The 57,671-nt window shown below is 60.5% G+C and carries 41 protein-coding genes and 1 pseudogene (1 of these 42 running past the window's edge); 18 read left to right on the plus strand and 24 right to left on the minus strand.

What is annotated here, in order from left to right:
• Window positions 1-131: 131 nt before the first annotated feature.
• The 4 genes from QMX86_RS08070 to QMX86_RS08085 all read right to left on the minus strand — a co-directional run bounded on the left by QMX86_RS08070 (window position 132) and on the right by QMX86_RS08085 (window position 2,179).
• Window positions 132-374, minus strand: coding sequence for a hypothetical protein (locus QMX86_RS08070; protein WP_016774412.1), 243 nt, complete (start codon window positions 372-374; stop codon window positions 132-134).
• Complete coding sequence (locus tag QMX86_RS08075; RefSeq protein ID WP_243242933.1) at window positions 374-904, minus strand: hypothetical protein; 531 nt, start codon at window positions 902-904, stop codon at window positions 374-376. The genes QMX86_RS08070 and QMX86_RS08075 overlap by 1 nt, the downstream gene beginning before the upstream one ends.
• Window positions 905-953: 49 nt before the next feature.
• Entirely contained in the window at window positions 954-1,178 is a 225-nt protein-coding gene (locus QMX86_RS08080) for a DUF2188 domain-containing protein (RefSeq protein ID WP_016774410.1), read from the minus strand.
• An 83-nt stretch (window positions 1,179-1,261) separates the two neighbouring features.
• Window positions 1,262-2,179, minus strand: coding sequence for a LysR substrate-binding domain-containing protein (locus QMX86_RS08085; protein WP_024012668.1), 918 nt, complete (start codon window positions 2,177-2,179; stop codon window positions 1,262-1,264).
• 194 nt (window positions 2,180-2,373) lie between these two features.
• On the opposite strand from QMX86_RS08085, the gene QMX86_RS08090 reads away from it, so the two are divergent.
• From QMX86_RS08090 to QMX86_RS08135, 10 genes are all read left to right on the plus strand, one after another.
• Window positions 2,374-3,123 (plus strand): SDR family NAD(P)-dependent oxidoreductase, encoded by a 750-nt coding sequence (locus tag QMX86_RS08090; RefSeq protein WP_282382101.1) that lies wholly within the window; start codon window positions 2,374-2,376, stop codon window positions 3,121-3,123.
• A 100-nt stretch (window positions 3,124-3,223) separates the two neighbouring features.
• Window positions 3,224-4,522, plus strand: a complete 1,299-nt coding sequence (locus QMX86_RS08095; protein ID WP_073474915.1) for an MFS transporter — start codon at window positions 3,224-3,226, stop codon at window positions 4,520-4,522.
• 17 nt (window positions 4,523-4,539) lie between these two features.
• Window positions 4,540-5,388, plus strand: a complete 849-nt coding sequence (locus QMX86_RS08100; protein ID WP_136493547.1) for a transketolase — start codon at window positions 4,540-4,542, stop codon at window positions 5,386-5,388.
• Window positions 5,385-6,413 (plus strand): transketolase family protein, encoded by a 1,029-nt coding sequence (locus tag QMX86_RS08105; protein WP_071171997.1) that lies wholly within the window; start codon window positions 5,385-5,387, stop codon window positions 6,411-6,413. The genes QMX86_RS08100 and QMX86_RS08105 overlap by 4 nt, the downstream gene beginning before the upstream one ends.
• Before the next feature lie 61 nt (window positions 6,414-6,474).
• The gene (locus tag QMX86_RS08110; RefSeq protein ID WP_282382107.1) at window positions 6,475-7,434 is read left to right on the plus strand and encodes an alpha/beta hydrolase; all 960 of its coding nucleotides are present in this window, start codon (window positions 6,475-6,477) and stop codon (window positions 7,432-7,434) included.
• Window positions 7,435-7,841: 407 nt separating this feature from the next.
• Entirely contained in the window at window positions 7,842-18,401 is a 10,560-nt protein-coding gene (locus QMX86_RS08115) for a BapA/Bap/LapF family large adhesin (protein WP_282382110.1), read from the plus strand.
• The gene (locus QMX86_RS08120; RefSeq protein ID WP_282382113.1) at window positions 18,376-19,563 is read left to right on the plus strand and encodes a VCBS domain-containing protein; all 1,188 of its coding nucleotides are present in this window, start codon (window positions 18,376-18,378) and stop codon (window positions 19,561-19,563) included. Before QMX86_RS08115 ends, QMX86_RS08120 begins: the two co-directional genes overlap by 26 nt.
• Window positions 19,564-19,606: 43 nt before the next feature.
• A complete protein-coding gene (locus QMX86_RS08125; protein ID WP_282382115.1) occupies window positions 19,607-21,043 on the plus strand; it encodes a TolC family outer membrane protein in 1,437 nt (478 codons plus the stop codon).
• Window positions 21,040-23,202 carry a type I secretion system permease/ATPase gene (locus tag QMX86_RS08130; protein WP_282382118.1) on the plus strand — a complete coding sequence of 721 codons (2,163 nt, stop codon included), beginning with the start codon at window positions 21,040-21,042 and terminating at the stop codon, window positions 23,200-23,202. The genes QMX86_RS08125 and QMX86_RS08130 overlap by 4 nt, the downstream gene beginning before the upstream one ends.
• Window positions 23,203-23,210: 8 nt before the next feature.
• Window positions 23,211-24,395 carry an HlyD family type I secretion periplasmic adaptor subunit gene (locus tag QMX86_RS08135; RefSeq protein ID WP_122708341.1) on the plus strand — a complete coding sequence of 395 codons (1,185 nt, stop codon included), beginning with the start codon at window positions 23,211-23,213 and terminating at the stop codon, window positions 24,393-24,395.
• Here QMX86_RS08135 and QMX86_RS08140 read toward each other — a convergent pair whose 3' ends face one another.
• Window positions 24,396-24,992, minus strand: coding sequence for a trypsin-like peptidase domain-containing protein (locus tag QMX86_RS08140; RefSeq protein WP_143170125.1), 597 nt, complete (start codon window positions 24,990-24,992; stop codon window positions 24,396-24,398).
• A gap of 238 nt (window positions 24,993-25,230) precedes the next feature.
• The gene (locus tag QMX86_RS08145) at window positions 25,231-27,120 is read right to left on the minus strand and encodes a sigma-54-dependent Fis family transcriptional regulator (protein WP_282382122.1); all 1,890 of its coding nucleotides are present in this window, start codon (window positions 27,118-27,120) and stop codon (window positions 25,231-25,233) included.
• A 246-nt stretch (window positions 27,121-27,366) separates the two neighbouring features.
• Between QMX86_RS08145 and QMX86_RS08150 the strand changes: the two genes are divergently transcribed.
• Window positions 27,367-29,190 (plus strand): NAD(P)/FAD-dependent oxidoreductase, encoded by a 1,824-nt coding sequence (locus QMX86_RS08150; RefSeq protein WP_076567654.1) that lies wholly within the window; start codon window positions 27,367-27,369, stop codon window positions 29,188-29,190.
• A gap of 114 nt (window positions 29,191-29,304) precedes the next feature.
• Entirely contained in the window at window positions 29,305-30,309 is a 1,005-nt protein-coding gene (locus QMX86_RS08155; protein WP_282382127.1) for an NAD(P)-dependent oxidoreductase, read from the plus strand.
• A 20-nt stretch (window positions 30,310-30,329) separates the two neighbouring features.
• On the opposite strand, the gene QMX86_RS08160 is transcribed toward QMX86_RS08155, so the two are convergent.
• From QMX86_RS08160 to QMX86_RS08220, 13 genes and pseudogenes are all read right to left on the minus strand, one after another.
• Window positions 30,330-31,439, minus strand: a complete 1,110-nt coding sequence (locus QMX86_RS08160) for an NAD(P)/FAD-dependent oxidoreductase (RefSeq protein ID WP_282382130.1) — start codon at window positions 31,437-31,439, stop codon at window positions 30,330-30,332.
• Window positions 31,436-32,539 (minus strand): DegT/DnrJ/EryC1/StrS family aminotransferase, encoded by a 1,104-nt coding sequence (locus QMX86_RS08165; RefSeq protein ID WP_282382133.1) that lies wholly within the window; start codon window positions 32,537-32,539, stop codon window positions 31,436-31,438. Before QMX86_RS08165 ends, QMX86_RS08160 begins: the two co-directional genes overlap by 4 nt.
• Complete coding sequence (locus QMX86_RS08170) at window positions 32,523-33,764, minus strand: MFS transporter (RefSeq protein ID WP_282382136.1); 1,242 nt, start codon at window positions 33,762-33,764, stop codon at window positions 32,523-32,525. The genes QMX86_RS08165 and QMX86_RS08170 overlap by 17 nt, the downstream gene beginning before the upstream one ends.
• Complete coding sequence (locus QMX86_RS08175; RefSeq protein ID WP_282382139.1) at window positions 33,761-36,025, minus strand: glycosyl hydrolase family 65 protein; 2,265 nt, start codon at window positions 36,023-36,025, stop codon at window positions 33,761-33,763. The genes QMX86_RS08170 and QMX86_RS08175 overlap by 4 nt, the downstream gene beginning before the upstream one ends.
• The gene (locus tag QMX86_RS08180) at window positions 36,019-37,731 is read right to left on the minus strand and encodes an NAD-dependent epimerase/dehydratase family protein (RefSeq protein ID WP_282382142.1); all 1,713 of its coding nucleotides are present in this window, start codon (window positions 37,729-37,731) and stop codon (window positions 36,019-36,021) included. The genes QMX86_RS08175 and QMX86_RS08180 overlap by 7 nt, the downstream gene beginning before the upstream one ends.
• Before the next feature lie 13 nt (window positions 37,732-37,744).
• Window positions 37,745-38,227: an adenylyltransferase/cytidyltransferase family protein gene (locus QMX86_RS08185; RefSeq protein ID WP_039758830.1), complete on the minus strand. Its 483-nt coding sequence runs from the start codon at window positions 38,225-38,227 to the stop codon at window positions 37,745-37,747.
• A gap of 6 nt (window positions 38,228-38,233) precedes the next feature.
• On the minus strand, window positions 38,234-38,737 hold the full coding sequence (locus tag QMX86_RS08190) for a GNAT family N-acetyltransferase (protein ID WP_282382146.1): 504 nt from the start codon (window positions 38,735-38,737) through the stop codon (window positions 38,234-38,236).
• The gene (locus QMX86_RS08195; protein WP_122750727.1) at window positions 38,727-40,040 is read right to left on the minus strand and encodes an aminotransferase class III-fold pyridoxal phosphate-dependent enzyme; all 1,314 of its coding nucleotides are present in this window, start codon (window positions 40,038-40,040) and stop codon (window positions 38,727-38,729) included. Before QMX86_RS08195 ends, QMX86_RS08190 begins: the two co-directional genes overlap by 11 nt.
• 521 nt (window positions 40,041-40,561) lie before the next feature.
• Window positions 40,562-43,651, minus strand: coding sequence for an efflux RND transporter permease subunit (locus QMX86_RS08200; protein WP_282382151.1), 3,090 nt, complete (start codon window positions 43,649-43,651; stop codon window positions 40,562-40,564).
• Complete coding sequence (locus QMX86_RS08205; protein ID WP_282382153.1) at window positions 43,648-44,757, minus strand: efflux RND transporter periplasmic adaptor subunit; 1,110 nt, start codon at window positions 44,755-44,757, stop codon at window positions 43,648-43,650. Before QMX86_RS08205 ends, QMX86_RS08200 begins: the two co-directional genes overlap by 4 nt.
• A gap of 100 nt (window positions 44,758-44,857) precedes the next feature.
• Window positions 44,858-45,023 (minus strand): annotated as a pseudogene (locus QMX86_RS08210) (transporter); the annotation flags it as partial.
• A gap of 144 nt (window positions 45,024-45,167) precedes the next feature.
• Entirely contained in the window at window positions 45,168-45,794 is a 627-nt protein-coding gene (locus QMX86_RS08215; RefSeq protein WP_282382156.1) for a TetR/AcrR family transcriptional regulator, read from the minus strand.
• Between the two features lie 150 nt (window positions 45,795-45,944).
• Window positions 45,945-47,267: an APC family permease gene (locus tag QMX86_RS08220; protein ID WP_282382158.1), complete on the minus strand. Its 1,323-nt coding sequence runs from the start codon at window positions 47,265-47,267 to the stop codon at window positions 45,945-45,947.
• Window positions 47,268-47,813: 546 nt separating this feature from the next.
• On the opposite strand from QMX86_RS08220, the gene QMX86_RS08225 reads away from it, so the two are divergent.
• On the plus strand, window positions 47,814-48,176 hold the full coding sequence (locus tag QMX86_RS08225; protein WP_282382161.1) for a hypothetical protein: 363 nt from the start codon (window positions 47,814-47,816) through the stop codon (window positions 48,174-48,176).
• Window positions 48,177-48,261: 85 nt separating this feature from the next.
• On the opposite strand, the gene QMX86_RS08230 is transcribed toward QMX86_RS08225, so the two are convergent.
• The 4 genes from QMX86_RS08230 to QMX86_RS08245 form a co-directional block, all read right to left on the minus strand.
• Window positions 48,262-48,363, minus strand: coding sequence for a YHYH domain-containing protein (locus tag QMX86_RS08230; RefSeq protein WP_110599553.1), 102 nt, complete (start codon window positions 48,361-48,363; stop codon window positions 48,262-48,264).
• The gene (locus QMX86_RS08235) at window positions 48,342-49,478 is read right to left on the minus strand and encodes a nickel/cobalt efflux protein RcnA (RefSeq protein ID WP_273525506.1); all 1,137 of its coding nucleotides are present in this window, start codon (window positions 49,476-49,478) and stop codon (window positions 48,342-48,344) included. The genes QMX86_RS08230 and QMX86_RS08235 overlap by 22 nt, the downstream gene beginning before the upstream one ends.
• 7 nt (window positions 49,479-49,485) lie before the next feature.
• Window positions 49,486-49,785 carry a metal-sensing transcriptional repressor gene (locus QMX86_RS08240; RefSeq protein WP_273525507.1) on the minus strand — a complete coding sequence of 100 codons (300 nt, stop codon included), beginning with the start codon at window positions 49,783-49,785 and terminating at the stop codon, window positions 49,486-49,488.
• Window positions 49,786-50,157: 372 nt separating this feature from the next.
• Window positions 50,158-51,063, minus strand: coding sequence for an AraC family transcriptional regulator (locus tag QMX86_RS08245; protein ID WP_282382172.1), 906 nt, complete (start codon window positions 51,061-51,063; stop codon window positions 50,158-50,160).
• 248 nt (window positions 51,064-51,311) lie between these two features.
• On the opposite strand from QMX86_RS08245, the gene QMX86_RS08250 reads away from it, so the two are divergent.
• From QMX86_RS08250 to QMX86_RS08265, 4 genes are all read left to right on the plus strand, one after another.
• Entirely contained in the window at window positions 51,312-51,824 is a 513-nt protein-coding gene (locus QMX86_RS08250) for a nuclear transport factor 2 family protein (RefSeq protein ID WP_282382175.1), read from the plus strand.
• A 257-nt stretch (window positions 51,825-52,081) separates the two neighbouring features.
• The gene (locus QMX86_RS08255; RefSeq protein ID WP_282382178.1) at window positions 52,082-54,490 is read left to right on the plus strand and encodes a DUF4238 domain-containing protein; all 2,409 of its coding nucleotides are present in this window, start codon (window positions 52,082-52,084) and stop codon (window positions 54,488-54,490) included.
• A gap of 233 nt (window positions 54,491-54,723) precedes the next feature.
• Window positions 54,724-54,996 carry a hypothetical protein gene (locus tag QMX86_RS08260; RefSeq protein ID WP_282382181.1) on the plus strand — a complete coding sequence of 91 codons (273 nt, stop codon included), beginning with the start codon at window positions 54,724-54,726 and terminating at the stop codon, window positions 54,994-54,996.
• Window positions 54,993-55,469, plus strand: a complete 477-nt coding sequence (locus QMX86_RS08265; protein WP_282382184.1) for a hypothetical protein — start codon at window positions 54,993-54,995, stop codon at window positions 55,467-55,469. Before QMX86_RS08260 ends, QMX86_RS08265 begins: the two co-directional genes overlap by 4 nt.
• A 107-nt stretch (window positions 55,470-55,576) precedes the next feature.
• Here QMX86_RS08265 and QMX86_RS08270 read toward each other — a convergent pair whose 3' ends face one another.
• Window positions 55,577-56,494 (minus strand): LysR family transcriptional regulator, encoded by a 918-nt coding sequence (locus tag QMX86_RS08270; protein WP_282382187.1) that lies wholly within the window; start codon window positions 56,492-56,494, stop codon window positions 55,577-55,579.
• A gap of 145 nt (window positions 56,495-56,639) precedes the next feature.
• Between QMX86_RS08270 and QMX86_RS08275 the strand changes: the two genes are divergently transcribed.
• Window positions 56,640-57,671: the 5' portion of an SDR family oxidoreductase gene (locus tag QMX86_RS08275; protein WP_282382190.1), read on the plus strand. The gene runs 15 nt beyond the window's last position; the window shows 1,032 of its 1,047 coding nt (coding positions 1-1,032); the start codon lies at window positions 56,640-56,642; the stop codon falls past the right edge of the window.

Raw genomic sequence — 57,671 nt, forward strand, 5'->3', positions numbered from 1 at the left:
GGCTCGCTCCCACAGGTTTTTGCGTCAGACCCCGGAAATCAACCGATTCACAAGTCCAATGTGGGAGCGAGCCTGCTCGCGAAGGCGCCAGACCAGCCACATCATCTCTGCATGCCAGCCCCGCGACACCCTCACAACTTCGACACGTCCCCGGTCGCCTCGGCAATCGTCGCCAACGTTTCCTCCATGCTGGCGATGTCTTCTTGCAGCTTTTGAAACACCAGATCCAACGACTCGGGGGCGTCCACGGTCTGATGGCCACGCAGCGACTCGACGCTGGCGCTCTCCACGTGCTGGAGAATGTCGACACTCTCTCGCAGTGCCAACAGCTGATCGAAGATCGCGGCAATCTGCGCCTGGCTGCGGGTGCTCATTATTTCCACCCGAGCCTGGCAATGATTTCACGGCGATACGGCGTGTCGATCTGCGCCGGCACCTGTTCGATATAGTCGCGCGCTTGTTCGTGCGCTGCGCCGCTCAACCCGGCCAGATAAGAAACTGCGTCGTCGACATTCGGCACCAGGCCTTCGATGTTCTTGAATCTCCCGGGCAGCGCCGTCCAGATCACCGCATCGAGTTGCCGAGGAATTGCCCATTCAGCAAGCACGCCCATCGCCGAGGGACCGAGGGTGAAGCTGCCGATGCCATCCTCCCTGCCCTCCGGCACGCCTTCTCGAATACGCAGGAGTTCACGGGCCTGATCGAGATCGGTCACGTCGAGGACCGACCACAGCACTTTGCACGGCGGCGCGTTCGCGCTTATGGCTGTAGTCAACTCGCCATTGTCACTGACGCGAACGAAGTCGATCGGTACCTGCGGCCCGTCGGCAAACCACTCGCTGGCCAGCGGCAAGCCGTCCGGCTTCCAGATCAGTGAGCCCCATCCCAGACATGCAATGACCATAAATCAGACCCTTCTGAAGAAACGATGAACACAGAAAAGAACAGCCTGCTCAGCCTTTGGTTTTTCGCGGGTCGGCTGCGCGGGGAAAGGTGCGTTCTTCCTGAATCGTCCCGTCTTCTTTATGGATTTTCAGCGAGGCGGTTTTGTCTTGGAGGTAGTCGCTGGCGATCTGGGTGATCTCGGCTTTGGTTGCAGCCGTTTTCGACGCACGCTGCGCGCCCTCTTTGACCAGTTCCCAGCGCTGCTGGTTTTTGTTGATGTGGTAGTTATCCATTCCTTCACCTCTGATGTGAATGACGTGACCGTTAAAGGATTGACCTTGAGCGGTTCAGAGAGTTTGAAAGAATTGAGCCCGACTCAATAAGCGAACTCATGCCCCAACTCGCTCTCCATCCACGCCAGAAAACGCCTGACCCGTGGAAAGCTCGAATGCGCTTTGGGGAATACCAGATGGTGCGCCGCGACCGCAGCACTCAGAGATTCAGGCGCTACTTCAACCAGCGTGCCCGCCGCCAGATACTTCTGCGCCAGCAATGTGCTTTCCAGCGCGAAACCCAAGCCATGACTCGCCGCTTCCAGCGACATGTAGGAACGATCGAAGCTCAATGCGTAAGGCCGCTCCGGACGCGCCAGACCATGTTGGGCAAACCATTGCGGCCATTTGAGCAGCGTGGCTTCCGACAGAATGAGATCGCACTCCAGCAGATCCGCCGCGCCGCGTACCGGGCGTTGCGCGAGCAGTTTCGGTGAGGTCAGCACCGCGAACGTCTCATTCCTGACCGTGCGCACCTCATAACTGGGCCAGTTCGGCAGACCGTGACGGATATCGACGTCGATCTTGTCGCGACTGAAGTGCAGCGATTCATAGGAGCACGACAGATTGATCTGTATGTCCGGGTGACTGGCGCGAAACGCTTCCAGGCGCGGCATCAGCCAGAGCAGGCCGAAGCTTGGCGATGAGTGCAAGCGCAGGCAATCAAGGCTGACATCGCTGGCCGCACGCTCGGTGGCAACGGCGAGGCTGTGCAGAATCCCGGAGACTTCCTTGAGGTATTGCTCGCCGACCGGCGTCAGCGAGACGCCCCGGGCAGCACGAACAAATAATTGCCGGCCGATCATCCCTTCCAGTTTCGCCAGTTGATGGCTGACTGCCGAGGGTGTCAGGTCCAGCACTTCCGCCGCTCTGGCGACGTTGCCGAAGCGCGCGGTTTGTTCGAAGGCCTGAATTGCTTTCAGCGGTGGCAGGATGATCGATGCCTCAGTGTCAGAGCGCATGGGGACTCCGTGGTGATTTCTTGTGATGTACGGACCGGTTTCATTCAAGCATTTGCGAAACGGCCTGACGAGTGCTGAATTTTTTTCAGCATTGAGTGACTTCCGCGTTATTGCTCACGCTCGCCCCGGAGGACAAGCTGAGTCATCGGTTACTTACACACCGACCCAATAAAAACAATTCGAGGGAATCCTCCATGCTTCTTCAAGGCAAAGTCGCAATCATTACCGGTGCCGCATCTGCCCGTGGCATTGGCCGCGCTACCGCCACAACGTTTGCGCAACACGGCGCTCGCGTGATCATCCTCGATCTGGATGCCTCCGCAGCACGTGACGCCGCCGCAGCACTGGGCGAAGGTCATCTGGGCCTGGCGGCCAACGTGGCCGACGAAGCGCAGGTTCAGCAAGCCGTCGCCGCCATCATCGAGCACTTCGGACGCATCGATATTCTCGTCAACAACGCCGGCATCACCCAGCCACTGAAGACTCTGGATATTCGCCCTTCGGACTACGACAAGGTGCTGGACGTCAGCCTGCGCGGCACTTTGCTCATGTCCCAGGCGGTGATTCCGCTGATGCGTCAACAGTCTTCCGGCAGCATCGTCTGCATGTCGTCGGTGTCGGCCCAGCGCGGCGGCGGCATCTTCGGCGGCCCGCATTACAGCGCGGCCAAGGCTGGTGTGCTGGGGCTGGGCAAGGCCATGGCGCGGGAATTGGGGCCGGACAATATCCGCGTCAACTCCATCGCTCCCGGCCTGATTCACACCGACATCACCGGCGGCCTGATGCAGGATGAACGCCGCCACGCCATCATCGAAGGCATTCCGCTCGGGCGCCTGGGTCAAGCGCAGGACGTCGCCAACGCCGCGCTGTTTCTGGCCAGCGACCTGTCCGCTTATCTGACCGGCATCACCCTCGATGTGAACGGCGGCATGCTGATTCACTGAGTAACTCTGGGCGGGCCTGCGTGGCCCGTGCGGTTCTGGATCGATGACGCAGCCGGGCCTGATGGCCTGGCGGTCAATAAAAACAAGAGATCAGACCATCATGACTACCCTGTCGCTCGAAGCGGTTTCGACCGTGCGTTCTTCTGCCTATCGCAAAACGGCCTGGCGGCTGATGCCGTTCCTGATGCTGTGCTACCTGTGCGCCTATCTGGACCGGGTCAACGTCGGTTTCGCCAAGCTGCAAATGATGAACGATCTGGCCCTCAGCGAAACGGTCTACGGACTGGGCGCCGGGGTGTTTTTCATCGGCTATTTCCTTTGCGAAGTGCCTAGCAACATCATCCTGCACAAGGTCGGCGCGCGAGTGTGGATTGCGCGGATCATGATCACCTGGGGCATCGTCTCGGCGCTGTTCGCCTTCGTCGAAACCGCCTGGCAGTTCTACGCGCTGCGCTTTCTGCTGGGGATTGCCGAAGCCGGTCTGGCGCCGGGCCTGCTGCTCTATCTCACCTACTGGTTTCCGTCCTATCGGCGGGCGCGCATGACCGTGTTGTGGTTTATCGCCATTCCGCTGTCAGGCATGGTCGGTGGCCCGCTGTCCGGTTGGATCATGAACCACTTTGCCGGCGTGCACGGCTGGGCCGGCTGGCAGTGGATGTTCGTTCTCGAGGCGGTGCCCACCGTGGTCGTCGGCCTGCTGGTGCTGAGTTATCTGAAGGACGGCGTGCATCAGGCGACCTGGCTAAATGACGAAGAAAAAGCCTTGATCACTCGCGAGCTGGCCGAAGACGACCAGCAAAAGGTCACCCACGCCTCGATCGGCGAGTTCATCCGCGACCGGCGCTTGTGGCTGCTGGCGGCGATCTACTTCTGTGTGGTCATGGGCCAATATGCGATCACCTTCTGGCTGCCGACACTGGTGCGCAATGCAGGGGTTTCCGACCCGCTGCACATCGGTTTCCTGACCAGCCTGCCCTATCTGTGCGCCATCGCCGCCATGCTCCTGGTCGGCCGCAGTGGCGACAAACATCGCGAGCGCCGCTGGCACCTGATCGTGCCGATGATCGCCGGCGCGATCGGTTTGAGCCTGGCAGCGCTGATGGGCGGCAATCCGACCTTGTCGATCCTCAGCCTGTGTCTGGCCGCTTCCGGCATTCTGTCCGCCACCTCGTTGTTCTGGATGCTGCCCACCACGCTGCTCGGCGGCGTGTCTGCGGCCGCCGGCATCGCGGCGGTCAACAGCTTCGCCAACCTCGCCGGGTTCTGCTCGCCTTATCTGATCGGCTGGATCACCACCCTGACCGGTTCCAGTGCCATCGGCATGTACCTGATCACCGGCGTGCTGTTCCTCGGCGCGAGCCTGGTTCTGCGTATTCCTGCCGCTTTGGTCAATCGTTGAGTCAACGGAGTTTTATCATGACGACTAATCTTGCACACGCTGCATCGCTGAGCCTGACCCAGCGCGCGCACAACATTCGCCGCCATGCACTGCGCATGGGCCAGGTTCAGGGCCAGGGCTATGTGGGCCAGGCGCTCGGCGCGGCTGACCTGCTGGCGGTGTCTTACTTTCATGCGATGAATCATCGCCCAGCAGATCCCGAATGGGAGCAGCGCGATCGCTTCTATCTCTCCATCGGCCACTACGCCATCGCGCTGTACGCAGCGCTGATCGAAGCCGAGATCATTCCGCTCGACGAGCTGGAAACCTACGGTTCGGATGACAGCCGCCTGCCGATGTCGGGCATGGCCGCCTATACCCCGGGGATGGAAATCACCGGCGGCTCGCTGGGTCAGGGCCTGGGTATCGCGGTCGGTGCCTGCCTGGGCCTCAAACGCAAAGGCTCTTCATCTTTCGTCTACAACCTGCTGTCCGATGGCGAACTCAATGAAGGCTCGACCTGGGAAGCGGTGATGTCGGCTTCGCACTGGCAGCTCGACAATCTGATCGCCATCGTCGACGTCAACAACCAGCAGGCCGACGGCCATTCCAGCGAGATTCTCTCGTTCGAACCCATCGTCGATCGCTGGCAAGCCTTTGGCTGGTTCACCCAGCGCGTCGACGGCAATGACCTCGACGCCCTGGTCGCTGCATTCGATGCCGCGCGCAATCACCCCGGCGGGCAACCGCGCGTGATCATCTGCGACACGAAAATGGGCAAAGGCGTGCCGTTTCTGGAGAACCGGGAAAAGACCCACTTCATTCGCGTCGAAGAGCACGAATGGGACCTGGCACTGAGCAACCTTGAAGAAGGAAAAGACCAATGAGCAACGCCGCCAACACTGCGCCTTCGACTGCTACTGGCGCGCCGGTGAAAAAGCGCCTGACCACCTCGGCGATGATTGCCTCGATTGCCTCCGAGGGCCAGGCGACCCGCTCGGCACCGTTCGGCCATGCGCTCGCAGCGCTGGCAGACCAGCGTGCGGACATCGTCGGTCTCTCTGCGGACCTGTCCAAGTACACCGACCTGCACATTTTCGCCAAGGCGCACCCGGAGCGTTTCTATCAGATGGGCATGGCCGAACAGTTGCTGATGAGCGCGGCCGCGGGCATGGCGCGTGAAGGTTTCGTGCCCTTCGCCACCACCTACGCGGTGTTCGCCTCGCGGCGTGCTTACGACTTCATCTGCATGGCCATCGCCGAGGAAAACCTCAACGTCAAAATCGTCTGCGGGCTGCCCGGCCTCACCACGGGTTACGGGCCGAGCCACCAGGCCACCGATGACCTGGCTATTTTCCGCGCCATGCCCAATCTGATGATTGTCGACCCTTGCGATGCGCTGGAAATCGAACAGGCCGTGCCGGCCATCGCCGCTCACCAAGGCCCGGTCTATATGCGTTTGCTGCGCGGCAATGTGCCGTTGGTGCTGGACGAGTACGGTTATAAATTCGAGATCGGCAAGGCCAAGACCCTGCGCACGGGCAACGACGTGCTGATCATCTCCACCGGGCTGATGACCATGCGCTCACTGGAAGCGGCCAAGCAATTGCAGGCCGACGGCATTGATGTGGCCGTGCTGCACGTGCCGACCATCAAGCCGCTGGATGAACAAACCATTCTCGCCGAAGCGCGCAAATCCGGGCGTCTGGTGGTCACCGCCGAGAACAGCTCGATCATCGGCGGTTTGGGTGAGGCGGTTGCCGGGTTGTTGTTGCGCAATGGCGTGACGCCCACCTTCAGACAGATCGCGTTGCCCGACGCGTTCCTTGACGCCGGCGCCCTGCCGACGCTGCATGATCGCTACGGCATTTCGACGCCGGCCGTTTGCGCGCAGATCAAAGCCTGGCTGTAACTCCACCGTGAGCGGCGCCTCCATCCGAGGCGCTCGTTCATTCGCAACCAGGAGGCAGAACGTGAAAGCACATGAACTGCTGGATCCCGACTTCAAAAGCCTTTTAACCCCCGGCGCAGAAGCCTGGACGTTGGAAACGCTGCCCGCGATCAGGGAGCGTGTCCATGCGACATTCAAATCCCTAGAACAAGCGCGCGGTGAAAGCCTATGGATAAAGTCCCACGACGGTGAGGATTTGCGCCTGTGTCTTTACCGGCCCGCCGCCGCAGCAGCGGACGGTAATTTTGCGGTGATCCTGTACATCCATGGTGGAGGTTTCGTCCTCGGTTGCCCCGAAATGGCCGATGACTATCTGGCTGACCTCGCCGAAGCACTTAAGGCGATCATCGTCGCCGTCGATTATCGTCTCGCGCCAGAGCACCCCTTTCCTATTCCCCTGGAAGATTGCTACACGGCCCTTGGCTGGGTTTTCGCCCACCAGCAAACGCTCAATATTGACGCCGACAAAGTAATCGTCATGGGCCACAGTGCCGGCGCCGGGCTGGCAGCAGCGCTGGCAATTGTGGCGCGGGATCGCGGCGAATATCCCATCGCCAGTCAGGTGCTGGTTTATCCGATGCTCGATTACCGTTCGGGCAGCGCGGCCTCGCCTCAGCAGAACAGCACGACCGGAGTGATTGGCTGGCCAGCGCAAGCCAACCAGTTCTGTTGGGAGTGCCTGCGCGCTGACCAAGCGCTGGATGATCTGCCAATTGGCTGGTTTTCGCCGGCCCTGCAAGACGATCTGCGTGACTTGCCACCGACGTTTCTGGCCGTCGGGGCGCTGGATCTGTTTCTGGAAGAGGACATTGCATTTGCCCTGCGCCTGTCCCGCGCCGGGGTTGCCGTCGAACTGCATGTCTACCCTGGGGCGCCACATATGTTTGATCAGTGCCCCGGCAGCGTTAGCGATCAGTCTGCGCTGGATATCGTCCGATCACTTCGGCGATTGATAGCTAGCGCATTAACTGCTGATGGATAAAAAGAACAGCTGAAACGGTACAACGGGATTTCTTATACAAAGCCTTCCTCCCCTTCTACGCTTTTTGATTAATACCTTCGCAGACAGGCAACTGCGGAGGGCGGCCTGCGCTTTGAGAATTTCAATATCGCTTAGCCATCACCCTCGGCGATTCCGCCCGGCCCTTTTCCAGCGCCCCTTTGGATAATGTCGAAAACGACACATTTTGTTGCACCCAAAAACCGCTTGGATCCAACGTCCCGACAAACGGTAACGACCTGAATAGAGCAGATTTTCAAGTAGATAAACGTGGGCAAATGGCCCATCCAGACGCTCGTCAAAAATCAGGCAGCCCCATCTGACACTCCCTATCTATGGTTTTAAAACCACCCGTGGACGTCCGCCCCACCCATTTACAGGGAGTAGTAATGGACAACATCGTCATTGCCGACAAAGCCAATTCTCAGCTCACTGCCCAGAACTGGGGCAATGTTCAGCTCAATCAACCTTCAGTTGTACAAATGCCGGTCCGTCCCGACCAACTGGCGTCGACCAGTCGCAGCGGTCAGGATTTGATCGTCAATCTGAAGTCTGGCGAGCAAATCAAAATCTCCAATTTCTTTGTCACCAGCCCTGACGGCGTGCCCAATGACATTGTCTTTCAGGGTGACGACGCGACGCTGTGGCAGGCGCGCTACAGCGCCGATCCGTTCAACGGCTTTACCTTTGACGAAATCAATTCGCTGGATGAGCTGATCGCTGGCGTCGGTGTGGTGGATGGCGCGACGCCGGCCTGGGCGATTGCCGGGCTCGGCCTGTTGGGCGCGGGTGGTGCGGCGGCCGCTGCGGGCGGAAGTGGCGGCGGCGGCGGAGGTGGTGGCGGTGGAGACGCGACGCCTCCTGCGCCCGCGACCGGATTAAGCTTGTCGGCCGATGGCCGGGTGCTGAGTGGTTTTGGCGAAGCTGGCAGTGTCGTTCAGGTACGCGATGCAGCCGGCAACCTTTTGGGTTCCGGAACCGTTGGCGCCGATGGCAGTTTCCAGGTCGACCTGGGTACGCCACAGAACAATGGCCAGCCGCTCGACGTCACGCTCACCGACCCCGCGGGCAACGTTTCGACGCCGGGTACGGTCACTGCGCCGGATACCACCGCGCCCACCGCACCAGGCAATCTCAGCGTGAGCCCTGATGGGACGCAACTCGGCGGCACCGGTGAAGTCGGCTCGACCATCCAGGTGCGCGCCGCCGATGGCAGCCTGCTCGGCAGCGCCGTGGTTGCGGCCGACGGCACCTTCAGCGTCGTCCTCAGCCCCGCGCAAACCGGCGGTCAGCCGCTGACAGTGAATGCCACCGATGCCGCAGGCAATATCTCGACCGGCGCAACGGTCAGCGCGCCGGAGATCGTCGAACCGACGACGCCAGGCAATCTTGGTTTGAGCAGCGACGGCAGCCAACTGACCGGCACCGCCCGGGCCGGCACCACGATTGAAGTCCGTGCCGCCAACGGCGAATTGCTCGGGCGCGCGGCGGTGGCCGCTGACGGTACTTTCCTGCTGACGCTGGTTCGCGCGCAGGCCAACGGTGAAACCTTCAGTGTCGTGGCAGTCAACAGCGCCGGCGCGCAATCGCCGGCCATCACCTTCAATGCACCAGACATCACCGGCCCCGGCACTGCGACGGATCTGGCGGTGAGCAGCGATGGCCTCTCGGTCACCGGCCGTGGCGAACCCGGCAGCACAGTCAGCGTCACCAATGCCCAAGGTACGTTGCTCGGCACAGCGCAGGTGGCAGCCGATGGCTCGTTTACCGTGCAACTTAACGCCGCGCAAATCGATGGTGAGGCGCTGAGCGTGCTGGTCACCGACGCCGCCGGCAACCCTTCGCCAGCAGCGACCGTTATCGCCATTGATCTGGATGGCCTGACTCAACCGAGCGACATCGCGGTAAGCGTCGATGGCACGCAGTTGAGCGGACGCGGCCAGCCCGGTTCGACCGTAACGGTGCGCGACGCCAACGGCAATGTGCTCGGTTCGGCCGTGGTGGCGGCGGACGGTACGTTCAGCCTGCAACTGAGCAGTCCGCAGAACAATGGCGAAACACTGCAGATCAGTGCCAGCGACGCGGCTGGCAACACTTCCGCACCACTGAACTACGTGACGCCTGACACCCAAGGGCCGACGGCCGTCTCCGATCTTGCGCTCGACGCTCAGGGGCAGACGCTCACCGGTAAGGGTGAGTTGGGTGCGTCGGTCACTGTGCGCGATCCGGCCGGCAACATCATCGGCACGGGCACGGTGGATGCCGATGGCAATTTTACCGTTCCACTTTCCACACCACAGACCGATGCGCAACAACTGCAAGTGATCCAGACCGACGCAGATGGCAATCCATCGGCGCCGGTCAACGTGATCGCACCCGATCTGACCACACCGGTAGCCGTGACCGATGTGAGCATTTCCGCCAATGGCGCCGTAGTCTCCGGCGCGGGTCAGATTGGCGCCACCGTTACTGTCACTGACACCAATGGGACCGTGCTGGGAACAGCTGTCGTCGGCAGCAACGGCCGGTTCGAAGTCACCCTGTCCTCGCCCCAAACCAATGGCCAGAACCTCAGCGTGGTGCAGACCGATGGCTCGCCCACTGGCTCCCCGGCAGTTCCAGTTGAAGCGCCGGATATCCAGGCTCCCACTGCCCCTTCGGATCTGACGCTGAACGCAGGCGGCACTGAACTGAGCGGCACCGGCGAACCCGGTGCCACGGTGTCGGTCAAGGATTCGGCGGGCAATGTGTTGGGCACCGCGATCGTCGACGGCACCGGCGCCTTTACAGTGCCGCTGAACAGCCCGCAGATCGAAGGCCAGCAACTGCAAGTCAGCCAATCGGATGGCGTGAACGTTTCCCCCAGCACACCATTGACGGCGACGGACACCACCGCGCCGCTGGCGCCGGACAATGTCGTGCTCGCCAGTAACGGCGTGACCTTGACCGGCACCGGGCAAGCGGGCAGCACCGTAACCGTCAGCGCGCCCGACGGCACGGTGCTCGGCACTACGGTGGTCGCCAGCGACGGCAATTTCAGCGTCAACCTGAGCCCGGCTCAGCTCGACGGTCAGGTGCTGAACGTGATCCAGACCGACGCGAGCGCCCTGCCCTCGCCGGCCACGCCGGTCACCGCACCGGACATCACCGCCCCGCCGGCACCGACCGGGCTGGTCGTCGATCCTTCAGGTGCCACGGTCACCGGCACCACGCAGCCCAATAACACGGTGCAGGTGCTGGATGCCGACGGTAACGTCCTTGGCACCGCGACCGCTGACGGCACGGGCGCCTTCACGGTCAACCTCGATAATGCGCAGACCAATGGCGAAGCCTTGCAAGTCGTGGTGTCGGACGGCGCCAACAGTTCGCTGCCAGGCACCGTTGCCGCGCCGGACAGCACCCCGCCGGCAGCGGTCAGCGATCTCGCGCTCAACCCGGCCGGCACGCAAGTGTCGGGACTTGCCGAACCGGGCACGACGGTCACCGTCAGCATCGCTGGCGGCGGTCTCGTGCTGGGTACCGCAACGGCGGGTGAGGACGGCCGCTTCGTCGTGACCCTCAGTCCACCGGCCGAGCCTGGCGGCAATCTGGAAGTCATCAGCACGGATGGCGGCGGTAATGATTCGCCCGTCGTGCCGCTGGCAGGACTGGACGGTAGCCAGGTCGCGACCCCGACCGATCTGGCCTTGAGTGCCGATGGTTTCACCCTGACCGGCGCCGGTACGCCCGGTTGCACCGTGACGGTGACCAGCAGCAGCGGCACGGTGCTCGGCTCCGGGCTGATCAACAGCTTCGGCCGCTTCACCCTGTTGCTCAGTAGCAAACAGATCAACGCGCAAGTTCTCCAGGTGACCGCCACCAGTCCCGACGGGGACGTCTCGATTCCGGGCACGGTGACGGCGATCGATGGCACCGCGCCGGATGCTGTGAGCAATCTAGCGCTGAATGCCAACGGCACGACACTCACTGGACGCGGAGAGGTCGGGGCGACGGTCACTGTCACCGACGCCACAGGTACCGTGCTCGGTACTGCACTGGTCGCCAGCAACGGCACGTTCAGCCTGACGCTGACGCCGGCACAACTTAATGGCCAGGCGCTTACCGCGATCCAGAGCGACGCCGCCGGCAACCTGTCGCAACCCGCCGGCATCATTGCCAGCGATCTGCAACCGCCAGCCGCAGCGACTGGCGTTACGATCAACGACGTCGGCACCGTGGTCAAAGGCCAAGGCGAAGCCGGCAGCACCGTGACCGTGCGCGATGCCGCCGGCAATGTTCTGGCCACCGGCGTAGTCGATCAGAGCGGCAACTTCCAGGTCACCTTGCCCAATGCCCAGAACACCGGCGAAACCCTGCAGGTCGCCCTGACCGACGCCAACGGCAACACCTCGATTTCCACTGGCGTGGTCACCGTCGACGGCACCCCGCCGGCCGCCGTGCAGAATCCGCTGATCAGCGCCGATGGCAGCACCCTCAGCGGCACGGGTGAGGCTGGCGCAACCGTCAATGTCACCACCGCCAACGGCACCCTGCTGGGTAGCGCCGTAGTTGGCGCGGACGGCTCGTTCAGCGTGACCCTGGCGCCAACGCCGACCAATGGTGAGGCGCTCGCAATCAGCCAGACCGACCCTGCCGGCAACGTCTCGCCATCGACCAGTGTCAACGCACCCGACATCAGCCCCCCAGCTGCACTGACCCAAGTCGCGGTAAATGCTGACGGTGTCACCGTCACCGGCCACGGCGAGCCGGGCGCCACGGTGTCTGTGCGCAGCGCCGATGGCACCCTGCTCGGCACCGCACAGGTCGGCAGCGGCGGCGCGTTCACTGTCACGCTGAACGCAGCACAACTGAATGCCGAAGTGCTGACCGTCACTCAGGAAGATCCGCCGGGCAACGTATCGACAGCGGTTGAAGTCATCGCCGTGGATTTGACTGCGCCGGCGATTCCGAGCGCATTGACGCTCAATGCTGCCGGCGTGCAACTGGCCGGTAACGCCGAGGCCGGCAGTACCGTGACCGTACGCGACAGCCAGGGCAATCTTCTCGGTACCACCACGGCGGCCGCAAACGGCACCTTCCAACTCACTCTCAACAGCCCGCAGACCAACGGCCAGTCGCTGAACGTGACGGCCACCGATGCGGCAGGCAATCCGTCAGCCCCGGCAATCGTCAATGCGGTCGATAGCACGGCGCCGTTGTTGGCGAGCGATCTGGCGGTGAGCGCCAATGGTGCCACCCTGACCGGCATTGGTGAGGTCGGCGCGAGCGTGGAAGTTCGCGATGCCGGCGGTGTTTTGCTGGGTACCGCGACCGTGGCCAGCAACGGCAATTTCAGCGTCACGTTGTCCCCGGCTGCCGTGGCTGGATCGAATCTTTCCGTGGTGCAGATCGATGCTGCCGGCAACACCGGACCGGCGGCGCCGGTGACTGCACCGGGCAATCTGGCGGAAAGTGCACCGACCAACCTGGCCCTCAGCGTCGACGGTCTGACCTTGACCGGCTCGGCCACCGCCGGCAGCACCGTGAGCATTCGCAATGCCTCGGGCGTGTTGCTCGGCAGCGCGCTGGTGGCGGCCAATGGCACTTTCAGCGTCACCCTCAACGCCGCGCAACTCAACGGCGAACAGCTGTCTGCCGTGGCAACCTCGAGCACCGGTATCAATTCGTCACCGACCGACTACACCGCTGCCGATATCGCCGCGCCAACGCCGCTCAGCGAACTGAGTCTGGCACCGAACGGCACGGCCCTGACCGGGCGCGGTGAAGCCGGCGCCACCGTGACCGTGCTCGGCACCGGCGGAACGGTTCTCGGCAGCGCGGTGGTGGCGGCCAACGGCACCTTCAGCGTCACCCTCAGCCCGGCACAGACCTCTGGCCAGACTTTGAGCCTGAGCCAGGCCGACACCGCCGGCAACGAATCCAACAGCGTCAACCTGATCGCCCCGGACCTGCTCGCGCCCAATGCGCCGGCGGCGCTGGTGGCAAGTGCTGACGGCACCCTGCTATCGGGTACCGGTGAGGCCGGCACCACGGTCAACGTGTACAACGCCGCCGGAGCGCTGGTCGGCACCGGCACCGTGAGCATCGACGGCACGTTTGCGATTACCCTGACCACGCCGCAAGCCAATGGCCAGGCGCTGACCGTGTCGCTGACGGATGCGGCGGGCAACACTTCGGCAGCCACGCCGTTCACTTCGGTCGACAGCACACCGCCAGCGGCCGTTTCGCAACTGAGCATCGGCGGCGACGGCGCAAGCCTGACCGGGCGCGGCGAACCCGGCGCGCAGGTGCGCGTCATCGACAGCGACGGCGACGTGCTTGGCACCGCCGTGGTCAGCGCGACCGGTACCTTCACCCTGCCACTGAACCCGGCGTTGACCAACGCCGAAGTGATCACCGTGGTCCAGGCCGACGCAGCGGGCAACGACTCGCCGGCAGTGAACCTGACCACACCGGACTTCACCCCGCCTGATCCACTGGACAACGTCGACATCAACTCGTCCGGCGCGCTGGTCATCGGTACTGGCGAACCCGGCGCGACCGTGACCGTGCGCGATGCCAATGGCACCTTGCTCGGCACCAGCGTGGTACTCGGCGACGGCACCTTCAGCGTCACCCTCAATCCGCCGCAGATCAACGAACAGATCCTCAGCGTGCAGCAGGCTGATCCACCCGGCAACGTCAGCGCCCCGGTGACGGTCACCGCCCCGGATCTGACCCCGCCAGCGACGCCGGCCGATCTGCAACTGAATGCCGATGGCGGTCTTCTCACCGGTACCGGCGAAGTCGGCGCCACTGTCCGTGTGACGTCGGCCGATGGCACCGAACTGGGCACCGGCACCGTGGGTAGCGATGGTCGTTTCCAGATCACCGTGACCCCGGTGCAGACCAATGGCCAAGCGCTGTTCGTGGTGTTGGCGGATGCAGCCGGCAATGCCTCGCCTGCCGGCACCCTGACGGCGCCTGACAGCACGCCTCCTGCCGCACTGACCGATGTCGAGATCGACGCCAGCGGCAGCCTCATCACCGGCTCCGGTGCGGCTGGCTCGCAGGTAGTCGTCACCAACGCGGTGGGCACCATCGTCGGCACCGGCACCGTCGCGGCCGATGGCAGTTTCAGCGTCACCCTCGACCAGCCGCTGCTCAATGGTGAAGCCTTGTCGGTGATCCAGCGTGATGCGGCGGGCAACCCTTCGCCGATCGTGCCCGTCACTGCGCCGGACATCACCCTGCCCGCTGCGCCCACCGACCTCGTTCTGACGCCTGATGGCCTGACACTGACCGGTACCGGTGAAGCCGGCGCCACGGTGCGCGTGCTCAGTGCGACAGGCACGGTACTGGGCTCGGCAACCGTGACCGGCAATGGCTCGTTCAGCGTGACCCTCAACCCGCCCCAAGTGAACGGTGAGTTGTTGAGCGTCAATCAGACCGATCTGGCATCCAACACATCGCCGACAGCGCCCGTGCAATCGGGCGATATCACCGATCCACTGGAGGTGGCCGACCTCAACGTCAGCCAGGACGGCTTGACCGTCACCGGTACCGGCGAGCCCGGCGCAACCGTCACCGTGCTTGACGGCGCGGTGGTGCTCGGCACGGCGACGGTGGCCGCAGATGGCAGCTTCAGCGTCACCCTTTCTTCGGCGCAACTCGACGGCCGCACGCTGTCGGTGATTCAGGCCGATGCGCAGAACAACCAGTCCGACCCCGTTCTGGTCGACGCGCCGGACAGCACTGCACCGCTCGCACCAACGGTGACATCGCTGACCGGCGCCGGCACCTTGCTCGCCGGGACCGCCGAGGCCGGCAGCACCGTGACTGTGCTGTCCGCCACCGGCACCGTGCTCGGCACGGCGGTGACATTGGGCGACGGCACCTACACCGTTACGCTGAATCCGGCTCAGGCCAATGGTCAGTTGTTGTCGGTGATCGCGACGGACGAGGCTCAAAACGCATCGCCAGTGCTGCTCTACCCGGCGGCAGATACCACGGCTCCGGATGCCGTCACCGGTCTGACCATCAGCGGCGATCTGAGCCAGCTCGCCGGTCGTGGCGAAGCCGGTGCCAGTGTCGAAGTAACCGATGCGCTAGGCAATATCGTCGGCACCGGCACAGTGGCCGCCAACGGCACGTTCCTGATCGATCTGGACCCCGGCATCACCGCCGGCCAGGTGCTGACAGTGAATCAAACAGACCTCGCGACTAACGTGTCCGCAGACGCCGACCTGACTGTTCCGGCAGTGCCAGCCCCGGCTGCGCCGGACAATCTTGTGCTGACAGCCGACGGCGTGACGCTGACCGGCACGGCGGCGATCGGCACCACCATCAATGTCTACGCGCCGGACAACAGCCTGATCGGCACCGGCGTCACCGGCGCGGATGGCACGTTCAGCGTGGTGCTGACGCCTGCGCAAACCAACGGCCAAAGCCTCGAAGTCACCGCCAACACTGCGTTGGGTGGCGCCTCGCTGCCGACTGAAATCACCGCAGGCGACACCTCGGCGCCGGCGCCACTTAGCGATCTGGCGGTCAATGCCAGCGGCACACTGGTCACCGGTCGCGGCGAAGTCGGCGCGTCGGTGACCATCACCGGCGCGGGCGGCGTGGTGCTGGGCAATGCGACGGTCGGCGCCAATGGCACTTTCAGCGCGCAGCTCAATACCCCGCAGGTCAACGGTCAGGTGCTCAATGCGACACAGACCGATGCGTCCAATAACACCTCATCCGGGCTTAACGTAACGGCGCCCGACATCACTCCCCCGGCCGCTCCGACGGCGCTGGTCCTTAGCGGTGCCGGTCTGGTCCTCGGCGGGCTCGGTGAAGCTGGCGCCACCGTCACTGTTCGCGGTGCGGGTGGCGCGGTGCTGGGCACGGCGACGGTGGCGGGCAATGGCTCGTTCTCGGTGACCTTGTCATCGGCGCAACTCAACGGCCAGCAACTGAGCGTCACGCAGAGCGATGCGGCGGGCAACGTTTCGCCGGTTACCAACCTCAGCGTCGCCGATACCACAGCGCCGGCGCCGCTGAGCAATGTCAGCCTGAACGGCACCGGGCTGGCGGTCAGCGGCACGGGTGAAGCCGGCGCGACCGTCAGCGTGACCAACGCAGCCGGTACCGTCCTCGGCACCGCTGTGGTCAATGCTGGCGGCACCTTCACCGTGCAACTGTCCAGCGCGCAACTGAATGGCCAACAGCTCAACGTCCAACAGGCCGACCCGACGGGCAATCTGTCGCAGGTCTTCAATCTGACGGCCCCTGACGTGCAGGCGCCGATTGCAGCCAGCGGTCTGACGCTCGCTGCCAACGGTCTGACTTTGAGCGGTACGGGCGAAGCCGGTGCGACGGTCAACGTCTACGGCCCGGGCGGTGCGCTGATCGGCACCACCACCGTGGGCAGTGGCGGTACGTTCAGCTTCAACCTGAACACCGCACAACTCGACGGGCAGCTGTTGACCGTGCGTCTGGTCGACCCGGCCGGCAACCTGTCGCCCAATGCCAGCCTGACGGCGCCGGACATTACCGCCCCTGGCGCGCCGACTGGCGTCAGCGTCAATGGCAGCGGCACCTTGCTCACTGGCGTCGGTGTGCCCGGTTCGACCATCAGCGTGCGAGGCGTCGGCGGCGTGGTGCTCGGCACCGCCACCGTCGCCGCTAACGGCAGTTTCTCCGTGGCACTGGCCTCGGCGCAGATCAACAGCCAGGTGCTCAGCGTCACCCAGGCCGATCCGAGCGGCAACGTATCGGCTGCGGCGAACGCGACGGCGCCAGACCTGACACCGCCCGCTGCCGCCACGGCGCTGCTGGTCGGCGCCGACGGCCTGACCGTCACCGGTACCGGCGAAGCCGGCGCAACCGTGACCATCAAGTCGGCCAGCGGCACCGTCCTGGGCACCGCTACGGTCAACAACCTCGGCGTGTTTACCGTCACCCTGAGCAGTGCGCAGATCAACGGTGAAAACCTCACCGTCAACCTCAGCGACGCACGCGGCAACGTTTCGGTGGCCGCCAACGTCATTGCGCCGGACGTCGACGTCAACGCGCCAGTGATCGCCAGCGATAACCTCGCCGTCGGCACCGTCACGCTGGCACCGGTCACCGCCTCGCAGACCTTCAACGACTCGTTCACCACGCTGCTTGCCGGATTCTCGAAAACCTTCACCTTCACCGTCGCCGGCGGCACGCGTCTTGATCCGACCCTGACGCTGACCACCAGCAGTCTGATTTCGCTGATCGATGGCGTGGTCTACACCCTGCAAGTCAAAGATGCCAGCGGCAACTGGGTGACTCTGGATGTCAATGGCAGCGGCGGCCTGCTTGACCTGATCGCGCTCGCCGGCCAGGGCGTACGGGTCGACATCGGTAACCTGCTGTCAGGCGATTATCGACTGACGGTTTCGAGCACCGGCATCGGCGTGCTGACCACGGTCAATACCCAGCTGCAACTGGACGTCAGCAGCCTGACCCAGTTCAACGGCATTGCCGGGCCAGCGGTGACTGGCAACGTCATCACCAACGTCGGCGTCGATGGCACGGCCGATCAGACCGGCCCGGACAACGGCGCGCAATTGCAGATCTTCAAGAACGGCGCCTGGGTCAGCGCCGGGGCCGGCACCACGGTGCAAGGGTTGTACGGCACGCTGACCATCGACGCCAACGGCAACTACAGCTACAAACCGAACGGCAGTGTTGGCAGCGTCGGCAAAGTCGACGTGTTCAACTACCAGCTGGTGCACCCGAACGGCTTGAGCGACACCGCCAATCTGTATGTGCGCATCGACAGCCCGCAAGCCAGCGAAGTGTGGAATGACGCCAACCTTGGCAGCCCGGCGCTGGTGGTGGATGCCACAGCGGACATCGCCTCGACTGACGTCACCCTGATCAACCGCGAAGTCACCACCAACTCTGCCCTTTGGCACTTTCAATGTGCTGCTGGGCGGCGGCAGTGGTAACTACAACACGGTGGTCGCGGCCGATACCGTCAGTGACCTGACCGTGGTGGTCAATTCGAGCAACCTGTTGGCGCTGCTCGGTTCGATGACGGTGGGCCTGTACAAGCTCAACACCGCCACCAACCAGTACGTGCTGGTCAAGAGTTACGGCGGCAACGCGCTGGTCAATCTCGGCGGCGGCAACTACGGGATCAAATTCGACGACCAGACTGCCGGCAGTTATCAGGTACGGGTGGCAGTGGGCGGCCTCGGCCTGCTGACCAGCGTCAACACCAGCCTGATCAACGTCGCGACCTACAACAATCAGTTCGTGGTCGGCGGCTACACGCCGGTATCGGGCAATCTGCTCACCGACACCGCTGGCGGCGGCGCCGATGTGTTGGGCTCGGTCTACACCTTGCTCAGCGTGCTGGTCGCTGGGAGTTACGTCGCGCCGGGGTACAACGGCGTCTCGCTGGTCGGCAATTACGGCACCCTGGTGGTCCAGGCCAACGGCAACTACACCTACACGCTCAAGGCCGGGCTGACCGATGCGGTGATCGGCCAGGAAGACACCTTCACTTATCAACTCACCCACCCCAACGGCACCGTGGATACCGCGACGCTGACCATCGACCTGAACAATGCCGGCGCATTCGCCAGCACCGCGTTCTCGGCACTGGCCAGCGATGACCTCGGTCTCGCCCATGCCACTGGCAGTGACTTGATCCAGGGCACCGAGGGCAACGACACCCTCGACGGCTCGCACGGTGGCGCCGTGACCCTGCAAGGTGGCGGTGGCGACGACACGCTGATCATCGCCGATCAGCAATTCACCTCGGTGGACGGCGGCAGCGACACCGACACCCTGCTCTGGGCCGGTGGTGATGTGTCGATCAACCTCGGCGATCTGCAGAGCAAGATCCACAACGTCGAGATCCTCGATCTCAACCATTCCAGTGCGGTCGCTCTGACACTGAATCTCAGCGATCTGCTGGCGATTACCTCTTCGGACAACAACAACCTGCTGATCAAGGGTGACGACAGGGACAGCGTGCACATGACCGATGGCTGGGTCGCCGATGGCACGCAACAGGCCGACGGCATCGACTATGTTCAATACACGGCGCAGGAGGATCCGAGCCACCACTTGTGGGTACAGAACGGCATTCAAGTGGTTTGAAACAAGACATCGAACGTTGGTCTCTCAACAGTAAGGGAAGTCTGTGGAGTCAGTTTTTCGCCAGAAATGGCCGGTGGTCCTGTTGACCATCGGCCTCTACCCCGCTTTCACCGCCGGCGTTCGCGCCGACGACAATCTCGACAGCAGCTTGCGCAGCATCAGCCCGTCGCAACTGCAACAACCGGCAGGCAATGACAATCGTCAGCGCCCTGCCCTTGCTTCCAAAGCGTCTGCCGAGGCGGACGCGTTGGGCCTGGAACAAGCGGTCAGGCTCGCCGTGGACTGGCACCCACGCATCGGCGAGGCCATCGGCACCCTGTTCCAGCAAGGCGAAGGGGTCAACGTCGCCGAATCCGGTTATTACCCGCAGGTTACCGGCGGCATCAAGGGTGGCTACACCAGCGGTTACGGCAGCGATGCCGGCAGCCAATCGGTGAACATTTCCCTCAAGCAGATGCTGTATGACTTCGGCAAGGTTTCCAGTTCGGTCGACGCCGCCCGCGCCCGGGTGGCGCGCAGTCAGGCGGGGATTCTGCTGGCGATCGACGACATCGCCCGCGACACCGCCAGGGCCTACATCGAAGTGCAGCGTTATCAGCGTCTGCTCGAGGTTGCCCGCGAGCAGATTCAGGGCATCGGCGGCATCGTTGATCTGGCCAAACAGCGCAGCGACATGGGCGCCAGCACCCGCTCCGATATGGTCCAGGCGCAGTCCCGCGCAGAAGGCGCGACAGCGACGTTGCAGGAATTCAAGGCGCAATACGCACGCTGGCAAGCCACTCTGACCAGTCTGCTCGGACGACGCACGCCGCCAGCAGTCAGCGACGCCGCCGCGCCGACACTGACTCAGGCCTGCGACGCGTCACAGATTTCCGACACCCTGCCCGCCGTTCTCCAGGCCGCCGCGCAACGCACTCAGGCCCAGGCCGAGCTGGCCCAGGCCAAAGCCGAGGCCTATCCGACCCTGTCGCTGCAACCGTCGGTCAACCAATACCTGGACGACCACTACGACGATCAGAACTCGCGGGCCGATCGCACTCAGGTCGGGATCTTCCTCAACCTCGAAGTGCCGATCTACCAGGGCGGTGCGATCAGTGCGCGCAGCCGCGCCGCCGGGCATGCGCTGACCGCAGCGGATTCGGCCGAAGACTTCGCCCGTCTGCAAGCGCGCCAGGGTCTGGCCGAAGCCCAGGCGCAAACCTCGGGTCTGAACCGGCGGCTGCGCTCGCTGGAATTTCGCCAGACCAGCATCACCGAAGCGCGCATGTTGTATGGCCGCCAGTACCTGGAGCTAGGCACGCGGCCGCTGCTCGACCTGCTCAACGCCGAGCAGGAAATCCATCAGTCGCGCTTCGATCTGGTCAACACCCAGGCTGATCTGCAACGCCTGCAGATCGATTGCTTCTACAACAGCGGTGCGATTCGCCGGGTCTTCGGCATCGACCACAGCGCCATCCAGAATGTCGAGATCCTGCCATGACCGATGCCAGCATCACTGTTCCCGAACCCGCTGCTGCCGAAGCTCGCGAAGATTATTCGCCATGGCTGGAAGCGGTGCTCAAGGTCGCCCGTCACTATCGCCTCGACGTCTCGCCGGAAAGCGTGCGTCTGGCCTCGGTGCACAGCGAAGGCCGCGTCGAAGAAGTGGTTCGACACATGGCGCGCCAGGCCGGTTTGAGCGTGAAATTCGCGGTATTCGACAACAAGAGCCTGAGCCGCTGGCGCACGCCGCTGGTGGTGCAACTGCGCGATGGTCAGGTCGGCGTGCTCGAAAGCATCGGCGAAACCGGCGAGCTGGGCATCTGCTTCAGTGGCGATCAAGGTTTGCAGAGTCGCATGGAGGCTGGCGCGCTCGCCGAGCAGGCCCTGCGCACGGTGATTCTGCGTCCGACGCAACCAGTGGCGGACGTGCGCACCAACGATTACATCAAGCCCTACGACGAGCACTGGTTCCGGCGCATCGTCCTCACCGATCTGCGGCCCTACAGCCAAGTGATGATCGCCTCACTGGTCGCGAACCTGCTGGGCATGGCCGGGGTACTGTTTTCCATGCAGGTGTACGACCGGGTGATTCCGGCCGAGTCGCTGCCGACCCTGTACGTGTTGTTCGGCGGGGTGATGCTGGCGCTGCTGTTCGATTTCGTCATGCGCATTCTGCGTCTGCGCATCACCGATGTGCTGGGCAAACGCGCCGACTTGCGCGTCTCCGATCTGGTCTTTGGCCACGCCTTGCGTCTGCGCAATTCCGCGCGGCCGAAGTCCACCGGTTCGTTCATTTCGCAGTTGCGCGAGCTGGAGCAGATCCGCGATCTGATCACCTCCAGCACTGCCACGGCACTGGCGGACATGCCGTTTTTCCTGCTGTTCCTGCTGGTGTTCTATTTGATCGGCGGGCCGCTGGTGCTGATTCCACTGGTGGCGCTGGTGTTCATGTTGCTCCCCGGGATCATCGCGCAACCGCGTCTGGCGCGACTGGCCAATGCATCGATGCGTGAAGCGGCGCTGCGCAACGCCATGCTGGTGGAAAGTATTCAGGGCCTCGACGACATCAAGGCATTGCAGGCCGAGCAGCGTTTCCAGCAACAGTGGAACCAGTACAACGCCGCCTCGGCGGACAGCAGCCTGCGCCTGCGCACCTTGACCAACAGCCTGGTGGCGTGGACGCAGAACGTGCAAGGCGGAGTGTTCGCAGTGGTCATCGTGTTCGGCGCGCCGATGGTGATTGCCGGCGACCTGACCACCGGCAGTCTGGTCGCGGCGTCGATTCTGTCGTCGCGGATGATGGGGCCGATGGCGCAACTGACCCACGTGCTCACCCGATGGCAGCAGGCCAAGGTCGCGCTCGAAGGCTTGAACCGGATCATGCAGATGCCGGTGGATCATCCCGAAGGCAGTCAGCGCGTGCACCTGCCGGCGATTCGCGGCGACTACCGCCTGCGTCAGGCCAGTTTTCGCTACAGCGAGGAATCGACCCCGGTGCTCAACAACATCGACCTGAGCATCCGCCCCGGCGAGCGCATCGCCCTGCTCGGCCGCAACGGCGCCGGCAAGTCGACGTTGCTGCAAGCACTGGGCGGCGCGATGGATCTGAGCAGCGGTGAAACCACCCTGGACGGCATCGCCCTGGCACATCTGGATCCGGCCGACCTGCGCCGCGACGTCGGCCTGCTGTCGCAACAGGCGCGACTGTTTCACGGCACCTTGCGCGACAACATCACCCTCGGTGCCGGGCAGGCCAGCGATCAGGAAATCATCGCCGCGCTGACTGTCACTGGCGCGCTGGATTTCGTTCGGCAGCTGCCCAAAGGCATGGATCATCTGGTACTTGAGGGCGGGCTGGGTTTGTCTGGAGGTCAGCGTCAAAGCCTGTTGCTGTCACGCTTGTTGATCCGCCAGCCACAAGTGCTGTTGCTCGACGAACCGACGGCCGCGCTCGATGACGTCACCGAGCGTTTGCTGCTGGAAAAACTCGCGACCTGGACCCAGGGCCGAACGCTGGTGGTCGCTACGCACCGGGTCAGTGTGTTGCAACTGGTCGAGCGGATCATCGTTCTCGACAACGGACGCATCGTCATCGACGACCACCGCGACGCGGCACTCGCGCGGTTGCGCGCACCGGGCAAAGGAGTGGCGGTATGAAGCCGATGATGACCGACGTGCCGGACCCGATGTCCTACCTCGATGGCCGCGATGAGCGCGCACTTGCCGGTGGCGCAAAGGTGATCTGGGGTTGCGCGCTGATGCTCGCCTGCTTCATTGCCTGGGCGGCGTGGTTCGAGATCGTCGAAGTCTCGACCGGCACCGGCAAAGTGGTGCCCAGCTCGCGCGAGCAGGTGATTCAGTCGATGGAGGGCGGCATTCTTGAGCAGCTCAATGTCAGCGAAGGTGCTTTGGTCGAGCGCGGGCAGATCCTCGCGCAACTGGACCCGGTGAAGAACCAGTCCAACGTCGGCGAAAGCGCGGCCAAGTACCGCGCGGCGCTGGCCAGCGTCAACCGCTTGCAGGCCGAAGTCAGCGAAAAGCCCTTGACCTTCGACGCATCGCTGCAGGAGTTTCCCGATCTGATCCGCGCCGAAACCGAGCTTTACCAGACCCGGCGCAAAGGTCTGGCAGAAACCCTCGACGGTATTCAAAGCTCGCTGAAACTGGTGCGCAGCGAACTGGCGATCACTGAAAACCTGGCGAAGATCGGCGCCTCAAGCCGGGTTGAAGTGCTGCGCCTGACCCGTCAGCGCTCGGAGCTGGAATTGAAGGCCACCGAAGCCCGCTCCGATTACATGGTCCGCGCCCGCGAAGACCTGGCCAAGGCCAACGCCGAAGCGCAGATGCTCGAAGCGGTGATCCGTGGTCGCACCGATTCACTGTCGCGCCTGACCCTGCGCTCGCCGGTGCGCGGCATCGTCAAGGACATCGAGGTCAGCACGATTGGCGGCGTCATTGCGCCCAACGGCCAGGTCATGCAGATCGTGCCGCTCGATGAACAACTGCTGATCGAGACGCGCATCTCGCCGCGCGACATCGCCTTCATTCACCCGGGCCAGGGGGCGAAAGTGAAAATCACCGCCTATGACTATTCGATCTACGGCAGCCTCGACGGCGAAGTGGTGACGATCTCGCCGGACACCATCCAGGACGAAGCCAAGCCGGAAATCTTCTACTACCGCGTGTTCATCCGTACCGCGTCGGATGAACTGCGCAACAAGGCCGGCAAACGCTTCGCCATCGTGCCCGGGATGATCGCCACGGTGGACATCCGTACCGGCGAAAAAACCGTGCTCGACTACCTGATCAAACCACTCAACCGCGCCCGCGAAGCGTTGCGCGAACGCTGATCAGCGGCTGGCCAGTTTGGTCGCCGGTGGCGCTGTCGGGGTGATGCTGGCCTGATAGCGCGACCACTCGCGATTGATCTCCGCGTACGGCAAAAAGATGCTTACGCGCGGTTGATCGAGCAAGTCTTTGCGCTTGAGGCGGCTGACGTCGTCACGGGTGAGGAACGCCACGTTGATGCCAACCACTTTGCCATCGGCGGAAAACACCGGCCCGCCGGACATGCCTTTGGCCAGTGCGCCATTATGGGTGCCGTAAAGCACGTTGCCCTCTTTGACGTCGAGTCGAACCATCGCTGGCAACGCCTGGCCGGTGCCCTTGACCGACATGTACAGCGAATTGAAGCCCACCGAAGTCAGCTCCTCGCCCGGCTTGTAGCCGCGCCACGCCGGCACGCTATTGGCCTTGTGACGGAAGAACTGCACATCGGCCTGCCCCTGGAAAACCGTGCCCGACAAGTAAGGAATGTGCTTTACCGTCACGGCGAAGTCTTCATTCCATTGCACAGCCGAACCCATCAGCAGGTAAGGCAAAGGCGCGCCGGAGTGGACGACAAAGGCTTGGTCTAAAACAGGATCCTGAACAAAAGCGACTGGCATTCCATTGCACCCGCTGAGCAGCAACGACGCTGCAACAAGTGACTTGAGGGGGCGCATTTTCGGTACATCTTGAGGTGAGGAAAGGTGCTGCAATATGTCATTGCGCCATCACTTTTAGCAATAGGCTCAGCCTACCGCTTGTCGGCATGCGATATAGTGAGTCAATGATTGGATCCAAGCAGTTTCCCGGCAATGCGCGCAATCCACAGCGAATGACCGCAAATGATCGTGATTGTCTTCAACCAGGTCGATTGATCCCATGTTGACGAAGCTTGCGGTACAGCGTATTGCGGCTAATCCCCAGACGACGGGCAACTCGCGCGACATGCCAGTGTTCAGCTTCAATCAAGCTGAGCAGAGTTTGCCGCTCGGATAGGCCCAGTGGATCGTCAACAGGTTGGTCGTCACTTGCGGGCAGTAACTCGTGCACGTCCTCCAGCGTGACCCGGCCTTCCACTGCCAACGCCACCAACGTCCGCAAACAGGTGCGCAGTTGCCGGACGTTGCCCGGCCAGGGCTGCGCCAGCAAGCGCTCTCGAACTCCCGCTTGCAGCCGCACAGTGGCGCCCGCCGCTTCTTCGCGCAGCAGCAGGTCGAGCAGACGGCCCTTGTCGGAACGCTCGCGCAGCGGCGGCAGTTCCACGGCGAAACCGCCAATGCGATAGAACAGGTCCTCGCGCAGGCGTCCGTCGGCCACGCAGGCTGGCAGATTCTGGTGACTGGCGCTGATCAGGCGTACATCAAGCGGTCGCGGCGTTGCGCTGCCCAGCGGCACAACCTGGCGCTCTTCGAGCACGCGTAGCAGACGGGTCTGTAGCGCGAGGGGCATGTCGCCGATTTCGTCGAGAAACAGAATACCGCCATGGGCCTGCTCAAGCTTGCCGACCATGCCGTCCTTGCGCGCGCCGGTGAAGCTGCCGCCGCGATAGCCGAACAGCTCGCTTTCAATCAGCGTCTCGGGGATCGCCGCGCAGTTGATCGCGACAAACGGCTGGCCGGCGCGGGAGCTGGCGCGATGCAGCGCTGCCGCAAAGGCCTCCTTGCCGGTGCCGGTTTCACCCTGCAGAAACACCGGCACGTCACGCTCCAGTACACGCAACGCGCGAGCGAATCCGCGTTGCAGGCGCGGGTCTTCCAGGCACACGCGCTCATCCTTGATTGGCGGGACAGGCGCGAGGGTCAACGGCGCGGAGCGGATCGGTTCGCGCAACTGGCCGTAGAACAAGCGCCCGTCGGCCAGGCGCATCGGCCAGCAGACGTGCGCCTGAGCACTGGCCTGTTCGAGCAACTGCTCCATCGGCGTTTCCAGCAACATGGTCAACGACTGCCCGACCATCTGCTCGCGGCTCAGGCCCAACAGATCCAGCGCCGCCGCATTCACCGAACAGATCCGCGCACTCTCGTCGAAGCTGAGCAGGCCTTCACCCAGCAGCCCGACAAACCCGGCGTCGGGATGAAACCGCAGCAAATAGCGCTGCGGATCGTGGCCGAGGAAAAAACAGCTCTCGATCAACCTGGCCGACAGATTGGTCAGGGCCATGGCCTTGAAGCGTTGCTCAAGGCTGCTTTCCTCGCGCACGGAGGACAGGTTGAGCACCGCGAGCAACCCACCGCTGGCGTCGAATATCGGGCTGGCCGAACAGGTCAGGCCGACGTGCTGGCCACGGAAATGCTCGTCGCGGCGAATGGTCACGTGCTGGCGCTCGACCAGGCAGGTGCCGACGCCGTTGGTGCCCTCGTGCTCCTCGCTCCAGACCGAGCCGAGCCACAGCCCGGAGCGCTGGAACTCGCCGCGTTCGGCTTCGTTGAACACGCTGTCGATTGCCACGCCGCGTGCATCGGTGAGCAGCACGACATGGCCGTCACGTCCCAGTTGCTGGTGCAGGCTGTTCATCTGCCAGTGCGCCACGGAAATGATGTGTTCCAGCGGCGCACGGTGTTCGCGCAAACGCGCCTGTTCGAGCACGTCCGGCGCGCGGCGGCTGGCCGGATCGAGCTGGTATTGATCCAGGCAGCGCCGCCACGAACGGGTGATCGCCAGGTCTGCCGCCGCGCTGTGGCTGGCAACAGAGCCCTGCACGGCTTGCAGTACCTGGCGCGCGTGGGCGTTGATCGAGGCCGGTTTCATTGTTGTTGTTCTCCGCTTCGGTGAAGACACGGGTGTGTCCGCAGCTTAGATGAAAAGCTCGTTGCGGGGGAATTTCGCGCCGAGTGACACAGTGTCATCCGCGATTCTCGAATATGTGACATGTCGCATGTGCCAAGCCTTGTCGGCCTTTGCATCAAACGCTCTGGCCCGCGTCTTTCAAGGAGATGGCCCAAGCCTTGCTCTGATGCCATGGCTTACCAAAACAACAAGATCGGGAGTGGCCCCATGAACATCGCTATTGAAACCCCTTTGCAATCGCCAACAGCGCAACTCGCCGCTTGGGTCGAACGCCTCGGCGGACGTCTGGCGCAACGAGATGTGGACGGCACGCTGGAGCTGTTTGCCGAAGAATGCCACTGGCGTGACTTGCTGCTGTTCAGCTGGAACCTCGTCACCCTGGAAGGCAAACCGGCGATTCGCGACATGCTCGAAACACGCCTTGAGCAGACCCGGCCCGAACGCTGGCAACTCGAAGGTGAAGCCACGCTCACCGATGGCGTGCTTGAAGGCTGGATGAGTCTGGAAACCGACTCGGCGCGCGGCAAAGGCTATGTGCGCCTGAAAGACGGTTTGTGCTGGACGCTGCTGACCACCATGCGCGAACTCAAAGGCTTCGAAGAACCCAGCGGTCGCCGCCGGCCGATGGGCGCGAGCCACGGCCATGCCCACGCTGACAAGCGCAACTGGCTGGAGCGCCGCCGCGATGAAGAAGCGGCGCTGGGCATTACCACGCAACCGTACTGCCTGATCGTCGGCGGCGGTCAGGGCGGGCTCGGCCTCGGCGCAAGGCTCAAACGCATGGGCGTACCGACGCTGATCATCGACAAAGCCGAACGCCCCGGCGATCAATGGCGCGGCCGCTACAAGTCACTGTGCCTGCACGACCCGGTCTGGTACGACCACATGCCCTACCTGCCCTTCCCCGACCACTGGCCGGTGTTCACCCCGAAAGACCAGATCGGCGACTGGCTGGAGATGTACACCAAGGTCATGGAACTCAACTACTGGCCGCGCACTGAATGCCTCGGCGCTACGTTTGACGAAGAGACTGGCCGCTGGACCGTGGAGGTCCTGCGCAACGGCGAGCCCGTCACCCTGCAACCGACGCAACTGATCCTCGCCACCGGCATGTCTGGCGTACCGAATGTGCCGGTGTATCCAGGCGCCGAAAACTTCCAGGGCCAGCAACATCACTCCAGCCGTCACCCCGGCGGCGATGCGTGGAAAGGCAAGCGCGCAGTGGTCATCGGCGCGAACAATTCAGCCCACGACATCTGCGCCGATCTGGTGGAAAACGGCACCGAGGTGACCATGGTGCAACGTTCGAGCACGCACATCGTGCGTTCGGACAGCCTGATGGAACTGGTTTTCGGCGGGCTTTATTCCGAAGAGGCGCTCGAGTCGGGGCTGACCACGGATAAGGCCGACCTGCTGTTCGCCTCGATTCCGTACAAGGTCATGCCACAGTTTCATCGACCGATCTTTGACGCGATCAAGGAGCGCGACAAGGACTTCTATGAACGCCTGAGCCGGGCGGGTTTCATGCTCGATTTCGGCGACGATGAATCGGGTTTGTTCATGAAATACGTACGCCGTGGCTCGGGTTACTACATCGACGTCGGCGCCTCGGAACTGATCGCCAACGGCACGATCAAGCTCAAGAGCGCGCCGGGCCTCGGTGTCGAACGCATCGAAGCGGATGCGGTGGTGCTCACCGATGGCAGCCGCTTGCCGGCCGATCTCATCGTTTATGCGACAGGTTATGGCTCGATGAACGGCTGGGCCGCGAAGCTGATTTCCCAGCAAGTCGCCGACAAGGTCGGGCGCTGCTGGGGCCTGGGTTCCGGCACCACCAACGACCCCGGCCCGTATGAAGGTGAACTGCGCAACATGTGGAAGCCGACCCAGCAGCAAAACCTCTGGTTCCACGGCGGCAACCTGCATCAGTCACGGCACTATTCACTGTATCTGGCGTTGCAGTTGAAAGCCCGTTTCGAAGGCCTCGACACCGATGTTTATCGCCTTGCAGAGCGCCATCATCTGGGCTGATTCCTCAAGTGGTCGTTCGTCGGTGCGCAGACCAAGCGCACCGGCGAACTGGAAAGTGCGTGCTAGGGTGTCTAGCCCAAGCACGTTTCAATCCAGGAAAAATGAGGAGGATTCATGCCACTTCATCCCATTCTGTTCATGGGCGGCTCCGGCGCCATCGGCCATCAGACGGCCCGCGCATTGCGCGCGGCGCATCCCGACGTCCCCTTGCTGATCGGCGGGCGCGACCTCGCCAAGGCTGAGCAAACCGCCGAGCAAATTGGCAATGCCCAGGGTGTGGTCATCGATGCTCGCGCAGAAGATCTGGGGCTGGGTGATCGCCCGGTCAGCGCCATCGTCCTGTTCTACATGGACCACGCCCTCGCTGGACTGAGGTTTGCGCAAAGGCGCAAGTTGCCGCACTTGAGCATCTCTTCCGGCGTGTTCGAAATCGCCCCGCAAATCGCCAGTTTCATCCACTCGCCCGACGCGTCTCCCATTGTCCTCGGCTACGAATGGATGGTCGGCGCGACCACGGTAGCGACGCTGCACATCGCCAAAGCCTTCGCCCGCGTGCACGACATACGCATCCACGCACTGGTCGACGAACAGGACGGCGGCGGCCCGACCGTAGCCGTCGATTTCGAGCACCTGAACAAAATGCTGCCCGCCGCACTGACCCGCCGCGACGGCAAATTCATCTGGCGCGAAGGCGACGACGCCAAGGTCAGCTTCCGCGCCGTCGACGGCACAATCATGCAGGGCGCCGGCTTTTCCTCGATCGACGTCACCGGCCTGGCCGCCGCCACCGACGCCCCGAACGTCGAGTTCAACCTCGCCAGCGGCGTCAGCTCGACCCGGCGTCAGGGCCAGCCGATGTCGACGGAAATACTCATCGAACTTGAAGGCACTGATCACGATGGACAGCCATTGCGCACCCGGCACGCCGTGGTTCACCGATCAGGCGCAGCGGCGTTGACCGGGCTGAGTGTCGCTATGCTGCTGGAACGGCTGATTGGGCTGGACGGGCAAGCGCCTGTACGACCGGGGCTGTATTTTCCGTATCAGTTGCTGGATGCACAGGTGTTTTTGCAGCGGTTGGAAAAGGACGATGGCGAGCTGATCGAGTTGGACGTGTGACGGCTCTGGACAAAGGCTGGTCAATTTTGCCCGAGCGCCTGTACGACACGCTCCGCGATGGCGAGACAGCTCGTCAACCCTGGAGATTCGATGCCGAACAGATTAACCAGCCCCGGCACTCCATGCGCCGATGGGCCACTGATGACAAAGTCCGCCGCCGGTTCGTGTACGGCGTTGATTTTCGGGCGGATGCCGCTATAGGCCGGTTCCAGGCTGCCATCGGGCAGGCCGGGCCAATAGCGGCGAATCGCTTGATAGAAACCCTCGGCCCGCTGAGGATCCACGCGGTAATCAACCTGATCGATCCACTCGACATCCGGTCCGAAACGCGCCTGCCCCCCCAGGTCAAGCGTCATGTGCACGCCGAGACCCGCAGCTTCGGGCGCGGGATAGATCAGATGGCGAAAAGGTATCCGACCGCTGAAGCTGAAGTAGCTGCCTTTGCACAACCTGGCCAACGGCACATGTCGCGAAGACAGACCAACGATGTGGCCCGCAAGCCGGGGCGCAGACAAGCCTGAACAGTTGATCAGCTCGCCACAGCTGACGTTCATGGGTTGCGCGCCGCCGATCTGCAACTCAAAACCCTGCGGGCGACGACAGGCCGATTCGAACGGCGTGTTAAAGGCAAACGAGGTGCCCGCCGCCTCGGCGTCTGCCTGCAGGGCAAGCATCAAGGCATGGGAGTCGACAATTGCGGTAGAGGGCGACCAGAGTGCCGCGATACATGACAACACAGGCTCCAGTTCCAGCGCCTGCCGGGCGCTGAGCAGTTGCAGGTCGTTGACGCCGTTGCGCCGTCCCTGCTGCCATAAGCGCTGCAATGTCCCGCACTGCGCGTCATCGGTTGCGACGACAAGCTTGCCCAGAGGTTGGCACGCTACTGCGTGCGCTTCACAAAAGGCATACAGACGATGCCTGCCGTCGACGCACACTTGCGCCTTCAAGCTGCCAGTGGGGTAGTAGATGCCAGCGTGAATGACTTCTGAATTGCGCGAGCTGATGCCCGTTCCAATGCGTTCACCCGCCTCCACCACAACCACTTCACGGCCGCTCAAGGCCAGGGCCCGGGCGACAGCCAGCCCGAGCACTCCGGCGCCAATCACAACACATTCGATATCGACGCTCACCGTCTCACCGCGCGTTCAAATTGCTTGATCAGCGTGACGACCTTTTCCACGTCGCCATCCGACAAATGATGGTGACAAGGAAGTGTGATCATTTGCCGGGACAGGCGTTCGGTTGTGGGTAACGCGATGCGTGGCTGACTACTCAACCATGCCTTCTGCCAATGAATGGGCACCGGATAATGAATGGCCGCTTGCACATCGTTCTCTGCCAGATAAGCCTGCAGCTCGTCACGGTGCGTGGATTGCACGACATAGTGATAGTAGGCATTTCCCGGTTTGCCGCCCCCCAGGTCAGCGCCCGTGAGGGTTGTAGAGAGGACGTCATCATAGAACGCGGCAATTTCCACGCGTCGCTTCAGCCACTGATCCAGATACTTCGCTTTGATGTTGAGTGCTGCTGCCTGCAACGAGTCGAGTCTGGAGTTGATGCCGAACCGGATCGATTCGTTACGGTTTTCCAGGCCGTGATTGCGTGCAATCCGCGCGTACTCGGCAATTCTCGGATCGCGAGTCACCAGCATCCCACCGTCACCCAGACCACCGAGCGTCTTCAAGGGATGCATGGAAAACGCTGACGCATCAGCGCAAGTGCCGACTTGCCGGCCATCGATCGTAGTGCCGATCGCCTGAGCGCAATCCTCGATCACGGCAACCCCGCGCGAGCGGCACAGGTCGATGATGGGGTCGATATCCAGAGGGCGTCCGCGCAGATAGACAGGAATCACGGCTTTGGTCCGATCATTCACAAGTGGCGCAATCGTCTCGACGCTCAGGAGTTCATCGTCACCCACATCTGCCAGGATCGGCCGGGCGCCAACAGCAACAATGGCTCCGACAGTGGCAACAAAGGTATTGGCGCAGGTGATCACCTCGTCACCGGGGCCGATATCGAGCGCGCGCAATGCCAGAAACAGCGCATCCGTGCCTGAATTGAGGGCAACGGCGTGCGCGCCGCCACAACGATCCGACATCCATGACTCGAACGCCAGAACCTGATCGCCGAGAATGAACTCGCCCGATTGCAACAGCTCCCGCCAGCGTTCAAAGATCTCGCCACAGAGATCCTGGGCCTGTTCCTGTACGTTATTGCACTTGATCATTACGCGCACTCCCTGGCATGAACATGATGGACGTCAGGACGATCAGCAGAGTGCCAACCGCGCTGATGACGGCAGTCAACGCAAGCGTCTGCGAGTAGCCGATCATCCCGCCGACTACGCCGCTGCCCAGATAAATGAACGGGTGCACACCACTGGTGACAAAGGTATCCACCGCCACGACTTTGCCCAGATCCTTTTCGGGCGACAGTGTCTGCATGGCGGTTGCCCAGCCGGTGAGCCAGGACGCTTCGACGATACCGACGAACGTCGCCCCCAGAACCGCCATCCATGCCGCCGTCCCCAGCCCGAGTAACGCCATCGCTCCGGCCAGGAACCACCCGCATACCACAGCAAGGCCCACCAGGCGTTCGTGCCCCGAGGCCAGCACGGTGACAACCGATCCGAGACAAGCGCCGAACCCTGATGCTGCCAGGCAATATCCCCACATTTCTTCGCTGAAACGAAGACTGATCGCGTAGGGTGCAACGACCAGAAAAATCGGGAAACACAGCACGTTCACCACCAGCGTCGCCGCAAACCCCAGCAGCAGGGTGGCGTTGTGGATGACCACGGTGATGCCCTTGAACGCCTCGCGCAGGGAGAACTCTTCTTCGGATTCATGACGGCCGACATTCGGTAACTGAGCGGTGTAAATCGCCGCGCCGAAGAAGGTCAAGCCATCGATCAGTATCCCCCAGACCGGATCCCACAAGATGATGAACACGCCCAACGTCGCCGGAAACAGAATGGCGACCAGGTTATCGATGAAGTTCATCGCGCCGTTGCCCGCGACCAGCGCCTTTTTCGGTAACAGGCTGACCAGCAGCACCTGAGCGCAGGGCCGAGAAACGCCGATGCCGATGCCGAAGATCAGATAGGCCAGCACCAGCCAGCCCCAAGGCGCACCGGTCAGAAGCAGTGCGACGGCCGCAAGCTGCGCCATGCCTCGGGCCGTATCGGTGTAGATGAGCACTTGTCGAGGCGACTTGCGATCCGCCAGCACGCCGCCGGCCAGAGCACCGACGACGGTTCCGATTCCGACTGCGGCCATGATGAAGCCAAACACATCACCACCAAAACCGTCCCGTATCAGCGCTATCGGCAGCGCCGCCAGACAGATGGCGTCGCCGGCCATCGACAGGCCCTGGCCGATCAGCAACTTGCGAAAAGGCAAGACTCGCAGCGCATCGTTATAGGGGGATAAGCGTTCTTTGATAGAAATCATCGGTGCCCCTCCTTGAGGCATATATATCCATCCTGGCCATGTTCTGTTGGCAACTGCCGGCCGCCCTCGCGGATTTCCAGCTCATCGTCCCCGATTACGGAAATGCGCAGACGCCGGCCCCGAAACTCAAGGGTGAAGTGGTAGGCATTCCAATCGGCGGGCAACCTCGGGCGGAAGGCCAGTTGGTCCGCAACAAGATCAAGTCCTGCCAGCCCTTCCACCAAGCCCTGCCAGGCTCCGGCATAGGCGGAAAGATGCAGGCCATTGCTGTAGTCGTCGAGCGGAGTGAAATCCAGGTTGTAGCGGCTGGCCCGAGCAATGAAATCGGCACTGATCGACGTCTTGCCCAAGTGCGCGGCGACAACCGCGTGCGGGCCGTAGCTCAATGACGATTCATGCACCGTACGCGGTTCATAATATTGGAACGCTGCGCGTTTCACGTCCGTTGAAAAATCTTCTGGAAACATCGACATCAACAACACGATGTCGGCCTGTTTGACCACCTGCGACGCGAAATTCTGCAGGTTCTCTGCGCTCTCCCGTTCGGCCTCGTCCGCAAACTGCGGTCCGCGCTTTTTGTCGGAACGCAGCTGCGTGTCAGGTAAGGCGGCATAACCCTCAAACTCTTCAGGAATGACCACCCCACCCACAGTGATCCAGGGCAGAAAGACGTTATCGGCTATCGACTGCCAGCGCCTGGACTGGCCCTCGGGCAATCCCGGAAACCCCGGCCGGTCGCACAGGGAAAGCGCTGACCGGAGACACCAGCGCAGCATGTAATTGGTAAAAAAGCTGTTGTCCACATGATAGTGGTATTCGTCCGGCCCCATGACCGATTCAACGACATACGCCTGACGACTCTCGGACCACTTGAACACGGACGCGGCGAAACGGGCGCACTCGAGCAGCATTTCAAAGCCGCGAGAGATCATGAACGCATCGTCACCGGTGACCTTCCAGTATTTGTTCACGGCATAGCAAACGTCTGCCGAAATGTGGAGCACCTCATGGACACTCCACTCTCGTCGAATGTCCTGTTCGGGATACGCCAGCACATAATGGGGACCATTTTCCCGCCCTCGATCATTGGCTGCTTCCGGAAAACGCGCTCCCTCATAGCCACTGGCCCGAGCAAACTCCCGCGCTTGTTCCAGACAGTGGTAGCGATAGTCAATCAACGCCCTGGCGACGCCGGGTTCATTCCAGATCCAGAACATGCACTTGTGCAGTTCGGTATCGAAGAACGTCGCTCCGGAGTGATATGTGCTGGTCAGGCCGCGCGCCGGCGAGAGCGTTCCCCGCTCGGGGGGCACGACTCCCACGCCGTGCTGCAGCAATTGAAACGTCGCGTATTTGATGCCCAGATCGATACCTCTCTGCGCGGTTTGAACAGTGACGTCATGCTCGCCCCAGATCCTGCTCCATCGGTCAAGATGGCTGCTCTGGATATGGCTCACATCGAAGTCGCCAGAAAGCGCGTCGGGCATACTGTGCTCGCCATCGATTGCAACCCGCCAATGCGTGGCGATGCGATGCTGCAACACCGAGTCGAAATCCATGGTGACGGAAGCAATACAACCCTGTAGGCCGTGTCGCCAGCAAACAACGGAACTCGCCGCTGAACCGGACTGTTCGACACGTACGTGGTAGCGCAGCCGATACTCTGCGGCATCGACATCCACAGTGAAGGCCGTTCGATCGACGACACTTTGCCCAAAACGGTAATGTCGGGCGGTCAGCCAGTCACTGGTGCCCAGGTATTCATTCTCGGCACTGCCATCCACGCCGTAATCCAGTCGCAATCGGTGCGCACCGGTCGGCTCGCCCAGTCGAGTCAGACTGATGCGGGTCGACACGGCGCTGTCATCAGGGGCATCAATGAACTGATCAATCGTCAGCTCATAACGGACGCCCCTCAGTTGGAACAGCTCGCGGCTGCTGACTGTCGCCTGATCCATCGCCAACACCACCGCCGGTCCATCGCCTGATGGCTCGAGAGGTTCGCCCGTGTCCACATCGTAGAGGCGCAGGACTGCCGGCGCTGGCAAAGAAATGATCTCCCGCGAAACGCCGACCCCGGGTGCATAGACCCCCGCGCAGAGCAGTTGCGTGCGCCGTGTGCGCGGCGAGGCACTGGGCACATGCGGGCGCACGCCGATCAAGGGATTGGCCAGCATTGCCACGCAGGCTGCGAAGGACGATGTCCGCGGCTCGATACCGACGATATCCTCGCACTCCTCTCCATAAGCGATGGTCAGCACGACGTGTCCCCCGACGGCTGGAACGACCAGTCTTTGTGCAGCATGTTGCGCACATTGTGATAGCGGGTGTCGGACAACACATCGTCACTGTCGTTGAAGTTCCCGGATTGCCATTGCTCGCAGATTTCCACGATGGCATCCCTGATTGAATAGATGAACTCGAAACCCAGTGTCTCCTGCACCCGTCGCGAATCCAGACGGTAAGACCGAACATCATCGCTGCGGGTAGTGGTGATCGGCACGTTGACGAGGAAGTAACGATCGACAACCTGTTTTACCTGATCGGCTATCTCGGTCACCGTGTGGTTTTCGTAGCCGACGTTGATTGCGGTTCCGCAGACTTCGTCCAGCGATTCGCGCTCCACGAGCATCGTATACAGCCGGGTCAGATCGCCGATATGCACATTGGGGCGGTATTGACTGCCGCCAAACACGGTAATTCCACCGCGCGCCAGCGCACTGGCGGTAAGGATATTGACGGTCAGATCCAGGCGCTGGCGAGGCGACCAGCCGCACACGGTAGCGGCTCGAACCGCGACGGTTTCAAAGGATGCATCAGTGAGCCCGAACAGTATTTTTTCGCCGTCAGCCTTGAAGCGGTTGTAGTCGGTGATGGGCACGCAGGGTTGGCGCTCATCGACAAATGGTTCTGTATTGACGCCGTAGACACTGGCTGAGGATGCATAGATAAAACGCCGGCAACCAAGGCGCTTTGCACTGCTCATGAGATGCGGCAGACAATCGATATTGATGGACTGGCCGAGTTCGGGTGCCGAATTGAAACTGGGATCATTGGCCACTGCGGCAAGATGGACAACGGTGTGCATCCCCCGAAGCGACTGCTCGACGAGCAGCGGATCGCGAATATCGCCCTTTATGAATTCCAGTGCCGGATGGTTCATCACGCCCTCCAGGCCGTTGCCGAAATAAAGCGCATCCAGTACCCGGACCCGGTAACCGGCAGCCAGCAGTTTTGGTACCAGACGCGAGCCAATGTAGCCCGCACCGCCTGTAACGAGAACAGCGGATTGATTATTCATGGTCCTTCCTTGGGATGGGTTTGCCAGGGGGTATTCATCAAGCGATGACAGTATTGATGCCTGTGGATGAGCAGCCTTGGGCTCAAGATCATGCCGGCGGATCTGCCAGGCATGGAGCCCCAGGCCACAGGCCAGATCCGTTGCATAGGGACTGTCGTCAATCAGCTCGACATCCTGCGGATCGCGGCTTCCGACCAGTTGTTGAATCAGCGCTTCGCGGCTCTGACCGGGCGCCTGTCGGGTAATCGATAACCTTGATTCTTGCCGCAGACTGGAGCGCTCGATAGCCGCCTCGAACAACTGCGGCGCATTCAGAGACGCCGTATAAAACATCACTGGCTGTGCGGCTTGTGCAATGCGTTCCAGCAAGCGCTTTGCATCCTCGAACAGCTCAGTGCCTTGGGAGAGCTGTAGAAATTCCTTTTGTTTATGCTGCGCCAGTTCGTCTGCGCTGAGCGAGCCGGTCATTTCAGCACCGATGTCATCGGTGATCAGCGCCAGCAATCGTGAAGCGCCTTCCATGCGAGGACGTCCGGCAATGTGGTCAATGTATTCGCGCTGAGTCAGTTGTTTGCCGGCAAGTCTGTGAGCGACGTTGCTCCACGCTTGAAAATGCGGCGTGTCGATCATTGTTCCGTCGAGGTCAATCAGCAAAAGTTTCGACATGATTGCTTACCTGTCATCTGTGCGTGGACATGACGAGCCGGGCGATTCTGGACGTCGAGTCGAATATCTTGTCGTCCGTCAAGATCATTCGCCCCCCTGCGCTTTCAACCAGTGCGCGCTCCGCCTGAAGTCTCACGTCTGACCCGTCACTGTAATCCGCACCCTTGAAATAGAGGTTGGGACGTAGCGTCTTGATCATCAATTCAGCAGTGGGTGTGTGATTTACGATGACATGATCGCAATAGCGAATAGAGGCAAGAAACTCTGCGCGTTTTTGATCGGGGAATACCGGCCGGTCCGCTCCTTTATTGACATATGGGTCGGCGGTAACTGACACGAACAATCGATCCACCATTGTTCTGGCACGTTGCAAATGATAAAGGTGCCCAGGATGCACAATGTCGAAACAGCCGTGACAAAGACCGATAGTCAAACCTTTTTCGCGGCAATAAACCGCCTCATCCTGCAATGCAGTGATGTCACTTAAAACGCCCATGATTATTCATTCCTTTGAGATAAGAGATTTAGCCATGATGTTCAGGTGTTCAAGTTCTCCCCAGTAATCGGGAAACTGCCCGACGATTTGAAAACCATTGCGTAAATGAAAACGGTAGGCTGCACGTTCTTTGTCAATATTTCCTATATCCAGACATAACCATGTCTTTTCATTTGCCAGAGCACACTTTTCAATTTCGTCATATAACAACGAAGCCACCCCGTATCGACGGTATTGGCTATCAACAATCAACCAGTCTGCCCACAGGACATACTTCGAGGGGATCGGACCTGCGGCGCAGCCCATCGTCCCGATCACCCGTCCGTCTACTGTGGCGACAAATCGCCCCCCCTCAAATTGAGGATTGGCAAGTTCATTGGCAAATTGCTGACCCGCAGACTCGGTAAGATCCTCGCCAGAGGCAATCTGGGCGACCAACCCCAGAACAGCTTCCATGTCAGCCTTTGCAAATCGCCGCAGGCGAATCTTCGTAACAGGTTCATTTGGCATGGTACTGAACCCTCTTGAGTGCCGAATCCAGCCGCTCACAGGCGTCCGCCAACATTTCAGCCGTATGCGATGCACTCAGGGTGACAGGCTCTGGGCAATAACTGAGGGGCATCAAAAAGCCATACAAGTTGTACTCACGGGATAGCAGGGCGAACAACTTCTGGGCAAAGTCGATCGGGTAGAAATGCTCTATCTCCCTCATGGTTCGAGGACGTTCGGAGGTTCCGATGTGGACGCCGATTCGACCGCCGTACCCATCGATATGACAGGGTATGTGGTGTTTAGCGAAAACGTCCCTAAGCCCGGCCTTCAAGCGCGATTCCAGCGCGGCGATGTGCCGGTGCACCGTTCCATCCTGCAAATGCTCGATGGCGGCAAGCGCGGCGGACACGGACAGGTATCGCCCCGTATTGGTCCCGCTGACCTGAACAGGACCGCGTGGTGCGATTACGTCCATGTATTCGGCTTTACCGGCAATACCCGCGATCGGCATGCCGCAGCCGAACGCCTTGCCGAAGGCGGCGATGTCGGGTACGACACCGAAGTCCTTTTGCGCACCACCAATGTTTGCGCGGAAACCGGTGAGCACTTCGTCGAAGATCAGCAGCGCACCCTTACGGCTGGTCAGCGCACGCACATTTTGCAGAAAACCTTCATCCGGTCTGATGCATCCGATATTCAATGCAACAGGTTCCAGGATCACCCCTGCCACATCGTCCTTGTATTTTTCAAAAGCATTTTCCAGCGCTTCCAGATCATTCCATGAAACCGAAACCGTCAAGTTGCCGAATTCGTCAGGAATTCCCACAGTGCCCGATAAACGTTCCAGTTCTCTTCCCGCCAATAACGCGCCAGAGCGCGGTGAAGAGTCCACGTTCCAGGTCAAAGAGTCATTAAGCCCATGAAAATGCCCTTCGAACTTGATGATGATGCGTCGACCGGTAACGGCACGGGCGATACGCGTCGCATACATGGTCGCTTCCAGTCCGGAGTTGACCAGCCGCAACTTTTCGGCGCAGGGGACGACCGCACAGAACCGCTCACTCAACAGACGATGTTCATCGGTCTCATACTGCTGAAGAAAGCCCCGCTCCAGTGCCTTGAGAATGGAGTTTTTGATGACCGGACTATCGTGCCCCAACAGGCAGGATCCCCAGCCCATAATATAATCATCGCGCCATTCGCCCGATGACAGCTGAACGCGCGCGCCGGCGGTATTCTGCACATTTATCGGCCCGACTACCGACAAGTGATTCCATCCCGATAGAACATTGCCAACACGTGTTTCCTTTAAACAATCCATGACGACTGACTCTCCCTTTAAAAAGTTTAGAGCGAACAAAGTCCAATACCCAGGCAAATGAAATTCGCCATGGCATTCGAACAAGATTCGATCATGCGATACGCAATAACGTAGAAAGCAGTGCAGCAAGTTGGAGGAAAAACTAGCCCCGCCATCTACGTCGCGTCAATTTAAAAAATAAATGGCCGCCTAACAGCTTGTTTGCCAATGAAAACTGTTTTTCTTAAGAGAAAGTCGCGCAAAACATCAGGCGCATTATTTCAAACAGATATAAATGAATTTTCGCACTTATATTTCAGCAAGTTAGCCACAGCAAAACGCATTCTTTCAATGACGGGAAAATCTGATCCGCAAAATTCGCAAACAACTGTGATGCTTATTAATCACATCCTGTATAAGCGGCGGACCTGGTTAATGACGAGGGTCAACTCGCACACTTGAAAATCTCCAATAGCCAAGAGAGAGAGTTAGTCGCGGATAGCAAAAGGCCCATCATTGACGGGCCTCTTTCAAACCTGACCTTATACCGAACGCGAGGGTTGAACCTGCCCCCTGTTCTCAGGCCGAATCCTGAACCAGATCGCATACATCGCCGGCAGAAACACCAGCGTGATGATGGTGCCAACAAACGTGCCGCCGATCAGCGTGTACGCCAGCGTGCCCCAGAACACCGAGTGGGTCAGCGGAATGAACGCAAGAATCGCCGCCAGCGCGGTCAACAACACTGGCCGCGCACGTTGCACTGTCGCTTCGACCACGGCATGGAACGGCGCCAGCCCTTCCTGCTCGTTGTGATGGATCTGCCCGATCAGAATCAGCGTGTTGCGCATCAGAATCCCCGATAGCGCAATCAACCCGACCAGCGCATTGATGCCGAATGGCTGGTTGAAGATCAACAGCGTGGGCACCACGCCGATCAAGCCTAACGGCGAGGTAAGGAAGACCATGATCATCGCTGAGATCGAGCGTACCTGGACGATGATGATGAGCAGCGTCATGGCGATCATGATCGGCAGCAACGGCAGGATCGCTTTGCCGGCCTTGCCGGATTCTTCGATGGCGCCCGCCTGCTCAATCCGGTAGCCGGAAGGCAGGTTTTCGATGATCGGCTGCAACTGCTGGATGATCGCACCGGAAACGTCCGGTGGCTGCAAACCTTCGGCGATGTCGCCGCGCACGGTGATGGTCGGCGTGCGATCGCGGCGGCGCAGGATCGGATCTTCCATGCGCACTTCGACCTGGCCGATCTGCGACAGCGGGATGCGCTGCCCCGCCGCACCGACCAGGGTGAAGCCTTCGATCTGTGCCGGGTCCAGGCGGATATTGCCCGCCGCACGGCCAACGACCTGCACGGAACGGATGTCCTCGCGCACCGCCGTGATCGGCACGCCGCTGAGCAGAAATTGCAACTGCTGGGCGACCGCGCTGGACGTCAGCCCCACCGCCTGCAAGCGGTCCTGATCCAGGTTGAAATGCAAGGTCGGCGTCAGCGGCCCCCAGTCAGTGTTGACGGTTCTCATCATCGGGCTGTTCTGCATTACCGCCCTGACCTGCTCGGCGATGTCGCGCAATTTCGCCGGATCAGGCCCCATCACCCGGTAGGCCACCGGGAATGGCGAATATGGACCGAAGACAATTTGCGTCGCCCGAACGCGCGCCTCTGGAGCAAGCCCTGCGGCGACCGCTTCGCGCAAACGCAACTTGAGGGTTTCGCGAGCGTCCTGGTTGTCGGTCAGCACGACGATTTTGGCGAACGACGGATCCGGCAACTCCGGCGCCATTGCCAGGAAAAACCGTGGCGCACCCTGGCCGATATAGGCGGTGACGATTTTTGCTTCATCCTGTTTGTGCAGCCAGGCTTCGACTTTGGCCGCCGCAGCGCTGGTCTGCTCGATGGACGTGCCGTAGGGCATCTGCACTTCGATCATCACTTCAGGGCGGTCAGAGGTCGGAAAGAACTGCTTCTTAACCAGCCCCATGCCCGGAATCGCAACGGCAAACAGCACGACCACCGCACCGGCCACCAGCCATTTGCGCGTGATCACCCACGCCAGAACGCGCCGGAAACGGTTATAGCGCGGCGTGTCGTAGATTGCCGCGTGCCCGCCTTCGACTTTCTTGATGTCCGGCAACAACTTCACGCCCAGATACGGCGTAAAAGCCACGGCGACAACCCACGAAGCAATGAGCGCGATGCCGACAATCCAGAACATGTTGCTGGTGTATTCGCCTGCCGTTGATTGCGCGAATCCGTTGGGCAGAAAGCCAATCGCCGTCACCAGCGTACCGGCCAGCATTGGCGCTGCCGTGTGACTCCAGGCATAAGCGGAGGCCTTGATGCGGTCGTAGCCCTCCTCCATCTTCACCACCATCATTTCGATGGCGATGATCGCGTCATCGACCAGCAGCCCGAGCGCCAGAATCAGCGAACCCAAGGTGATCCGGTCAAAGTTCTTGCCGGTCGCCGCCATCACCACAAACACGATCGCCAGGGTCAACGGCACCGCCGCTGCGACGACCACGCCGACGCGCCAGCCCATGCTGAGAAAGCACACCAGCATGACCACCAGCAGCGCGACAAAGAACTTGACCATGAACTCGCCGACGGCCGAGTCGATATTCACCGCCTGATCGGTGACTTTCGACAGCGTCATGCCCAAGGGCATTTCTTCGTTGATCCTGACTGTCTCGGCATCCAGCGCCTTGCCCAGGTCGAGACCGTTCCAGCCCTCGCGCATGATCACGCCGAGCAATAACGCTTCTTCGCCGTTGTTGCGCACCAGGAAGGTCGCCGGGTCTTCGTAGCCGCGCTCGACCGTGGCCACGTCAGACAGCTTGAGTGTTCGGCCTTGGGCGACAACAGGCGTATCACGGATTTTCTGCAACGTGTCGAACGCGCCATCGACGCGCAAAAATATCTCCGGCCCTTTGGTTTCGACCGACCCGGCGGGCGTTAATACGTTCTGATTGTTCAGCGCGGCGAAGATGTCCTGCGGCGACAAACCCAGCGTCGCCAGCCGATCATGGGAAAACGAAACGAATATCCGCTCGGCCTGCTCGCCGATGATGTTGACCTTTTTCACCCCCGGCACATGCAACAGGCGCTGGCGTAAAGTTTCCGCGTCGCGCACCAGCAAGCGCTGCGGCTCGCCCTTGGCTTTCAAGGCGAACAGCGCGAAGGTCACGTCGGAGAACTCGTCGTTGATCATCGGTCCGATGACGCCCGCCGGCAGCCTGATCGCTTCATCGTCGAGCTTCTTGCGTGCCTGATAAAACTCTTCCTGCACTTGCGACGGCGGTGTGCTGTCGAGCAACGAGACCATGGTGAACGCCAGTCCCGGACGCGTGTAGGTTTCCGTGCGGTCGTACCACTTCAATTCCTGCAGACGCTTTTCGAGGGGTTCGGCAACCTGATCCTGCATCTCCTGCGCGGTCGCCCCTGGCCACGCAGTAATCACCGTTAACTGCTTGACCGTGAACGGTGGGTCTTCCGCCCGGCCCAATTTGAAGAACGACAGAACGCCGGCAACGGCGATCAGAAAAATCAGAAACACCGTGATTGCGCGCTGGCGCACGGCGATAGCAGAAAGGTTGAAACGGCCCTCGCTCATGGACGACTCCCGGCAATCTGGCCATCGTCGCGGGCAAGCAAGCGTACTTCTTCGCCATCGCGCAGCAGATGCGCGCCCAGCGCGACAATCGGCTCACCGACGTTGAGCTGGCCAGCGACACGGGCCGAATCATCGCTCAAGCTCAGGACCTCGACCGGGCGCCAGCTCACTGTCGCCGGTGTGCCGGCGATGACCCACACGCCGGGGCCTTTGCCCGGGTTGTAGATCGCCGCGACGGGCACCTTAAGCGCCTGTTTTGGTGCAGAACCTTGGGCGATATCAAGGGTGACTGTCGAACCGATCGGCGCATTGGCCAGTTTGCCTTCGAGCACATAGCGCGCCTCGAAGGTACGAGTTGTGCTGTCGGCCGAATCGGAAAGCAGACGCAGTTTTGCGCTCACGGCAGCCGACGTATCGCCATACAGTTTTGCCTGAGCGGTTGAGCCCGGCGCGGGGCGCAAGGTCTCGGGCAGATGGACGATGGCCTCCCGCTGACCGGCCCGCGCCAGCCGCACCACCGGTTGTCCCGGGCTGACGACTTGCCCGGGCTCGGCGAGGGTTTCCACCACCACGCCATCAGCGTCCGCCAGCAAAACCGCGTAACCCGAGGCGTTGCGCGCTACGTCCGCTTGCGCCACAGCGGCATTGAGCTGCGCCCTGGCGGTGTCAGCGGCGGCTTTGAACTGATCGTAGGCCGATGCCGAAATAGCGCCGGCGGCGACGAGTTTGCGATTGCGTGCTTCGTCACCGGCTGTCTGTATGGCTCGGGCGCGAGCGGCGCTCACCGCTTCTTGCTGGGCTCGCGCCTGCAGGCCGAGGTCGATCGGGTCGAGGCGCATCAGTGGCTGGCCGCGCTTCACCGTCTGACCGGTATCAACCAGACGCTCGAGCACCTTGCCCGAAACGCGAAAGCCCAGATCGCCCTGGGTGCGCGCAGCGACGACGCCGGTGAATGATCGAGATCCATTTTCTGCCGGTTGCACCGCCGCCGATCTGACAATCGGCGCCAGGGTGCGTGGATCTTTTGCGCTGGAGGAATCCCCGCACGCCGTCAGGGCCAAGGGCAACAAACATACCGCGAGGGGGAAAGGTCGGAGCCGGCGCATGGAATTCCTTTACTGAAAATAGGATGATCATCATATTCTCAGTCTTGTGACTGATATCGTCAACAGTCACAAAGTCGCCGGCCCGATGTTCAGCGCTGAATCAGAAGCGGTAACTGACGGAAGTGCCGAGGCCGCTGGCGCTGTTCTTGTATTTCGCGCTGTACGAACCCTTGCCAGCCGAGGTGTCGTTGATCTCGACGCTGAATACGCGGCCCGCGATTGGTGTTGTTCGCGGGAGGCTGATCAACCGAGAACCCAGTAAGCAGCACTGAAATAACCAAACTGCGGCGGCCATGTTGCTCTAGTGACCATACCAGTCAAGAGTCACCATCAGGACAGCGGAAATGTCATTGCGTCAGGAACAGAATTGGGTTGGGGCGGCTGATCTGACTCCTCGGATCAGCAGAGGGTCAAGGCATCAAGCTGCGCAAGATGAGGTTCGAAGTCAGCGTCGGCGCCACTTCGATGAAGTCGAGGTTGTGTTGCAGCATCAGTGGATTGACGAAGGGTCGCAGCGTCAGGTGGATCGATTCGACCGTCTCGTCCAGCGGCGTCCTGCGCTCGAACTCACCGGCCTCGCGCCCTTCACGGACAATGTCGGTGATGAAACGCTTGATCTGCGCATCGTAACGCTGCGCACTCGGCCAGTTCTCCCCAGCGGCGAATGCGGCAATGTCATAGAGTTTGCGATCATTGAAGAACAGATTCACACCCGTGGCGATTACAGTTTTCACCAACCGGCGGAAACGCTCGGTGGGCGTTAGTTCTTCCTCGTTTATCGCCTCCTCGACCGCCGCAACGATCTGCCCTAGGCAATTCGCGCAGATGGCTTCGCCAATCGCCTGCTTGGAATCGAAGAATTTGTAGATGTACGCCTTGGAGAAACCGATGGCCTTGGCCAGATCGGACACCGTGGTCTTGGCGTAGCCGTACTGGCTGAAATGCTCGTTGGCCGCCGCGACAATCTGATCACGAATGTCGTGATCGACGGGACCACGCGGGCCGGGGAAGGATGGGGAAACTGAGGACTGATTCATGTCGGCAGCTTACTCACCCGCCCGCCGACTGACAACGTGTGACTCATTCTGAAAACCACCACCCATCCACTGTGGGAGCGAGCCCGCTCGCGAATACGCCCGCCCAAACAACACAAATCTCCCGCCCATCACCTGCCAGGAAACGTGACGCTAACCAGCCTTACTGATCGCAGAAAAATTGATACGAGAAAAGCCATGCAGCAACATCCCGACAATGATCAGCGCCCCCGCCCGCAACCACGTCTCCCACCCCTGCTGACTGAGCAGCACCAGACACGACACGATCGCAAGCACCGGGACAAAGGTCGGCACGCGAAAGTGGTCCTCCTCTACCCTGTCACGACGAAGAACCAGCACCGCCACATTGGTACTCAGAAAAACGAACAGCAACAGCAAGACCACCGTCTCTGCCAGCGTTGCCAGCGTGCCTGTGAGTGTCAGGGCAATAGCGACCAAGGTCGTTGCGACAATGGCAGCCCACGGAGTTTTTCGTTCAGGCAACACCGCACCCAAAACACCCGGCAACAGCCCCAGATTCGCCATGCCATAGGTCAATCGGCTGGCCATGATCATGGTCAACAACGCACCGTTGGCCACAGCGATCAGCGCAATAAAGGAGAACAGCGCCGGCGGGATTGCGAGGGTTGATGCGCGGACAACTTCGAGCAAAGGCGCCGACGTTGCCACCAACTTCTCGGTAGGCAACACCGAAGAAGCCGCCACGCCCACCGCCATGTAAACCACGCCAGCGGTGAGCAAAGCCGCGAACAAAGCACGCGGATAAACCTTGCGCACGTCCTTGATTTCCTCGGCCAGATTGGCCGAAGTTTCGAAACCGACGAAGGAATAGAACGCCAACAATGCCGCCCCCAGCACCGCCAGCACGGGACTGACGCCCGATTTGAACGTGAGCGTCCGTCCCAGATCCGCCTCGCCTGTGCGGAAATACCAGACCGCAGCCACGATCACCAGAAGCAGCCCGGACAGTTCAATCACGGTCATCACCAGATTCGCCCCAAGCGACTCCTTGATCCCCCGCGCATTGAGCAGGCCGATAGCCAGAAGAAACACCAGAGCTGCAATCTGCGGCGATACGTCGACGAAGGCGTTGAGGTAATCACCGGCAAACGCCAGCGACAAACCCGCAGCGCTGGTGACCGCAGCCGCCAGCATGCAGAAACCGACGAGGAAGGAAATGAGCGGCGACTTGAAGGCCTTTTCCGCGAACACCGAAGCCGCGCCGGCGTGGGGATATTTGGTCACCAGCTCCGCGTAGGAACCTGCCGTCAACATGGCGAAGAACAATGCGATCAGCAGCGGCACCCAAATCGCGCCGCCCACTTCCCCCGCGATCGTTCCGGCGAGTGCGTAAACACCCGCGCCGAGTACATCGCCGAGAATAAACAGAAACAGCATCGGGAAAGTGATAGCCCGGCGCAGAGAAGTTTTATCAGTGGGAGCCGTCACGGTCATTCCTTGATTCAGGTGTGGATGAACTGGAGAGTTGTCACCTCAAACAATGGAAATGGTGGGTAAAGCAAAGTTCAAAATGTGTGATGGGGCCGCTCGGCACGGCGCTATAAACATTGCCAACTCGACACCTGTGGGAGCGAGCCTGCTCGCGAAGACGCCAGCCCGATCAACACAAAACCTCAGCCAAAACCAATTCCCTAAACACCCCGTTTAAAACCGACATCCAGACTATTCCAGCAAGCTACAACGCCTTGCGCCATTGCCTACGACTACGCCAGAATCCGCCGGCTTGTGCGCCTCGGGCCGGGGTTCTATCGTTGGCCGGTCACTGAAAACAGTGATCGGGTTTGGTAGCCCGCTTTCCACATGGCGCATAACGTCATCGTATGCAGATGCTTTCGCATCGGTTTTATGGTGGCCATGCGCAGGGCGTTTTCGAGCGCGCCGGTTTTTCCATGTGGGCCGGTCTACCAACCTTCGTATGGCCACCACCCTTCGTTTGGTAGCGAGAGTGATGGCTCCCTTGGTCACATATGGAGCTTCACCATGTTCAAAGTCACGCCAAACCCGCCACAGTCAGACGCAACATCGCCCTACGAATCCCTCGACTCAAACAAACTCCACAAAGCCGCCGACCGCGCCCTCGACCACTACCTCAAACCCACCGACACCCTCAAAACCACGCCCTACCAGACCAGCAGCATGTTCCTCGCCAACCCGAAAATCGCGACTGAAGAATTGCTGGTCAACGCCAGCGAATCGCTGGGCTCGGCTTCGGTGATGTTGAGTGATGTGATTGGGATGGTTGAAGGATCTGCTCGCAAGACACTGCAAGGCATCGCGCAAGTGGTAATGCTCGGCGAGCTGGCGGTTAATCAGGCGTTGGATAACGTCGTGCCGGTGGAGTAATTCTGCGGATCCAGGCGTTCGCTAATTGCCTCGCCCTCATCGCGCGCTCCTCGATAGCCCAGCCTTGCGCTGGGCTTTCTGCGCGTCAGTGGCAGTGGTAGTCGTTGGTTTTATGGTTGCGATGGCAACCCTTTGCATCAGTGCCACCGCTGTGCGCAAAGGGTCTTATGCGCTCAGGCCGATCCAGCCATGAAAGCCGACATACAGGCCAACGCCAATGATCAGCACGCTAGACAGGTAAGGAGCGCGGCGCGCCACGGTTCCCAGCCACGGCCAGCGATTGGAAGCCTGTCTGGCACCGATGGCCGCAGCGGCACCGACAGTGACCAGAGTCAGCGCCAGGCCGATGCTGAAACACAGAACGAGCATGCCGCCGAGCGCGACCTCTTTGACTTGCAGGCACAGCAACAGGACAGTGATGGCAGCCGGACAGGGAATCAGGCCGCCAGTCAGTCCGAACATGACGATCTGACCCGTGGTCACTTCGCGGTTGGTGAAGCGTTTACGGATGTCGTTGGCATGAGCACGTTCGTGCGCATCCTGATAGCCATCAATCGACAGCTCCAGGCCTTCCAGTTCGGAATGCGCATGCCCGTGACCATGCTCCTGGAATGTCAGGTCGTAATGATGCGAATGCCCGGCATGTCCAAGGCTCAAGCGAGCGCTGAACTCGTGCGGTTCCGGAATATCCACCGTCGACTGCAGAAAGCCTTCACGCTCGACGAACGCGAACGATTGGCTGCTGCCGTCCGGACGCGTCGTGGTCAGGCGAACATCCGAGGCTGCCCAGGCGTGTCCGCTCAGGGTCTTCAGGCGCCAGTGCGGTGACATGCCTTCCTCGAAGATCGACAGTTCAACACGACCATGGCCGGTATCTATTCGGTGCGTTTCATCATGATGACCATGGTCGTGTTCGCCGTGATGGTGATCATCGCTTTGCTCGAACTTGAACATCTGCTCACCGCGCCAGGTACGCCACAGCATCCACAGGGCAATCGCGATGATCAGTGCAGAGGAAGCAAGCTGGAAATACGGCTCAGTGGTTTCAGCGTTCAGACCTTTGCCCAGGTACATGCCGCCGATGGCGACCAGCCACACCACGGCGGTGTGCGAAAGCGTTGCGGCCAACCCCAACAAAACAGCCTGTTTGACCGAGCCACGGATGGCCACGATGAAGGCCGCCATCATGGTTTTCGAATGACCTGGTTCAAGCCCATGCAAGGCGCCGAGCAGAATCGCGCTCGGGAAATACAGCCAGGCGTGAGCCCCGCCTTGCTGCAACAGTTCAGCGAAATCGGGCATGTCAGACCTAAAGGTACTTGGTGATTTGTTTGAAGGCTTCCAGCGGTGCGCGCTCGCCATTGCCTAGCGCCGAAACGGTATCTTCGAGGCAGTGGTCGATGTGATCCTGGATGAGCGTGCGTTTGGCCTGGCAGATCGCTTTCTCGACCGCATGAAGCTGCTGGGCGATGTCCACGCACTGACGCCCTTCTTCGACCATGGTGATGATGCCGCGCAAATGCCCGTCCGCCCGTTTGAGGCGTTTGATGATCGCCTCATGACTTTGGTGGGTGTGGGGATGGCTGTGGTCGTGGTCGTGTTCACTCATGAGTTGAGTCTCAGGGCTCGATGAATCGCTGGCATCCTATCCCCCCAGGGGGGATTAGGCAAATCGCTTGAACGCCCTGTCAACGAGTTGAAACCTTTAACGCCATGTACAGCAAAACACTGACAACGACGGTAATAATCCCGCTTGCTCTCGCCATGTTCATGGGCTGGGCCGGGCATACCTATTCGTTGTCAGTCACCTCGGGGCAGCCAGCCTGGGAGATCGCTCAGGACGTCCATCATTCTCACGGCGGAGAGTCGTCATCCAGCCACGACCGGCGATTACCTGAGCGTCAAACAGTAGTCCGGAACATATGGAAAACGAGGCCGCAAATGCGGCCTCGTTTTTTCTGCGCGAAGAAAAGTGCTGGATTCAAATCCCGCAAATGTCCGTGCGCAGCCGCCAGGCGTCTTTCGCTGGTGGCATGCCGAACAGACGGGCGTAGTCTCGACTGAACTGCGAGGGACTTTCATAACCGACTGCATATCCCGCCTCTGCGGCATCGACCGCTTCGGTGACCATCAGCCGACGTGCTTCCTGTAGCCGCAACTGGTTGCGAAACTCCAGCGGGCTCATCGAGGTGATCGCCTTGAAATGCGTGTGAAACGAAGAACGGCTCATGCCGGCGATTTCGACGAGTTCATCTATTCGACACGCTTCGTTGTAGTGGCTGCGCAGCCAGGCAATGGCCTTGGCAATCTGGTTCAAGCGGCTGTCTGCTTGTGCCATCTGCCTGATGATGCTGTTGCCGTTTTCGGTTAGAAGGCGATAAAGCATTTCGCGAATCACCAGCGGAGCGAGCGCTTCGATATCCCGTGGCCTGTCGAGCAACCCGGCCAGCCGAACCGCAGCATCCAGCAGTTCTGGAGTCGTATCGTTGAGCGTAATGCCTGCCGGCGGTGCACTGACGCCCTCTTCTCTTAGCGGATGGCGCAGCGCAAGTTCACTCAACACAGCGGTATCGAGATCCAGCGCCAGGCACAGATAGGGAACAGCCTCACTCGCCTCGATGACCGAGCCCATCACCGAAAGGTCTACCGATGCAATCAGGTACTTGGCCGGATCGTAAACATAGGCGGTAGTGCCCAGCATCGCTTGTTTACGTCCTTGGGCGACCAGGCAGAGCGCTGGCTCGTACACCACCGGCATAGGCATCGTGGGCGAAGCCGAGCGAATCAGGCTGACACCCGGAATCGCGGTGCTGTGAATGCCGTCATTCCGGGCGTGACGACCAACGATATCGACAAGCTTGGAAAGGGAACTCAAACGCAACTCCATAACGTGGGAATGCGGCGGTTAGACATCTGGTATCGGATGATCAAGCAAGAAATCAGGACGATCCTGCAACAGCCCTCCTCCGCTCGTGAGTCACACTTCAGATGAGGCCCAGAGGTACTGCCGGCCACACCCGCGCCGATTCTTTGCCAAAGCCCCATATAGAGCAACGGCGTGAGGGAACGCAACTAGCGGCTTACAGATAACAACAACGGCCCATCCAACTCGGGACAGATTAAGGAGCACAGGAAATGACGTTTGTTCACCGCCTCTCTACAGCGCTAGCACTAGTCTTCACCACACTCATTGCAGGGCCGGCGCCCGCCGTGGCCAGCGAACCGACTACGGAACGCAATCGCCAATTCATTGCGCAAGCGTTCAACCAATGGGCTCAAGGCGGCCGGACGTTCTTCACAGATGTGCTGTCTCCCGACGTGACCTGGACAATCAAGGGAACGAGTCCTTCGGCGGGCACTTATCGGGGCCGAGATGACTTCCTGAAACACGCAGTCCAACCCTTCGCAAAACGGCTCGCCTCGCCCGTTCGCCCGACGGTGACGGATATCTGGGCTGAGGGCGATGACGTCGTCGTGCACTGGGACGGCACCGCCACCGCAGCCGACGGCGCGCCTTATCGCAACAGCTACGTATGGATCATGCGCATACGAAATCTGCAGGTAGTTGAGGTCGTAGCCTTTCTCGACCTGGTGCCTTACGACGACGTTATTAGGCGAATTCCGCTTGAAGCGGGAGATCTTGAATAGATAAGCCTGCCAGAATCGGCTGAAGGATCTGCCTGTAGGAAACTGCGAGATATTACGCAGGTGGACATGTCACCGAATGTCGGCTTTCGGCCAGAAGCCGTCACTCTCTAAGCGGCTGTAATCGGTCCAGAACAGCCAGTCGGCGTGGCGTTACTGCTATACCAGCGATAACGGACAAAGACGTCAAAAACTGGAAAACCTATCGAGTGTCTTTGGGCTAATGTTGTTGCTCTAATCATCTAGGCAGCGATGGTCTCATGCAGAAGCAAGTAACCCGCGAAAACCATTACGTTCCTCAGTGGTACCAACGAGGTTTTCTAGCAAAGGGGCGGCACAAACTGCATGTTCGAAATCTTTGCCCTGCAATCACAACGTTGCCGAATGGACAGCTTCTACAAGAGCCAGAAGTCGAGGAGCTCGGCCCGAAGCTAGCCTTCAAGGAATTCGACCTTTACACGACTCGCTTCGGTGAGATGTTGAACGACGATATAGAGACCCATTTGTTCGGCAAGATCGATAAGAAAGGTGCTGATGCAGTCCGAGGCTGGATATCCGGCGACCCGGGACGGATACACCGCACGTTCCTAGATTTTTTCGGCTACATGGACGCCCAGAAGCTGCGTACTCCGAAGGGACTGGATTGGATATTGAAGCACTTCCAAGGCCTCCCTCAGATGGAATTGATGGTACAGATGCAGTTACTGCGTCAAATGCATTGTGCGATGTGGTCCGAGTGCGTCAGAGAGATCGTGTCGGCCGCGAACTCATCTGTGAAATTTTTGGTGAGCGACCACCCCATCACCCTATTCAATCCGAAACTCAGCTCTGGCACTGACGAATATCAGTACCCTGATGACCCAGGCATTCAGATGGTGGGGACACAAACCATCTTTGCGCTTGATGCCAATCATTGTCTGATCCTGACAAACCTTGAGTACGCCGAAAACCCTGATGCAGCTGATCACCTTGCGCGCCGAACAAATGCTCGATTCCGTGGTGAGTCGATCACACGCACTGACGCCATGTTGCGCGGGCGCGAACTGACTGAAGGAGAGGTCAACGCGATCAACCTTGTTCTCCTGTCTCGTGCTAAGCAATTTGTAGCTGGCGGCCAGCCTGAGTGGCTGCACCCTGAGCGATCGTGCCGACTTTCCTGGGATGAGATCGGAAAGATTCTTCTACCAGGTGATGAGCTGCATAATTTTGGTGGACAGATCTACGTAGGATTCGAAGACGGTACTTCGAAGTACAGCGACCAATTCGGCCGAACGTCAAATTCACACGAATTCCTCGCTAAACCGCACCTGAAGAGCGAGCCGGAGCCTGATGATCGATGTGGTTGTGGGGGCGGATTACCCTTCCGGGATTGTTGTGCCGACATTACCCCGAGGTTGCGCCCGTCTTGGCGAATGATGAGCATCAGAGAGCGTAATCTTGCGCTCATAGGTGGCATTTCGAAGATCCTTAAACTAGATGGTTCGGCGGAGTCTTGGCTGCGTGTACGCCGCACTCTAACGGATGATCAAGTACGGCATATATATCAATTGCATGCTGCACTTTGGCCGTTGGACACTCAGATGATCGATCTGCTACCAAGCCCGCAAAGCAAACGATCACGCGCGCTCTATTTAGGTATGACGGATGCACGAACGCTTTCCGCGAAGATCACAGGCATGCTTGCATATGTAGACGAGCTAGTTGTGGCACATCCGTTCATGAATGCGAATGCGGTACGGAAAGAGTTCAGTCCAGTTCATCTGCCGGCTTCATATCGCGCCCAGACCCTACAGAATATTTTTGCGCTGCTTGTCTTGGAGCCGGCAATAAGGGGAGGTCGGGTTCACCTCGTACCTGACCCATCTGACTTCGACTATGATTTTCGCAGTGAGATTAAGGCGATCAATGATCGCGCCGGAGGTGAGGTTGAGATTGGTCCGTTGGACAAGGAGATGGTGCGTGACCTTGGACGATACGAGATGATGTGCGCGATCAAGCGGCTTTCATCTCATGAGATGAAGAGTTATATCCGTAGGCTCAGCCCTACTGGTTCGGAAGGTATGACAGATGCCGCTATCGAATTGGTCGTTGACACCTGGAGAGCGGAAGTTGAGCGAGATCCTTTGGCCTTGCTCACACCAGTACCGCAGACAGCTCAGCACGGCGAGTTTAAAATCATGAAAGGTTTTACTCGTGAAACGGGCCTGTATGTTGCAACACTAACCGGAGCGTTTGTATATACAGACTCGGATACTCAGTGGGGTCGACTTCACCACACGGATGGAGTGCATCGCTACGAGGAAGACTTAATTTCAAAAGAAATCGCCGCGCAATTGGAGCTAAAGCAGATCCAGGTTCCGACCCTCACCTACTATCACGAGCTGCCGCCAAAGGACGCCGATACAATCCGGGTTTTGCTTCGAGAAATGGTGATGGCATTGCGAAAGGGTGCGGCGTTTGAAGTTGGCGCCATGGAGGCCGAACGAGAGTCCACAAATGCAACCAGTGAGGCAGAACAGTTGCTCACTTATAAACTCCATGCGTCTATTCCGGCTGGTGGATTTCAGCGTACCGACGTGACTCGCCTGGTCATGACTTTTGGGCGGCTTGAGGACGTTCCACCTGTTCGATTAGCCCTATTTTTAGAACCAGCTGTGAAGGCAGTTTAGGGTTGCACTTGATGTAGACTCGCTGGGTGAGTACGGATTCGAATCGTACTGATTGGCTGCTCATAGCCGAAAGCCGGCGTGAGCCCTGAAACGATATGGAGTATTGATCTTTTTTTGTGCCAATGAGACGGAAAGCTAATGCAGGGCGTGCATCTTTTTGAGTTTGGGCTACTCTTTATCTCTGGAAGTACGCATTTCAACAAGCACCCTATCTCAATCCGCAGAGGTTAATTGTGAACTTTGATAAGCACTCCCGCACTGTCTCACTGCAATGCCCAACTTGCGGAGGGTCATCTTTTGAATCTGACGTAAATGAAAGCCCAGAGGTAAAATGCGTTCAGTGCGAGAGGGTAATCTCGCGCGACGAGCTTTTGCGCGAAAATAGTGAAAACATCCGGGAGAACTTAGAAGAAATCAAAGCGAACGTCGCTAAAGATATTGCTGGGCAGATGAAAAAGGCTTTGAAAGATGCGTTCAAGGGCAATAAAAATATTAAATTCAAATGACTAGTTTTGCTGTTGGCTCCGGCGAAATCATTGCAGGATTCGCATTGCTTTTCTCAATCTATGCAACCTTTAAAACTATTCAGTTTAACAATCGTCAGCAAAAATTAATTGTTACTCAAGAAAAGCTTAATCAGTTGCTGCTTGATAAAGAAACCTCGGTAATTGAATTCGAAAAACAAGCTGAGCTCGGCGCTTCCTTTTTAAAGCTTGGAAGTAACAAATATCGTGTGAAAATTTGGAATAAAGGTAAAGCGCCCGCGCAGGATGTTTCAATTGATTTTCCTGAAGGAAACGAAATTGTTTCGGAACGTGAGATTAATGAAAAATTCCCATTGCAGTTTCTTGGTGTTCACCAGGCCGTCGAGCTCATTGCATCCGTGGGGCTGAGCACTAAGTCAAAGCACCTTGTGAAGCTTGAGTGGTCGGACGGAAGAGCACTGAGAGTTGAAAAGCTGATATGGATAACTATTTGATAAATGCAGTTTTATGAAGCCCGCGAACGTCCGCTTTTGGCCGATTGCCGCCAGTCGCCATGGGCGCTCTGCTGCCAGGCCATGTATTCGCCTCGCGAAACCGCGCTTCAAACACCTGAACTCTCCGCAATCTCCCCTTCGCCCCGCAAAAAATCCACAAACGCCCTCAGCGGCGAAGGCATGTGGCGGCGGCCGTGGTAGTAAAGAAACGGGCCGTCGAAGGCCTGCCACCAGTCCTCGAGAATCGGCACCAGTCGACCATCGGAGAGTGGCTCGCGCAGGAAGTCCTCGAAGGTATAGACGATGCCCAGTCCGTTGATGGCCGAGCGAATTTTCAGATCGTGCGACGACGTCAGCAGTTGCCCCTGAGGCGGGATACGCACGATACGGCCGTCTCGATGGAACTCGAATACGCCGACTTTGCCACTCTCGAAGCGATGGCCAAGCAGGTCATGGCCCGGCAGTTCTTCGGGGTGAGTGGGCGTACCGCGTTCAGCCAGATAGCCCGGGGCGGCGGCTGCAACGAAGCGTTGGCGACGCGGGCCGATGGGCACGGCGATCATGTCCTTGGCCAGGCTCTCTTCATAGCGCACGCCGGCGTCATACCCGCCAGCGTTGACGTCGACGAAGGTGTTGTCCATGACGACTTCGACACTGATCCCTGGATAAAGGCGCAGAAAACGCGCCAGCAGGTCGGGCAACAGAAAGCGTGCCACCGGCACTGGCACATTGAGCTTGAGCGTGCCGACCGGGCGCTGAGCGTCGTCGTCGAGATCGTTGAAAGCGGCGTCGATTTCCTGCAAGGCCGGGCGCAGGCGCTCGAGCAATCGCTCGCCGGCGGCCGTCGGCGTGACGCTGCGCGTGGTTCGATTGAGCAGGCGCACGCCCAGATCGCTTTCCAGCCGACGCATGCAATCGCTCAACGACGAGGCGGACAAACCGCGCTTTTGCGCGGCAGCACGAAATCCCCCCGCCTCGACCACCGCAGCAAATATCGACACATCGGTAAGGTTTGGTTTACGCATGGACACTTCCTCCGCAAGCGACTGACTGTACGCCATGCCGTACGGGTCATCCACCAATGCCCGACTTATCCTCGCGCATTCGTACACCGATACTGCTCGCTCGCCCCGCCAACCGGGAACCTGTACCGCGAATGAGATTTCCCCAATGAGCCATTCACCCGCTACGCCGAGCATTACCGCGACCCAACGCCTCCTCAAGGCCGCCCGAATGCTGTTCGCCATTTCCGCGATGGCCGGCACACTGGCTGCGCAGGCGACTTCCCGAACGGAGCCGAAGCCGGACTGGTCCACCCACGACATGCCCAGCCAGAAAGGCCGCATCGTGCTGGTGACCGGAGGAACCAGCGGCATGGGCTATGAAGACGCGCTGGCCCTGACGCGCGCCGGTGCCGAGGTGATCATCGCCGCACGCAACGCCGAGCGCGGCCGCGAAGCGATCACGAAGATCAAGCAAGCCGTGCCCGAGGCGCGCGTGCAATTCGAAACGCTGGACCTTGCCAATCTGCAATCGGTGCGCGACCTCGCCAACCGTCTGCAAGGGCGCCTGCCGAGGCTCGACGTGCTGATCAACAATGCCGCGATCATGTCGCCGCCTGTTCGAGGCGTTTCCGCTGATGGCTACGAGATTCAATTGGCGACCAATTACCTGGGGCATTTCGCCTTGACCGGCCTGCTGATGCCCCTGCTACGCAAAAGCGACGATGGTCGGGTGGTCAGCCTGTCGAGCATCGCCGCCGGGCGCGCAAGCCTGAACTTCGATGACCTGCAGGCTGAGCGCAGTTACGACCCTTTTGCCAGCTACAGCCAATCGAAACTGGCGGTTCTAAAGTGGAGTATTGAGCTGCAGCAGCGCAGCGATGCCGCCGGTTGGGGGATACGCAGCATCGCCGCGCACCCCGGCGTCGCCGTGACCGAGCTGATCGCCCGCGGGCCTGGCCTGGACAGTGAATTCGGCAAACAATGGGCAGTAGAGCGGGACAGGTATCATTCCGCAGCGCAGGGCGCGCTGCCCACCTTATATGCGGCGACGGCGCTGGAGGCTGTAGGCGGTGCCTACTACGGGCCTACCGGTGATAACGAGAAGCGCGGGCCGCTGGGCTTCGCCAAGATGCCGCCGGCCGCTGCCGATCGCTCGAATTCGGCCACACTGTGGCAACTCTCCGAGCGGCTGACCGGC

Origin of the sequence: Pseudomonas sp. PS01270 (assembly GCF_029959775.1) — a bacterium.
Lineage (GTDB): Bacteria > Pseudomonadota > Gammaproteobacteria > Pseudomonadales > Pseudomonadaceae > Aquipseudomonas > Aquipseudomonas atacamensis.

Bases quoted from the DNA above. Each gene is read 5' to 3' on its own strand.
- QMX86_RS08070 (WP_016774412.1), bottom strand. From the start codon at position 374: ATGAGCACCCGCAGCCAGGCGCAGATTGCCGCGATCTTCGATCAGCTG.
- QMX86_RS08075 (WP_243242933.1), bottom strand. From the start codon at position 904: ATGGTCATTGCATGTCTGGGATGGGGCTCACTGATCTGGAAGCCGGAC.
- QMX86_RS08080 (WP_016774410.1), bottom strand. From the start codon at position 1,178: ATGGATAACTACCACATCAACAAAAACCAGCAGCGCTGGGAACTGGTC.
- QMX86_RS08085 (WP_024012668.1), bottom strand. From the start codon at position 2,179: ATGCGCTCTGACACTGAGGCATCGATCATCCTGCCACCGCTGAAAGCA.
- QMX86_RS08090 (WP_282382101.1), top strand. From the start codon at position 2,374: ATGCTTCTTCAAGGCAAAGTCGCAATCATTACCGGTGCCGCATCTGCC.
- QMX86_RS08095 (WP_073474915.1), top strand. From the start codon at position 3,224: ATGACTACCCTGTCGCTCGAAGCGGTTTCGACCGTGCGTTCTTCTGCC.
- QMX86_RS08100 (WP_136493547.1), top strand. From the start codon at position 4,540: ATGACGACTAATCTTGCACACGCTGCATCGCTGAGCCTGACCCAGCGC.
- QMX86_RS08105 (WP_071171997.1), top strand. From the start codon at position 5,385: ATGAGCAACGCCGCCAACACTGCGCCTTCGACTGCTACTGGCGCGCCG.
- QMX86_RS08115 (WP_282382110.1), top strand. From the start codon at position 7,842: ATGGACAACATCGTCATTGCCGACAAAGCCAATTCTCAGCTCACTGCC.
- QMX86_RS08130 (WP_282382118.1), top strand. From the start codon at position 21,040: ATGACCGATGCCAGCATCACTGTTCCCGAACCCGCTGCTGCCGAAGCT.
- QMX86_RS08135 (WP_122708341.1), top strand. From the start codon at position 23,211: ATGACCGACGTGCCGGACCCGATGTCCTACCTCGATGGCCGCGATGAG.
- QMX86_RS08140 (WP_143170125.1), bottom strand. From the start codon at position 24,992: ATGCCAGTCGCTTTTGTTCAGGATCCTGTTTTAGACCAAGCCTTTGTC.
- QMX86_RS08145 (WP_282382122.1), bottom strand. From the start codon at position 27,120: ATGAAACCGGCCTCGATCAACGCCCACGCGCGCCAGGTACTGCAAGCC.
- QMX86_RS08150 (WP_076567654.1), top strand. From the start codon at position 27,367: ATGAACATCGCTATTGAAACCCCTTTGCAATCGCCAACAGCGCAACTC.
- QMX86_RS08155 (WP_282382127.1), top strand. From the start codon at position 29,305: ATGCCACTTCATCCCATTCTGTTCATGGGCGGCTCCGGCGCCATCGGC.
- QMX86_RS08165 (WP_282382133.1), bottom strand. From the start codon at position 32,539: ATGATCAAGTGCAATAACGTACAGGAACAGGCCCAGGATCTCTGTGGC.
- QMX86_RS08170 (WP_282382136.1), bottom strand. From the start codon at position 33,764: ATGATTTCTATCAAAGAACGCTTATCCCCCTATAACGATGCGCTGCGA.
- QMX86_RS08180 (WP_282382142.1), bottom strand. From the start codon at position 37,731: ATGTCGAAACTTTTGCTGATTGACCTCGACGGAACAATGATCGACACG.
- QMX86_RS08185 (WP_039758830.1), bottom strand. From the start codon at position 38,227: ATGGGCGTTTTAAGTGACATCACTGCATTGCAGGATGAGGCGGTTTAT.
- QMX86_RS08190 (WP_282382146.1), bottom strand. From the start codon at position 38,737: ATGCCAAATGAACCTGTTACGAAGATTCGCCTGCGGCGATTTGCAAAG.
- QMX86_RS08195 (WP_122750727.1), bottom strand. From the start codon at position 40,040: ATGGATTGTTTAAAGGAAACACGTGTTGGCAATGTTCTATCGGGATGG.
- QMX86_RS08200 (WP_282382151.1), bottom strand. From the start codon at position 43,651: ATGAGCGAGGGCCGTTTCAACCTTTCTGCTATCGCCGTGCGCCAGCGC.
- QMX86_RS08205 (WP_282382153.1), bottom strand. From the start codon at position 44,757: ATGCGCCGGCTCCGACCTTTCCCCCTCGCGGTATGTTTGTTGCCCTTG.
- QMX86_RS08215 (WP_282382156.1), bottom strand. From the start codon at position 45,794: ATGAATCAGTCCTCAGTTTCCCCATCCTTCCCCGGCCCGCGTGGTCCC.
- QMX86_RS08220 (WP_282382158.1), bottom strand. From the start codon at position 47,267: ATGACCGTGACGGCTCCCACTGATAAAACTTCTCTGCGCCGGGCTATC.
- QMX86_RS08225 (WP_282382161.1), top strand. From the start codon at position 47,814: ATGTTCAAAGTCACGCCAAACCCGCCACAGTCAGACGCAACATCGCCC.
- QMX86_RS08235 (WP_273525506.1), bottom strand. From the start codon at position 49,478: ATGCCCGATTTCGCTGAACTGTTGCAGCAAGGCGGGGCTCACGCCTGG.
- QMX86_RS08240 (WP_273525507.1), bottom strand. From the start codon at position 49,785: ATGAGTGAACACGACCACGACCACAGCCATCCCCACACCCACCAAAGT.
- QMX86_RS08245 (WP_282382172.1), bottom strand. From the start codon at position 51,063: ATGGAGTTGCGTTTGAGTTCCCTTTCCAAGCTTGTCGATATCGTTGGT.
- QMX86_RS08250 (WP_282382175.1), top strand. From the start codon at position 51,312: ATGACGTTTGTTCACCGCCTCTCTACAGCGCTAGCACTAGTCTTCACC.
- QMX86_RS08255 (WP_282382178.1), top strand. From the start codon at position 52,082: ATGCAGAAGCAAGTAACCCGCGAAAACCATTACGTTCCTCAGTGGTAC.
- QMX86_RS08265 (WP_282382184.1), top strand. From the start codon at position 54,993: ATGACTAGTTTTGCTGTTGGCTCCGGCGAAATCATTGCAGGATTCGCA.
- QMX86_RS08270 (WP_282382187.1), bottom strand. From the start codon at position 56,494: ATGCGTAAACCAAACCTTACCGATGTGTCGATATTTGCTGCGGTGGTC.